Origin of the sequence: Sphaerospermopsis aphanizomenoides BCCUSP55 (genome assembly GCF_001586785.1) — a bacterium.
In the GTDB taxonomy this organism is placed as follows: domain Bacteria; phylum Cyanobacteriota; class Cyanobacteriia; order Cyanobacteriales; family Nostocaceae; genus Sphaerospermopsis_A; species Sphaerospermopsis_A aphanizomenoides_A.
In genome coordinates this window covers 1-55,491 of the sequence record NZ_LUFH02000023.1, presented here as the reverse complement: position 1 = coordinate 55,491, position 55,491 = coordinate 1, and the positions used below count along the sequence as shown (strand labels likewise).

42 protein-coding genes and 1 pseudogene are annotated in these 55,491 nt (G+C 38.2%); 22 read left to right on the top strand and 21 right to left on the bottom strand.

Annotation, left to right across the window (positions count from 1 at the left end; all coding sequences use genetic code 11):
- Positions 1 to 4,694, top strand: a 4,694-nt coding sequence (locus tag A0J48_RS08240) for a CHAT domain-containing protein (protein WP_200322047.1), incomplete at its 5' end; no start/stop codon positions are given.
- A gap of 354 nt (positions 4,695 to 5,048) precedes the next feature.
- On the opposite strand, the gene A0J48_RS08235 is transcribed toward A0J48_RS08240, so the two are convergent.
- From A0J48_RS08235 to A0J48_RS08205, 7 genes and pseudogenes are all read right to left on the bottom strand, one after another.
- Complete coding sequence (locus A0J48_RS08235) at positions 5,049 to 7,559, bottom strand: S8 family peptidase (RefSeq protein WP_200322045.1); 2,511 nt, start codon at positions 7,557 to 7,559, stop codon at positions 5,049 to 5,051.
- Positions 7,560 to 7,578: 19 nt separating this feature from the next.
- The gene (locus A0J48_RS08230) at positions 7,579 to 8,589 is read right to left on the bottom strand and encodes an AAA family ATPase (RefSeq protein ID WP_200322043.1); all 1,011 of its coding nucleotides are present in this window, start codon (positions 8,587 to 8,589) and stop codon (positions 7,579 to 7,581) included.
- 276 nt (positions 8,590 to 8,865) lie between these two features.
- On the bottom strand, positions 8,866 to 9,042 hold the full coding sequence (locus A0J48_RS08225; RefSeq protein WP_200322041.1) for a hypothetical protein: 177 nt from the start codon (positions 9,040 to 9,042) through the stop codon (positions 8,866 to 8,868).
- Between the two features lie 94 nt (positions 9,043 to 9,136).
- Positions 9,137 to 10,064, bottom strand: a pseudogene (locus A0J48_RS08220) (Rpn family recombination-promoting nuclease/putative transposase).
- 141 nt (positions 10,065 to 10,205) lie between these two features.
- On the bottom strand, positions 10,206 to 12,083 hold the full coding sequence (glmS, locus tag A0J48_RS08215) for a glutamine--fructose-6-phosphate transaminase (isomerizing) (RefSeq protein ID WP_200322039.1): 1,878 nt from the start codon (positions 12,081 to 12,083) through the stop codon (positions 10,206 to 10,208).
- A gap of 398 nt (positions 12,084 to 12,481) precedes the next feature.
- Positions 12,482 to 12,727, bottom strand: coding sequence for a photosystem I iron-sulfur center protein PsaC (gene psaC / locus A0J48_RS08210; protein WP_012411495.1), 246 nt, complete (start codon positions 12,725 to 12,727; stop codon positions 12,482 to 12,484).
- 615 nt (positions 12,728 to 13,342) lie between these two features.
- On the bottom strand, positions 13,343 to 16,228 hold the full coding sequence (locus A0J48_RS08205) for a tetratricopeptide repeat protein (RefSeq protein ID WP_200322037.1): 2,886 nt from the start codon (positions 16,226 to 16,228) through the stop codon (positions 13,343 to 13,345).
- A 195-nt stretch (positions 16,229 to 16,423) separates the two neighbouring features.
- Between A0J48_RS08205 and A0J48_RS08200 the strand changes: the two genes are divergently transcribed.
- Complete coding sequence (locus A0J48_RS08200) at positions 16,424 to 16,792, top strand: DUF6464 family protein (protein ID WP_200322034.1); 369 nt, start codon at positions 16,424 to 16,426, stop codon at positions 16,790 to 16,792.
- A 92-nt stretch (positions 16,793 to 16,884) separates the two neighbouring features.
- Here A0J48_RS08200 and fmt read toward each other — a convergent pair whose 3' ends face one another.
- The gene (fmt, locus tag A0J48_RS08195) at positions 16,885 to 17,886 is read right to left on the bottom strand and encodes a methionyl-tRNA formyltransferase (protein ID WP_200322032.1); all 1,002 of its coding nucleotides are present in this window, start codon (positions 17,884 to 17,886) and stop codon (positions 16,885 to 16,887) included.
- A gap of 1,429 nt (positions 17,887 to 19,315) precedes the next feature.
- Between fmt and A0J48_RS08190 the strand changes: the two genes are divergently transcribed.
- Positions 19,316 to 20,608, top strand: a complete 1,293-nt coding sequence (locus A0J48_RS08190) for a hypothetical protein (protein ID WP_200322029.1) — start codon at positions 19,316 to 19,318, stop codon at positions 20,606 to 20,608.
- Positions 20,609 to 21,626: 1,018 nt separating this feature from the next.
- On the opposite strand, the gene A0J48_RS08185 is transcribed toward A0J48_RS08190, so the two are convergent.
- The 10 genes from A0J48_RS08185 to A0J48_RS08140 form a co-directional block, all read right to left on the bottom strand.
- Positions 21,627 to 22,259, bottom strand: coding sequence for an exopolysaccharide biosynthesis protein (locus tag A0J48_RS08185; RefSeq protein ID WP_200322027.1), 633 nt, complete (start codon positions 22,257 to 22,259; stop codon positions 21,627 to 21,629).
- Between the two features lie 38 nt (positions 22,260 to 22,297).
- The gene (locus A0J48_RS08180; RefSeq protein ID WP_200322059.1) at positions 22,298 to 23,173 is read right to left on the bottom strand and encodes a lipid kinase; all 876 of its coding nucleotides are present in this window, start codon (positions 23,171 to 23,173) and stop codon (positions 22,298 to 22,300) included.
- A gap of 413 nt (positions 23,174 to 23,586) precedes the next feature.
- Positions 23,587 to 24,429 (bottom strand): nitrate ABC transporter ATP-binding protein, encoded by an 843-nt coding sequence (locus A0J48_RS08175; protein ID WP_200322025.1) that lies wholly within the window; start codon positions 24,427 to 24,429, stop codon positions 23,587 to 23,589.
- A 170-nt stretch (positions 24,430 to 24,599) separates the two neighbouring features.
- Complete coding sequence (locus A0J48_RS08170) at positions 24,600 to 26,606, bottom strand: ABC transporter ATP-binding/substrate-binding protein (protein WP_200322023.1); 2,007 nt, start codon at positions 26,604 to 26,606, stop codon at positions 24,600 to 24,602.
- A gap of 91 nt (positions 26,607 to 26,697) precedes the next feature.
- Positions 26,698 to 27,534, bottom strand: coding sequence for a nitrate ABC transporter permease (gene ntrB, locus A0J48_RS08165; RefSeq protein WP_200322021.1), 837 nt, complete (start codon positions 27,532 to 27,534; stop codon positions 26,698 to 26,700).
- Positions 27,535 to 27,588: 54 nt separating this feature from the next.
- Positions 27,589 to 28,971, bottom strand: a complete 1,383-nt coding sequence (locus tag A0J48_RS08160; protein ID WP_200322018.1) for a CmpA/NrtA family ABC transporter substrate-binding protein — start codon at positions 28,969 to 28,971, stop codon at positions 27,589 to 27,591.
- A gap of 837 nt (positions 28,972 to 29,808) precedes the next feature.
- Positions 29,809 to 30,549: an amino acid ABC transporter ATP-binding protein gene (locus A0J48_RS08155; RefSeq protein WP_234300790.1), complete on the bottom strand. Its 741-nt coding sequence runs from the start codon at positions 30,547 to 30,549 to the stop codon at positions 29,809 to 29,811.
- A gap of 53 nt (positions 30,550 to 30,602) precedes the next feature.
- Positions 30,603 to 31,625 (bottom strand): amino acid ABC transporter permease, encoded by a 1,023-nt coding sequence (locus A0J48_RS08150; RefSeq protein WP_200322016.1) that lies wholly within the window; start codon positions 31,623 to 31,625, stop codon positions 30,603 to 30,605.
- Positions 31,626 to 31,645: 20 nt separating this feature from the next.
- Entirely contained in the window at positions 31,646 to 32,572 is a 927-nt protein-coding gene (locus A0J48_RS08145; RefSeq protein ID WP_200322014.1) for an amino acid ABC transporter permease, read from the bottom strand.
- Positions 32,573 to 32,718: 146 nt separating this feature from the next.
- The gene (locus A0J48_RS08140; protein WP_200322012.1) at positions 32,719 to 33,786 is read right to left on the bottom strand and encodes an amino acid ABC transporter substrate-binding protein; all 1,068 of its coding nucleotides are present in this window, start codon (positions 33,784 to 33,786) and stop codon (positions 32,719 to 32,721) included.
- 332 nt (positions 33,787 to 34,118) lie between these two features.
- On the opposite strand from A0J48_RS08140, the gene A0J48_RS08135 reads away from it, so the two are divergent.
- A complete protein-coding gene (locus A0J48_RS08135) occupies positions 34,119 to 34,676 on the top strand; it encodes a hypothetical protein (RefSeq protein WP_200322010.1) in 558 nt (185 codons plus the stop codon).
- 79 nt (positions 34,677 to 34,755) lie between these two features.
- Positions 34,756 to 35,400 carry a DUF3318 domain-containing protein gene (locus tag A0J48_RS08130; RefSeq protein ID WP_200322008.1) on the top strand — a complete coding sequence of 215 codons (645 nt, stop codon included), beginning with the start codon at positions 34,756 to 34,758 and terminating at the stop codon, positions 35,398 to 35,400.
- A 90-nt stretch (positions 35,401 to 35,490) separates the two neighbouring features.
- Here A0J48_RS08130 and A0J48_RS08125 read toward each other — a convergent pair whose 3' ends face one another.
- A complete protein-coding gene (locus tag A0J48_RS08125) occupies positions 35,491 to 36,282 on the bottom strand; it encodes a 7-carboxy-7-deazaguanine synthase QueE (protein ID WP_200322055.1) in 792 nt (263 codons plus the stop codon).
- Positions 36,283 to 36,636: 354 nt separating this feature from the next.
- Here A0J48_RS08125 and A0J48_RS08120 point away from each other — a divergent pair, with 354 nt between their 5' ends.
- From A0J48_RS08120 to A0J48_RS08085, 8 genes are all read left to right on the top strand, one after another.
- Positions 36,637 to 37,686: an anti-sigma factor antagonist gene (locus A0J48_RS08120; protein ID WP_200322006.1), complete on the top strand. Its 1,050-nt coding sequence runs from the start codon at positions 36,637 to 36,639 to the stop codon at positions 37,684 to 37,686.
- Positions 37,687 to 38,072: 386 nt separating this feature from the next.
- Positions 38,073 to 39,353: a glycosyltransferase family 4 protein gene (locus A0J48_RS08115; RefSeq protein ID WP_200322004.1), complete on the top strand. Its 1,281-nt coding sequence runs from the start codon at positions 38,073 to 38,075 to the stop codon at positions 39,351 to 39,353.
- A 308-nt stretch (positions 39,354 to 39,661) separates the two neighbouring features.
- On the top strand, positions 39,662 to 40,117 hold the full coding sequence (gene rsfS / locus A0J48_RS08110; RefSeq protein WP_200322002.1) for a ribosome silencing factor: 456 nt from the start codon (positions 39,662 to 39,664) through the stop codon (positions 40,115 to 40,117).
- Entirely contained in the window at positions 40,114 to 40,614 is a 501-nt protein-coding gene (locus A0J48_RS08105; protein WP_200322000.1) for a CGLD27 family protein, read from the top strand. The genes rsfS and A0J48_RS08105 overlap by 4 nt, the downstream gene beginning before the upstream one ends.
- A gap of 158 nt (positions 40,615 to 40,772) precedes the next feature.
- A complete protein-coding gene (locus tag A0J48_RS08100) occupies positions 40,773 to 41,726 on the top strand; it encodes an asparaginase (RefSeq protein WP_200321998.1) in 954 nt (317 codons plus the stop codon).
- 717 nt (positions 41,727 to 42,443) lie between these two features.
- A complete protein-coding gene (locus A0J48_RS08095) occupies positions 42,444 to 42,695 on the top strand; it encodes a hypothetical protein (RefSeq protein ID WP_200321996.1) in 252 nt (83 codons plus the stop codon).
- Between the two features lie 222 nt (positions 42,696 to 42,917).
- Positions 42,918 to 43,256: a hypothetical protein gene (locus A0J48_RS08090; RefSeq protein WP_200321994.1), complete on the top strand. Its 339-nt coding sequence runs from the start codon at positions 42,918 to 42,920 to the stop codon at positions 43,254 to 43,256.
- A 29-nt stretch (positions 43,257 to 43,285) separates the two neighbouring features.
- Positions 43,286 to 43,729, top strand: coding sequence for a group I intron-associated PD-(D/E)XK endonuclease (locus A0J48_RS08085; RefSeq protein WP_200321992.1), 444 nt, complete (start codon positions 43,286 to 43,288; stop codon positions 43,727 to 43,729).
- 17 nt (positions 43,730 to 43,746) lie between these two features.
- On the opposite strand, the gene A0J48_RS08080 is transcribed toward A0J48_RS08085, so the two are convergent.
- Entirely contained in the window at positions 43,747 to 44,268 is a 522-nt protein-coding gene (locus A0J48_RS08080; protein ID WP_200321991.1) for a DUF29 family protein, read from the bottom strand.
- Positions 44,269 to 44,420: 152 nt separating this feature from the next.
- On the opposite strand from A0J48_RS08080, the gene A0J48_RS08075 reads away from it, so the two are divergent.
- The gene (locus tag A0J48_RS08075; RefSeq protein WP_459213934.1) at positions 44,421 to 45,848 is read left to right on the top strand and encodes a slr1306 family protein; all 1,428 of its coding nucleotides are present in this window, start codon (positions 44,421 to 44,423) and stop codon (positions 45,846 to 45,848) included.
- Positions 45,849 to 46,132: 284 nt separating this feature from the next.
- On the top strand, positions 46,133 to 46,339 hold the full coding sequence (locus A0J48_RS08070) for a hypothetical protein (protein WP_200322051.1): 207 nt from the start codon (positions 46,133 to 46,135) through the stop codon (positions 46,337 to 46,339).
- A 130-nt stretch (positions 46,340 to 46,469) separates the two neighbouring features.
- Here the strand turns inward: A0J48_RS08070 and A0J48_RS08065 are convergent, their stop codons facing one another.
- Entirely contained in the window at positions 46,470 to 46,970 is a 501-nt protein-coding gene (locus A0J48_RS08065) for a hypothetical protein (RefSeq protein ID WP_200321990.1), read from the bottom strand.
- A 68-nt stretch (positions 46,971 to 47,038) separates the two neighbouring features.
- Between A0J48_RS08065 and A0J48_RS08060 the strand changes: the two genes are divergently transcribed.
- From A0J48_RS08060 to A0J48_RS08030, 7 genes are all read left to right on the top strand, one after another.
- On the top strand, positions 47,039 to 48,121 hold the full coding sequence (locus tag A0J48_RS08060; RefSeq protein WP_200321989.1) for a type IV toxin-antitoxin system AbiEi family antitoxin: 1,083 nt from the start codon (positions 47,039 to 47,041) through the stop codon (positions 48,119 to 48,121).
- 2 nt (positions 48,122 to 48,123) lie between these two features.
- A complete protein-coding gene (locus tag A0J48_RS08055; RefSeq protein WP_200321988.1) occupies positions 48,124 to 48,960 on the top strand; it encodes a hypothetical protein in 837 nt (278 codons plus the stop codon).
- 19 nt (positions 48,961 to 48,979) lie between these two features.
- Positions 48,980 to 50,128 carry a DNA cytosine methyltransferase gene (locus A0J48_RS08050; RefSeq protein ID WP_200321987.1) on the top strand — a complete coding sequence of 383 codons (1,149 nt, stop codon included), beginning with the start codon at positions 48,980 to 48,982 and terminating at the stop codon, positions 50,126 to 50,128.
- A 142-nt stretch (positions 50,129 to 50,270) separates the two neighbouring features.
- Complete coding sequence (gene deoC / locus A0J48_RS08045; RefSeq protein ID WP_200322049.1) at positions 50,271 to 50,951, top strand: deoxyribose-phosphate aldolase; 681 nt, start codon at positions 50,271 to 50,273, stop codon at positions 50,949 to 50,951.
- A 64-nt stretch (positions 50,952 to 51,015) separates the two neighbouring features.
- Entirely contained in the window at positions 51,016 to 51,933 is a 918-nt protein-coding gene (gene recO, locus A0J48_RS08040) for a DNA repair protein RecO (protein ID WP_200321986.1), read from the top strand.
- Positions 51,920 to 53,563, top strand: a complete 1,644-nt coding sequence (locus A0J48_RS08035; RefSeq protein WP_411841123.1) for an MFS transporter — start codon at positions 51,920 to 51,922, stop codon at positions 53,561 to 53,563. The genes recO and A0J48_RS08035 overlap by 14 nt, the downstream gene beginning before the upstream one ends.
- 539 nt (positions 53,564 to 54,102) lie before the next feature.
- Positions 54,103 to 55,251, top strand: a complete 1,149-nt coding sequence (locus tag A0J48_RS08030; RefSeq protein ID WP_200321983.1) for a glycosyltransferase family 4 protein — start codon at positions 54,103 to 54,105, stop codon at positions 55,249 to 55,251.
- The last annotated feature ends 240 nt before the right edge of the window (positions 55,252 to 55,491 follow it).

Below are 55,491 nucleotides of genomic sequence, written 5' to 3'. Positions count from 1 at the left end.
ATAGTAATCAAGAATTAAAATCATCTAGTGGGAAAATAACATTAACCAGTGCATTAACCGCAGGAACTAATGACGTAACTTTAACAGCAGATGATATAGAGTTACCAACTACAACCACAGGAACAGGAAATTTAACAATTCAATCTTCGACCATAGACAGAAATATTACCCTAGGAAATAATGTTACCGGAACATTAAATCTCACAAGTGCAGAAATAGCAGGATTAGCAGATGGTTTTAGTTCTATCACCATTGGACGTAGTGACGGAACTGGTAAGATTACTATTAACAACCCTGTAGAATTTAAGGACCCAACAACCATCAAATCACCTAATGGTATTGAAGTTAATGGTCAAATCACGGGTACAGATAATGCCTCAATTACATTAGCAGCAAACACCACAAATCTCAATGCTGATATTACCACCAATAATCGAGATATCAATATTAGCAAAGATGTATTATTGGGTAATAACGTCAACCTAAATTCAGGTAGTGGCACTATTGCATTGAATGGAAAAGTTGATGGAAATCAAGATTTAAACATCACTGCGGGAGACCTGAACTTTGGGGATGAAATAGGTAGTATCGCTAAACTCAATAATCTTAACATCTCCAATACAGGAATAACGACTATTCCTAAAAATATCGCTACAACTGGGAATATTATTTTTAATGGTCGTCTGACGCTAACAGAAGGAGGTGCAAAACTATTCACCACAGATAATGGGAATATTAGTTTTGCTAACACAGTTGATGGGAATAGTGACTTAACCACAACAGCAAATAATGGCACTGTCAGCTTTAACGATGTGGTGGGTGGAACTACAAAGCTGAATAGTTTAACCAGCAATGCTACTCAAACTCAAATAGAAAATAATATTTCCACAACTGGGAATATTAATATTACCAGTAACTTAATCAAACTCACAGGAACAACAACTCAAGAATTGAATTCGGAAAGTGGGAATATTACCGTTAATAGTCCTCTAGAACTAACAGGAGGAGGTGCAAAACTATTCACCACAGATAATGGGAATATTAGTTTTGCTAACACAGTTGATGGTGATAGCGACTTAACCACAACAGCAAATAATGGCACTGTCAGCTTTAACGATGTGGTGGGTGGAACTACAAAACTGAATAGTTTAACCAGTAACGCATCTCAAACTCAAGTAGGAAATAACATTTCTACAACTGGAAATATTACCTTTCATGGTCTTGTTAACCTGACAGGAAATAATATTGCTTTCGACTCAGAAAATGAGAACATCACATTTAATAGCACAATTAATGGTTTAACCACAGATTTAAACCTGAGTGCAGTTACAGGTAATCTGACTTTAGGTGATGTAGTTAATGTCAATAGCTTGACTACAACTGCTGCCAATACTAACATTGCCAACAACATTATCACCACAGGCATTCAAACCTATAATGGTGGAGTTACCCTCACAGGCAATAATCCCAAAACCTTTAATTCCACTAACAACAATATTAATTTCACCAGCACAATTAATGGTTTAAACACAGATTTAAACCTGAGTGCAGTTACAGGTAATCTGACTTTAGGTGATGCAGTTAATGTCAATAGCTTGACTACAACTGCGGCAAATACTAACATTGCCAACAACATTACCACCACAGGAATTCAAACATATAATGGTGGAGTTACCCTCACAGGCAATAATCCGAAAACCTTTAATTCCACTAACAATGAAATTAATTTCACCAGCACAATTAATGGTTTAACCACAGATTTAAACCTGAATGCAGGGACAGGTAATTTGACTTTAGGTGATGCAGTCAATGTCAATAGCTTGACTACAACTGCTGCCAATACTAACATTGCCAACAACATTACCACCACAGGCATTCAAACATATAATGGTGGAGTTACCCTCACTGGTACGAATAGTAATCAAGAATTAAAATCATCTAGTGGGAAAATAACATTAACCAGTGCATTAACCGCAGGAACTAATGACGTAACTTTAACAGCAGATGATATAGAGTTACCAACTACAACCACAGGAACAGGAAATTTAACAATTCAATCTTCAACAGCGAACAGAAATATTACCCTAGGAAATAATGTTGCTGGAACATTAAATTTGACCAGTGCAGAAATAGCAGGATTAGCAGATGGTTTTAGTTCTATCACAATTGGACGCAGTGATGGAAGTGGTAAGATTACTATTAACAACCCTGTAGAATTTAAAGACCCGACAACCATCAAATCACCTAATGGTACAGGTTCAATCTTTGCAACTGCTATAATTACGGGTTTAAATAATGCTTCAATTAATCTGTTAGCTAATCAAAATATTAGCACTAGCAATATCTTCACACAAGGTCAAAATATCAACATTATCAGTATCTTGGGTGGAATTAGCACAAATGATATCGCAGGGAGTTTAATTAATTTTACAGAGAATCAAAATATTACGACTGCGAATATTAATGGCACAAATATCGACCTTAATAGTACCTTGGGTGGAATTAGCACAAATGATATTGCAGGGAGTTTAATTAATTTAGCAGCGAATCAAAATATTACGACTGCGAATATTAATGGTGGAAATATCGACCTTAATAGTACCTTGGGTGGAATTAGCACAAATGATATTGCAGGGAGTTTAATTAATTTAGCCGCGAATCAAAATATTACGACTGCGAATATTAATGGCACAAATATTGACCTTAATAGTATTTTGGGTAGAATTAGCACAAATGATATCACAGGAAGCTTAATTAATTTAGCAGCGAATCAAAATATCACGACAAATGGCCAAATTACAGGAGGTTTAATTAACTTTACTGCTGGTGAAAATATCACGACTGCAAATATCAACACCATAGATAATAACGTCAATTTGATAAGTAATACAGGAGTCGTCACAACACAAGACATTACAACTCAAGGTGGAGATATTAATATTCAAGCGCAGGATAGTATTAAAACCGGAGTTTTAAATACTAGTTCTACCACTGGTGATGGTGGTAAAGTCACTTTAGATCCTGAAGGTGATATAGAAGTTACTGCTATCAATACCCAAGCTTTAGGTAGTGGAATTGGTGGTGATGTTGATATTACAACTAACAGTTTCTTCCGCGCTACAGGCACATTTAGCGATCGCAACGGTGTTAATGCTAGTATTTCTACACTGGGAACCAATGGTAGTGGTTCCGTCACCATCACTCACGGAGGAAATGGTGACACCCCATTTGTATTTGGTAATATTAGAAATATCGGTACAGCAGGAGCAATTACTGCTGGTTTTGGTTTTAACAACACTATCAAACCTACACAATATTTTCAAGGTAATTATAGCCAAGGCAACATTCAAATAATTACCGATTCTGACATCAATGAAACTCCTGATTCTAGACGTGGACTACCACCTGGTTTGCAGTCATCAGGTCTTATCAGTGCAGTAGTTACAGTTGACACAGATTTTGCTAGACTAGAGGAAAGTTTTACAAGCCAGTTTGAACAACTTTCTGGACAATCAGTTTCTAGAAAATCCGTGGGTGATGCTCAAGCTGCACTCAGACAAATTCAAGCACAAACAGGAATTAAATCAGCTATTGTTTATGCGAGTTTTGTTTCTAGTGGTGACACAACCACAAAAGATAATGACGTACTTGATTTAGTTATTGTCACTGCTGAAGGTAAACCAATTCGTAAGCAGGTTTCCCGTGCAACTAGAGCAAAAGTTATGCAAGTGGCACAGAATTTTTACAATGAAATTTCTGATATCAATAAAGCCGATAGCACGAATTATTTAACATCATCACAGCAATTATATCAATGGCTAATTGCTCCTCAAGAAGCGGAATTACAAAAGCAAGGCATTAATAATCTAGCCTTTGTTTTGGATGTTGGTTTACGTTCTATTCCTGTAGCTGCTCTCTATGATGGTAAACAGTTTTTGATTGAAAAATACAGTCTGGGAATGTTACCAAGTTTCAGCCTCACTAATACTAGCTATTCCAATATCAAACAATCTCAAGTCTTAGCAATGGGAGCTAGTGAATTTACCAAAGACCAAAACCAGGAACCTTTGCAAGCAGTACCAATAGAACTTTATAACATTGCTAAACTATGGAATGGTAAATCATTTATCAATGAAAGTTTTACTTTAGAAAAAGTCAAAACTAAACGTCAGGAAAATCCTTTTGCAATGATTCACCTTGCAACTCACGTTGACTTTGTTCCTGGTGATGCCAGCAATTCTTATATCCAATTGTACAATAGTAAGCTGGGACTGGATAAAGTCCGCGAATTAGGATGGAATAAACCACCAGTAGAGTTACTAGTTTTAAGTGCTTGTAAATCAGCCTTTGGAGATGATAAAGCCGAGTTAGGTTTTGCTGGTTTAGCAGTAAAAACAGGGGTAAAATCTGCTGTTGCTAGTTTGTGGTATGTTTCCGATGCAGGTACTCTGGGTTTAATGAATGAGTTTTATCATCAGTTAAAGACTTCACCAGTTAAAGCCGAAGCACTGCGACAAGCGCAATTAGCAATGATTCAAGGTAAGGTTGCAGTGGAAGGAAATAAATTAACTGGTGTTAATAGCAGTATTGATTTACCAAAAGAAATATCTGCTTATCTACAGAAGAATATCAATGGTAATCTCTCCCATCCCTACTATTGGTCTGCTTTTACCATGATTGGTAGTCAGTGGTAAAGATTGTATTTAACGGTAAGTGCGATAAGCCATAAGTTTAATACTTTCATTATCGCACTGCTTCAAAAATGCGTTAGCGTATCGCACTTATCTGTTTATATTTGATTTTTTAGTAAGTCAATTATATCCGTACTCCATTTAACTTGAAATCCACAATGATTGTTTTTACCTGTGTAAGGCAGTATTACACTTAATCCCTTACCCAAGATTGTAGGTTCTCATACATTAGAAGTTTTGCGAGAGGTTAGGTTATTCGCATGACTGGTTGGATAAGTCCTCAATCTCATGAGTTAGCAAGATGCTTACAAAAAATGGATGTATTTTTTATGACTTTAATTTTCAGCTTTTTAGTATTTAAACCCTTGCTCGGTTTCTTTCTCTGAGATCAATCTCATCAACCTTGAGTTTCATACGATTATATAAATTAACTTGAGGATCGTCATGACTAATACTAACGACTAAAGCATAACGTTGTGTTTCATCTGGATTTGCCCATTTACGATTACAACTCACCACCAGAGTCATATTTCCTTCATTATATTTTGTAGACTGCGGAAAAATTTGTACTTGTCCCTTTTGTAAAGTTCCCTTTTTACGAATATTAGAACCTGGAGAAAATTTTACTTCAATACCATCACCATATTTTTTCTTTAGCTTTGTCTTTGTATTTTCTACAAACTCATCAGACGAATTATTTTTAGTAGCAGCTTCTTTACTAGCAACTTCATAAGCATTTCTAACAATTTTATGATCAATTCCTTTGAAAAGATCAAATTCCATTGTTACTCCTAAATATGAATCTCCACGAGTTGGACGAGTTGGAGGATCAAATGCCAAGGTAACTGATAGTATGCGAGTACCTTTTAAATCAAAAAATTCCTGTGGTAGTTGGGGAATTGTATAAAGATTAAAATAGCCAACTTTTAAAATATCTTCTTCTGATAGAACAACATAGTTTTCAGCAGAATACATTGCACGTTCTAAATCAGTCTGTCCATAGCCATAGATTTGTAGCTGCTTTTTAATTTTTTGAGATTCTGTACCATTACTAAATTCATCTGGAATTTCTTTGGGAAGCACCGCAGAATTAACAATCAAAGCTCGAATGAGGTTAGAACTGGCATTTGGATATTTTGTGAAGAGTTGAGCAGCAATGTTAGCTACACGAGGTGCTGCAAAACTTGTACCACTACAGATGTGAAATAAAGAACTTTGAAAATCTTTGGAGAAAGTAACAACAGAAACCCCAGCAACATTATCTGATAGTCGCAATTTTGTTTTAAGTAAATCTAAACCTTCACGATATTTGAGGTCTATGACAGTACCTCCACCAAAATCTACAACATCAGGCTTAACCATTCCATCTACTCCAAAACCAGTTCTGGTAAAGGGTGAAGGGTGTCCTCGTAATTTTGCGATCGCTTGACGACGCACATCATCAGGTTCTGTAATACTACCACGCCCATAAGATAAAGAACCTACAGTTAGTGCGATCGCAGAAGTTGCTGGATCAATAATTCGAGCATTTTGATCGAGTAAATAATTTGGGTACTCAGTCTTTAGTTGTTCGTCTGACTTCAGTGGTTCGTCTGATATAGCTTCTTCATAAGGTGTGATATTTCCTGCTGAAATTACAAAGATAATGTTTTTATGCTGATATTGATAAGCAATTTCATCTATTTTTGCTGCTAATCGAAATTGCTTCATCCCATCTCTATAAATTTGGTTAGCATTACCTAATGAGATATTGATTACTTTGCAGTTAGGATACTGATCAACAAAAGCATGAATAGCTTGATCTAGTTGAGTTTCTAAGAGAAGATCCTCATAATACTGACAATTTTCATCTGTTACACGAGCAGAAAATAACCAAACTGTTGGATCAAATGACCGTTTTTTAATACAGTTTTCGACATCTCCATAGATAGCAATACCAGCAACACTTGTACCATGTCCATTTACATCATCTGCACCACCTTTTATTAATTTCTGTTCTGGATCTGAAAATACATCAGCTTCACCCAATACAGGAGCAATTAATGGATGACCTCTTTGCACACCTGAGTCAATAACAAGAATGCCGCAATTGTTTTCAGGTGGAGAAATTACTTCAGGAAAACTGGAAATTGGTAACTGATAATCACCATCTCTCTCAAATGCAGGTTGGGGAGGACGATCAATTTCTTTAACAGTTTCTAACTCAAGTAAAAACTCTAAAACTTCGTAATTGACCTTAATTCGGGCAATACACAAATATTCTCCAACGTAGCTATCACTCATTCTCATAGGAACAGTATCGCTGAAAAATTCTAGCGTTTCGGCAATATGTTCTAAAGATGCTTTCATTTCTTGGCGATCACCTGTGTGCCAGAGTTCCAAATCTAAAGCTGCAAGTTCACCTGGTTGTACAGGGTTTAACTCTAACAAACGACCAATACGATCTTCTCTTTCAAGAGGAACTAAATCATCAATTGCACCTAAGTATTCATATTTGTTACCTTCTGTAATTTGACTGTAATTTTCTAAACGCCTTCTAAATTCTTTTAACTCCAGATCAGACGAGAAGACAACTATGGCTTTATCAGGTTCACGTGCTAGGATATCCAGTCCTGTTTTAGTCAAGTCTTCGTCTCGCAAAGAGCTTTTGTTAGCAACTTTAATCTTAAAAATTAATTTTGGATCAAGACGAAAAGGGTTACTTTTTTGCTTTGTAGTTTCAGCCAGTCCAGACAGTTGATTTAATAAAGACTTACCGTGTTCAACATAATCAGTACGTTTTCCACCACCAAAGCCACGCCCTGGCCTTCGTGGTAATTCGATGTTTATAGTTTTCGGCAATTTAAGGTGTTCAAACTGACTTACCATGAGGATTTGGCGTAGATGATTATTGTGAGTTTGCTATTATACTTTGCCTTTCTAAAAAGCGTCCTATCGCAACTTCTAAATCATCAGCCCTCAAGGTACGCTCCCCCCGTAGAATTACCGCTTTAATGGCATCAGAACAAATACGTTCTATATCTGCTCCAGTGGCATTTTCTAGCCGTTCTGCAAAAGTAGATAGATTTATATTAGTATAACGGATACCAGACAGATAACGGCTTAAAAGAGCCGTGCGTAATTCCAGTGTTGGGTTGTCAAAGAAAATTACCTCGTCAAATCTTCGCCAAACTGCACTGTCTAATAGTTTTTCGTGATTAGTCGCTGCAACAAATATACTTTGATTGGTTGCATTATCAATAAGTTGTAACAAGCTATTGACTAGACGTTTGACTTCGCCATGTTCATTTAAGTTATCTCGATCACGAGCGATCGCATCAAATTCATCAAACAAAACCAGCCATTCCCCTTGTTCAATGTAAGTAAAAATTTTCTGAAGATTGGTAGCTGTTTCACCTAAGTAAGAAGAGAATACTGCTGTTAGGTTAACGTACACAAGGGGTAGACTCAAGACACTAGAGAGGACTTTTGCGGTTTGGGTTTTGCCACAACCAGGTGGTCCACAAAAGAGTAGTTTGTTTTTGGGCTTGAGGTTATAAGCTGCAAGAATATCTTGCTTACGGTTTTCCAGAACAATTTCTTGTAGGATATCAAATATTTTTTCACTGAGGACGATGTGATCCCATGTCAAGTCAAATCGCTTGACATCCAGTAAAGCTAGTCCAGTGTCTTTATCTTTGGGTGGTTCAGGAAATTGATTCCAGGGAGCTAGGTTAGATACTAGGGGTTTGGTGTAACCATTGCCATTGTGCAGCAGTTTTTCCAAATCTCTAGCCAGTAGGATGTGATTTTTATTTCTTTCTTCTTCTATCAGTTCATTAGCCGCAGCCAAAAACTCCTCCCTCTCGTTGCGAGAGAAGCTTTTGAAAAGTTTTCTGAGAATTTCACCGCGAGCCATATTTTAGAACTGCTATTGAATAACTGGTCTACCCTGATCGGAATAGAACAATTGTACTACACAAAAACAAAACTAGTTGTTTTAGCACTAAGATATTATATTTGTATCCAACAACCCATTCGGTATAAAGTTGTGAACTACTTTATAGTAAAGAAGTTCTTCATCTTCTAATGTATAAATATCAGGTTCATCATGCCACAAGTCAAACGAACCTCCTATTTTCGCAAGCTGCATTAAGTCTTGATTAGATGGTTCGGTACTTTCAAAAAATAACTCCTATGGAGGATACAGAATTACTGTCAAAATTTCCTCCACTTCAGCCACAGGAACTAAAACATTAAAGATTTGCCCAGTTTCCTCATCATTCACAGAAGTTACATCAATTAACCGAGAATCTCTCACTTTCGCTTTCTGTGCATTATAAATCACCTTTTCATATACACTACCAGGCATAGCGATCGCTTGTCACAAGATGAGAGAAATAGGCGATCGCACTCTACCCACAAAACTCTGTTTCTTTGTTTGGATATAGATGAAAACTGAGATTTTAGTTCTCAGTAGTAGCTTCTAAATTTTCCAACCAAACAACTAAATCATCCAAACTTACAAAATCTAACAACGCTTCAGCCAAAGTTTCCAACTGTAGCAGCGATAACCTTTCAATGTCGATTTTTAGCTGACTCGGTAATTCTCCGAATCTCTTGGATAATAACCGCAGGATCAGCGATATTTCACCTTCTCGTTTGCCTTGTTCTCTACCTTGTTGTCTACCTAGTTCTCTACCTTGTTCAGTAGCTTCTTCTCTAAGTTCTTCATACAAGCGAGTTTGCTGAAAACTGATACCTAACATTGCTTCTATCTCCACACGAGTTAAACGAGTAAACCGATAAGAAATAATTGTAGTAATTATCTCCATTATGGCGCGACTGGCTACCGTTTCGGCTAATTCCTGCTGACAACGGTTGAGCAAATATCTTGCTGCTGCTGGTGCTTCCTCTTCCTCTAGTGTTGTTAACACCAACAAACCCACATCCAGGGGTAATTGTTCAATTTCTCCTAATTCATCCAAATATACTCGATGTACTTGTTCAGAATTCAAAAGTGCGCGATAAGGTTGAATTTCCCCTTGTTCTATGCTGCGATTGGGATAAATTACTACTGCTTGCCAATCTTGAAAACGTTCTCTATTTCGATAAAAATATAAAAACAACTCCCCAAACAAACGCTCATACAGTCGCTCATCTTTTTGAAATTGCACTATGCCTTCGGCACGCTACGCGAACACAGAAATAAACAACCCCTGGTGCTTCCGTTTCTGGTGGTAAAAACACCCCGTCAATTTCAAACTTTGGCTCTTTTACTGCTACCGAATCGAAGCGATAATTAGCTGCATTCGCTGGTGGATTTTCTAGTAACTCAAACAGCAGCTTGGGGTATTGTTGAAATAAATAATAAAAAATAGAGTCACGCCGCATATAATTTTAATTCATCATTGCTAAACAATTTGTTCTATGGATGATTGGTAAATACACCCATAGAATAAAATGTACAGCTTTTCTAGTTATTTTTCAAACTTTTTCACACCTCCAAAATTAAATTTTAGTTTTATATTTCAACTACTCAACTGTTACCGACTTCGCCAAATTACGAGGCTGATCCACATCCAAACCCCTCCTAGCCGCAATATGATAAGCCAACAATTGCAACGGAATCACTGTCAAAATAGGTGACAAAATTTCCTCCACTTCAGCCACAGGAATTAAATCATTAAAAATTTCCGCTGCTTCCCCATCATTTACACAAGTCACACCTATTAACCGAGAATCTCTCGCTTTCGCTTCCTGAGCATTAGAAATCACCTTTTCATACACACTACCTGGCATAGCAATTGCCACGACGGGAACTTTCGCATCTAACAACGCAATTGGTCCATGTTTCATTTCTCCTGCTGGATATCCTTCGGCGTGAATATAGCTAATTTCTTTTAATTTCAAAGCTCCTTCTAAAGCAATGGGAAAATTAATTCCTCTGCCTACAAAAATGAAATCTTTTGTTTCTGCAAAGTCATGAACTAACTGCTCAATATATCTTTCTTGGGTTTCTAAAATCGCTTCAATTTCTGCGGGTAACTGCCGCAAACCTGCAATGATTTCTGTTAATCTTTCCGTCGTAATTATTTGGCGACGATAAGCTAAATCTAAAGCTAAACCGTAAAAAGCCATCAATTGGGCAATAAAGGTTTTTGTTGCCGCCACACCAATTTCAATCCCCCCATGAGTATTGATAATATTACTTACCATCTGCCCCAAAGTGCTTTCCGGGCGGTTGGTAATCCCTAAAAGTCGCGCTTGATACTTAGCCTCTTTCCCCTGTCTGCGTTCCTTCTCCATCGCTAAAGCTGCTAAAGTATCCGCAGTTTCCCCAGATTGGGTGACACCAATAGTTAAAGTATTGGCAGTCAGCGGTGAAGGTGCATAGCGAAATTCAGAAGCATACTGCACTTGAGTGGGAATTTCTGCCAGTTGTTCTAATAAATACTTACCCACTAAAGCCGCGTGCCAACTTGTACCGCAAGCCACAATTTGAATTTGTTCTAAATCTGCGTAAAATTCTTTTGGTAAATTCAGCGTTACAGGTATTTCAGAACTACCAGGAAAATAAGCTTCTAAACAAGCTCTAACCACCCCTGGCTGCTCATAGATTTCCTTGAGCATAAAATGTTTGAATCCCTGTTTTTCCACCATAATGGGATTCCAGTTCAAAGTCCGGGGATGCTTTTTCAAGCGGTGTCCGGCAAAGTTATAAACCTCAACCCCCAGCGGAGTTAAACGGGCAATTTCTCCGTTTTCTAGGGGCAATACAGCGCGGGTATAGGGGACAATTGCCGGAGTATCGGAAGCACAGAAAAACTCGCCTTGACCAAAACCAATTACTAAAGGCGCTTGTTGACGCACTACAATCAATTCGTCTGGGTAATCTGCACTAATAGCTGCGATCGCAAAAGCCCCTTCTAGTTTACTCACCGCTTCCCGCACTGCCTCTAAAAACACAGATGGGGAATCAGGACTTTCAGAACTATGCTTTAAACACTCAGCTATTAAATGGGGAATCACTTCCGTATCGGTTTCGGAACGAAATTCATGTCCTAACCCTTTTAAATGCTCTCGTAACTCGCGGTAATTTTCAATAATCCCATTCTGCACTACTGCAATCCGCAAAGCTGTATCTTGATGGGGATGGGCATTATATTCCTCTGGTTTACCATGAGTTGCCCAGCGAGTGTGACCAATGCCAATTTGAGCAGGAGTTTCGATTTGTTCTAGTTTAGAACGCAAATTCAGCAGTTTACCCTTAGCCCGCACACAATGAATGTCACCTTCCCAAATAGTGGCAATTCCTGCTGAGTCATAACCTCTGTATTCTAACTTTTCCAATCCCGCCAGTAAAATATCTGTCGCCGCTTGAGTGCCTATATAGCCAACTATTCCGCACATTTTTCACACCCCTCCGCTTATTAGGTTATCAGTTAACAGTTATTAGTTAAGAATTATTCAGTTGTATCTGGTTTCAGCACCCTACTACTTGCCGGACAACCGTTCACTATTCACTGTTCCTGGAAATTAATCAAGCACAGTTGTCAGGATAAAGGGGTGATTATAGCAAATAAAAAGGAGCAAGCTGCTCCCTACTAGGTCTGGTGATAAATTTTGGTTGACCAAGACTAAAACAACAAGTTTCTGCGGCAGAAATCGCTGCTGCCAAAGGTTAAAGACATTTGCTATGGAAATAATTCAAAATTGTTAAGTGCTGAGTGCTGAGAGAAGAATCAAGTTGTTTCTTCCGACCTCAGTCCCCAGCACTATTTTACTGAGTATTTTTAAATCTCAGTATTCTAATATGCTAGACCCATGCTGCGAGTTGTTTCAGCGCCCAGATAAACCCGGATGCTCAAGAAATCGGTGGGGCAAGCGGTTTCGCAACGTTTGCAGCCTACGCAGTCTTCTGTGCGGGGTGAAGAGGCAATTTGAGCAGCTTTACAGCCATCCCAAGGCACCATCTCCAGTACGTCAGTGGGGCAAGCGCGGACACATTGAGTGCAGCCGATGCAGGTATCGTAGATTTTTACGGTATGAGACATTGAAAAAACTGCTCCTTTCAGGTGTTCTTCTCTGCGAAGGAATCATAATCAAGGCATAGTTTACCGCAGTGCTGGATGGGCTGTAAGTAAAAGGCTACATAACTTCAAACAATTTAATAAGCTCTTTGAATACTTTTTCTGTCAAGATCGCCGTTATTCAGCTTTAATCAGCAACATAGGCATCAAGTGTTTACTCGATTGACTGTCTCCAAAGATGGCAGATTGTAAAGATGTGTAAATCTCAAGTCAATTTCTCAAGGTCATCTATAGTACCTATAAATTGGTCGCTAGGAAAATCTCAATTTCGGTCAATTTGTTAAGAAGTATTAACTGGTCAGCCACATTCTTAAATAATTTGGAACTGTCTAGCAATGGTTAGATTGTGATGAGAACTTGACAAAATGCTCGTATATTAACTGGGTAAGAGGGCAAAATTTGATATTTGGGTAACGCCAAGTTTGAGAAATAGGGATGAAATAGCGATCGCCTCTGGCGCTGCACTCCGCGCGATCGATCACCGATAAATTATTTATTTGATTTTTTAAATTCTTTTCACATCATTCTTGTTGATTTTGTGTAGTTTATACCCAACCAGGGAGCATTTACCAGTCTGCGTCAGTCTAAACTCTCTATAAAAGCTTGTAATTCATCTCTCAAATTCCGAATCTCTTCATTATCGGGAGCTATTACCAAAGAGCGATTAAATAAATTTAAAGCTTCTTGAAAACAATTGACGGCTTCTGGCTTTTGGGCTAACTCTAAAAGTAATTTACCTAAACTTTGTAACGTTAAGCCCAAATTGTCAAGAACTTCGTTATCATCAGGAGCAAATTTGAGGACAGATTTATAAATGTTGATTGCATCTTCGTAAGATTTTAATGCTTCCTGGTATTGGCTAAGTTGAGTTTGCAAATCACCCAAACTTTTTAAAACATTGCCCTTATTGTTGAGAGCATAATTATCATTTGGAGCAATATTCAGAGCAGAATTGTAAGCAGTTACCGCATCACTGTAAGATTGTAAGGCTTCATAGTGGTGTGTAAGTTTTTTTTGTAAATTTCCCAATCTAGCTAATGCACTACCCTTATTGGTAAAAGCGTTAATATAACTTGGAGCCAGGGTAAGAGCCTCCTGGCAAGCAATAATTGCATCATTGTAAGATTGTAATGCTTCCTCATTCTGGGCAAGCTTTGTTTGCAAATCACCTAATTTTTGCAATGCTACACCCTTATTATTAAGATATCTGTGATCTGTAGCTAGATTAAGGGAACAATTGTAAGCAATAATTGCATTTTTATAGGATTGCAATGCTTTTTCATCCCGAGCAAGTTGAGTTTGCAAATAACCCAAACCTTCTAAAGCTATTCCCTTGTTATTGAAAACGTCATTATCATCTGGAATTAAAGAAAGAATGAAGTTGTAAGCATCTATTGCATCATTGTAAGGTTGAAATGCTTCATTATAGTTCTTGCGTTGAGTTTGCAAATCCCCCAATTGTTGTAATGTTAACCCCTTACTACTGAGAACGTTCCTGAGAACTTTGTTATCATTTGGAGTCAGACTCAGGAGCGCGTTGCAAGCAGCAATTGAATCCGTGTAGCATTGTAATGCTTGGGGTTCAGATAGTCGAGTTTGCAAATTACCTAAACTTCGTAATACTACCCCCAAGTTGTAGAGGGTAGCGGTATCATCAGGAGTAATGCTCAGTTCTTGCTTATAAGCTGCAACAGCTTCTAAATATTCTTGTTTAGCTTCTTGATATCGAGATAATTGATTAAAACAATCTGCTTCACATTGTGAAACTCTACCCAAATCAAAATTACTCTCTATCACCAGTTCACTCCTGATTTCCAACAGTGAACGACATTGTTCATAAAGACTAGTTTTCAATGCTTCTTCAAATACCTCTACCCACTCATCAACACCTCGCAACCAATCTAAACGGTTAGCGTGATAAATTGCTTCTGCTACATTACCCTGTTGACGGTAATATTTTTCTAACACTTCATGGGCTTTTTTAGTATCTTCTTTTCCCCCTTCATAATCCAAACGACGCAGTAAGTCATGAATACGATACCAGTCTTGACCTAACTGCTGCACATCCCAAACAAAAGAAAATTCTGTCAGAATATCAAAAGCTGGTTTAGTTGTTTGAAAATGTAATTCCTCACCCAAAAACTGATAAATTTCAAAATTGAATGCTCGACAAGCACTCAAAGCATGAACAGCATAACCAATTTCTCTATCTGCATATTTCAGTAATCGGTTAATTAGTATTTCAGCTTTGTTTACTGTTTCTGGTATCTTGGGAAAATCAGCAGGGGTAAGAGTGATTTTTTGTTCTTTTGCTTGTAAAACCACATCCGCACACAAACCCAACAAAAACGGATGCACTTGATTTGCTGCTACACTAGCATAGACGATCACACTTTTTCTTAATTCCTCATTCGTAACTTCAGCACGTTCCAAATACACATCTGCATCATCTGGAGAAAGATGGTTAACTAATCGAATATCTAAATATTTCTGAGGAATTGGAAAATTTTCAGCTTGTTCCCAACGTGGTATTTCTCGTCCAGCTACTACTGCGACTATACCAGATTCTAGTGCCAATTCCGCTAAAAAATATCTGAGCCATTCATCCTTTTGAAAAAATAGCGGATCTGGTAAATTGCGCTGATAACCCCAAAATGCCTCATGAGTATCGAAAAACAGCACTATTCTTTCTGGTGCGTTTTGTTGAGTCATTGCAGCATTCAAATCTTGCGCTAAATATCGCGGAAGTTCATTAATTAATTCCGTGTCTACATCCATCTGGCAAATTTCTTGCAAATCTTCTGCTTTAATTCCTCGTTTCTGCAATTGCAAAATAAAATTTTCGCCTAAATGCTTGTTAAAAATTCCTAAAACTGCCTTAACAATAGTTCCCCAAGATGTATCGCTGACAGCATTAACAATTTCTATTAATAAATCAAGTTCTTCTGCGGGAAATAGTTCTTTTAACTTCTCAGTGGTGAGGCGGTTTTTTTGCTTGAGATACCAAACACAAGCGAAGTCATACAACGGAAACTGCAAACGGGATTTTAATTTTGTTGCTGCACTAGAAAGCTTTCGTCGCAACATCAATAACCCATAAAATGGATCTTGAGGTTGTTCGTCCCCAGTCCCTTTTAAACCAAAATCTTGTAAAACAGCGGGAATTGGCGTAAATTCCCAAACATCCGCTAAATCTTCAATATATTCTGCCACTTCCTGATCACTTTTAGGCTGTAGTTCCCGCCAACTCTCCAACCGCAGGCGTTTACAACACTTCTGAGCTAAAAACTTCAGCAGTAGAGATTTACCATTACCACCATCACCATGAAAAAATAAAATTTTGTTTGTTGCTGGATCATCATTCAAATAGCCAACAAAGATACGAGTTATATCATAGCGGTCTGTAAATAACTGTAGCGCCCGATTGCCATCAGTGAGCGATCGCTTTCTGTAATTAATACTCATGCCAGCAGAAATTAGGTTGATGTGTTACTGTTCTCAATCAAAACCAAACAGACAAATTCCGCAATTAATCTCTTCTCAAGATGTAATTTGCTCGCAAATATAGTAAACCAATAATTATAATCAAACCCCAGTCAGCAATAGTAGAAGATTGCGATACCATCATTAATAATGTAAATCACATAACATAAACTAATTATGGAGCCAGACTCTTTACCAACTGAGGTGATTTTGACAAACCCGCGTCAGTCCCTCGGTAGATTACAACTTGATTGGACACCCCAACCAGGAAATTATCTGGATTTTGAAGGTAAAACCTATGCAGTATTAGAGCGTCGTCACAGATATCAGCTAAAAGCAGGACGCTACCGCCTACATAATATCGCTATTTACGTACAAAAAGCTAAACGACCATCAGAAAAAAGTTTAGTACAGGGACGCTGGGTGATAGGTGATGCTACTTGTGACTACAATGCTCATTCAGAAATCATTCGCTGTGCAGTCAACCCAGAAGGACCCTGTGAATCATGCCGTTTTTATGAGAATAAGGGAACAGGTGATAGGTGACAGCGAAGAGGCAGGGGGCAGGGGGCAGGGAGCAGGGGAGGAAAAGATGTTTAGCAATTACCAATTACCCATTACCCATTACCCATTACCCATTACCCATTACCCATTACCTCACCCGCAGTCAAACGAGTACCATTTACAAAATCCCATCCTGATTGAGGACGTTTACCACTTAGCTGCACTTCTTTTAATAGCAGCAAACCTTCACCAGTTTGCACAATTGCTCCCAGTCCTTTAACAATACTGACCACTTCCCCAGGTTGACCTGACATAGTTGACAAATCAGGTATTTTATGCAATTTTTCTTGTAGTTCCGTTGGTAACTGAGCTATATAAGCAGAGCTTAGGGGAACAGTAGCAGTTATTTTCAGTGATTGATTGCGAAAGGTCGTAATACAATCAGGATAAAAGCCTCTAATTTGATTGTGTAATTGAATAGCAGGTTTTGACCAATCTAAATTGTAATCTTGCTTTTGAATCAAAGAAGCATAAGTAGCTGCCTCATTATCTTGAGGAATAGCTTGAATCTCTTGTTTTTCCAGCTTCAACAGAGTTTCTATTAGTAAGTCTGCACCAATAGTTGCTAATCTCTCGGCTAAAATGTGGGCATTATCTAGCAAATCAATTGGTGTTGTGGCTTTTAGCAGCATATCTCCTGTATCCATCCCCGCATCCATTAACATGGTCGTGATTCCGGTTTCTTGCTCACCGTTATATAAACACCATTGAATGGGAGCAGCACCCCTATATTGCGGTAAAATCGAACCATGTACGTTAATACAGCCCAATTTCGGCATATTTAAAATCTTTTTGGATAATATTTGCCCATAAGCAACTACAACAAATACATCTGCTGCTAGTTGTTGCAGTTGGGTTAAGGTTTCGGCATCTTTTTTGATTCTTTCAGGTTGCCAAACTGGTAGATTGTGAACAGTAGCAAGTGCTTTCACAGGAGAAGGTGTTAGTTTATTACCCCGCTCTCGGCGTTTATCCGGTTGGGTAACTACTCCTAAAACTTCAATTTGTGGATGTTTTAGCAATTTTTCTAGGGTGGGAACAGCAAATTCGGGTGTGCCAAAAAATACTATTTTCATTAGTTATTAGTTATTAGTCATTAATCAATATTATTAGGTGCGTCACGAATTACTGACAACTGACTGCCCATAACTGACTAAATCCCGATCTCAAGGAAAAAGACAAAGCACAATTTTGCTCTGAGGACATTAAATTTTAGCTATCGAGTGGTAAAGTATTCATGATCGGTGTAACAAAAACTCCCTTGATAAACTACACTACAGTGCTTTGGCAAAAAAGTTGGTCAGCTAATCTCAATGATTATCGCTGCTCTTGACAAATGTAAGTATTGTGTTGTATTTCATGGTTGGACAATTAAAAATCTACTTATTTGATAATTTACCAAGTTTAGTTTTGCTGGAGTTGGGGCATCGCAATTATTATATAGTATAAATATACTTAATTTTATTTGCGAACAAACTGGCAATTGACAAATTTGGATAGATGAGGATGAGTTATTTAGTTAGTTATCCACTGAATACAAGAGATTTTTCAAGGAATCAATCGCCTTTAGACAAACAGGCTTTAGTTTTATCAGGGTTGATGTTGTTTTGACACTCACCGACCTAAAGGTACGGTGATTCTTGGTTCAACGAGTCCACTTATACTAGACTCCTTGCGGTATCTAGCCCAGAGGTGGTTCTCTCCCCAAGCGTTAACTTTCCCCCAGCGGGCGAGGTAGTTGCATCAGTGCAAATTTTGTTTGAGTTAAATTCTGTGTTGCCTAATACCTGTCTTTTACCTACTTCCAGGTGATACTAGAACTACGAAGTAGAACCCCATACATTTAGTTGTCAAGGTACAGATTGCCTTTAGGCAGTTAGGTTATTATACAGGTTGATTACCGTTCCTGTTGGTATGATTATACCACAAGTTACTGAGGCGTAAACGCCTCAACAGGCTTACCCTTCGGGAAGCAAGGTACATCCCTTGCCTAAAGGACGGTTAAGTTTTGGAGCTTGGCGGAAAAACTTAACCGTTCGGCTGACGCTCACGGCGAAGCCTCAAGGGTTTTCAGCCTTATTTCTTATAACAGGTTATTAATAGGTAAAGCTGTATGCAGTGGGTTGGCTTGAGTTAACCCAATTTAAACCAATCTAACTAATAATTAGGGGCTAACTCTAGCGACCTAAAAACTAGCTTATATCCTTTATAAATTGAGCCATATTTGGCTTTGGCTAAGTATGGTAAAGCCTAGCTTTTAGTCACGTAAAAACACTGTATACGTAATACAATTGTTTTTTGTGGCATAATTTCATGCAAAATTATAGTTTTTAAAGATTGTAAAGGTGTGAATGATGATACTAAAACTTTTGTAAAGTGATGCAAAATTTAAAGAAATGATCTCGTTAGAGCTTCTAGTTTGTTGTTATACATAATAATAGCTTTTCGCCTGCCTGAATAGACATTGCTTCTCACCATAGCAACCGCCCCTTAGAGAGTCCACTCATGCTGAAATCCCTTTTGCTGTCAGGATGGTTTCGCGTACAACCATTTCTCAAGTACGCAGTTGTTATTATACTTATTGCTCCATTCGTTGGGGTATCGGTTCACTCCACCTTAGCGAAACAATCACAGGTAGCAAAAAGTAGTACGGGGCTTGGAAAACTGGATTCAACATCCACAACAACTACTGTTGCTAAAGAACCTAGTTTAGATAGAGGTGAAGTTAATTCTTTGCCAAGCAAATTTGGGATTGGACTAGCAAACACATCTATAAATCAAGAAAAGCAACTATTATCAGCAGATCAAGTTAATTCTGAGGTAGGACAAAAAAATTATCAATCTGGGGATGATGCAAATGTTACTGATATTTCGCAGCTAGTTAAACTGCCTAATCTATCAAACATACCTGTCAGTCAAACTAATTTAGTCCAAAAATTAAAAGATGCCAAAAATCAGGCTTTAGAAGATCGGGTTAACTCTGTAGGCACTGCAAGTCAGGGTAATGATTCATTATTGACATCCACTGTGAGAGAATCACTACCTCCCTTGATGAAAGAAGTTCCTATAGATGGGCCACCAAGGGATTCCGAAGGATTGCCAGATGATCCTATGGGTAGCCCTCATCCGATTCCTTGGAAGTGGATCATGATGACTCAGGAAGCTATTGGTGGTCAAGGGGGTTCTGGAGTGCGTTACTATCGCAGCATACCAGTGGTTTCGCCTGATGGTAGATATGCTGTTTATAGCCGAGTACAACTAGAAGTCAACCCGGAAATGCACAATAGCCGAGTTAGTAGCTTGTTGTTTATAGAAGATCGGCAAACCAAAAGTTTACGGGTAATTGCGAAGACAGCTAACGTTGCAGATCCTTTATTAAAACAGACTCTTGCGGAGACAAACAATGATACGGAAGGGAAAATAGGAGTTCTAGTTCCCATTAGTTGGTCTCAAAAAGGCGATCGCTTTTTAGCCCGCAAATTTATGGGTATCTTCAATACAGCGGATGTTACAGACCAAGCTGTGATTTGGGATCGCCAAGAGAATCACGCTACCACGGTAACTCCTGTTTCAGCAGAAGATGAGCATGAGAAAATAGCTATGTTGTTAGGTTGGAGTAAAAAACAACCAGATCATGCACTGTTCCGTGCTGGTGAACTAGGTGAGGAAAATTGGCCTCTCGTACAAGTTAGTAGTGATGGGAAAACTGTAAATGTCACCACAGACGGAGATAAACCTGTAACTTATGGTGTCACAGATACGCAAGTTTGGGCAGAACCCCAAGTTGCTTCAAGATAGTTATTGTTTAAATGTTCGTTCCTCATCGCCTCCCTTACGGGTAGGCGAGAGGCTTCTTGCTGTTTGAGCTAACACCTGAATTCTGGCTTCAAAAAAGCGATCGCTCTTTCATCAAATTGTCCTGATTCAGATGACACCCAGGAGGAAGTATATATACCTTAATTGATTAACTGCCCTCAGGTGGAACTGGGGGTTTAATTCAAATATTACTCTCGTGCTTTTCACCTTTAATCGACATAAATGTGTAGTCGAAGCACCTTTAACTAATAAAATTTGGTCTACCCTTGTCTGGTTATGCAACCGTATTTAAAGAGTAAAACAATACTAACACGAAATTTCACAAGATGTAAACAATGATTCCTTTTCTAAGACCGGGCTGAGAAATTGTACCTAATTCATAAATGAGAATATTTCGTCCTTTGTTTTTATCCTTGAAAAAACTATCTAATTATTAATAATTTTCCGGATTTTATCAGGATTAAGACGGATAAGAAAAATAGTAGATGCACCTTAATTAGATTCTAACCCTCGGCTTTTAGCTGAGGGTTTTATTTTAGCAATCTTTAAATTGCTTATTTGTGCATTTTTGTCATTAAAAAAGTTCTTGAGAATAGAGAACTTTTCCGGTTTCACTCAGGATTCTGACGAATCACAAGATGGAAAGTTTAGCTTTTCTGTTGATTAACCACAGCTATTTTTGGCTGGGTACTCTATCATAGCAAGTCTCAGAGCGCGATGGTATATAGTTTTGTAACAATTTTAATTTTTTTTATGCTATCAAACTACAGCAGCTTTCAGCTATCAGCGGTCAGCGGTCAGCTTTCAAATGCTGATCAGGCAAGACTTTTGGATGGAGTTTTGTACCTCATTTACTGCAAAGCTGCTGTATTTTTTTGGATTTTGAATAACTCAACCAAAATCCCAAATCTAAAATCTAAAATCCCAAATCTAAAATCTAAAATCTAAAATCTAAAATCTAAAATCTAAAATCTAAAATCTAAAATCTAAAATCTAAAATCTAAAATCTAAAATCTAAAATACCACTAGCTAGTAAATTTGAGGGTAGTAACCTTGGCGCTAACCAAAGTGCATAACCAATAAACCCAAACAAAAAAGTAATCAAGGCTGTAATCACGTAACTAATACATATCAACAAGCCATCAGATTCAATAGTTGCAACTGCCAAAAGTAAAATACCGATGGTGGGTATAGGATTGGTAAAAGGAATTGGCGAAATTAGTAATATTGTCAACCAAGAAATACAAAACCCATTGATTTTCCAAGTCAAAGGATGAGAAGCTATTTTCGTCAAGCGAGGACGGGTAATCTTCTCCAATACTTTAGTCACTCGACGCAGATTTTGCAAGATGATTTGAGCAAAGGGGCGGGGAAATTTGTAGTTAGCGATTTTTTTAGGAAGCCAAGGCGATCGCCTGCCCAAAAGCATCTGTACTGACAACAGCAAGCAAGCAGCGCCAAAAGGGCCTGTTAACCCTGGAGGCATAGGGAACAGAAATGGTAAAACTAATAATGCAATTACTAGGCTAAAACTCCGTTCCGAAGTTTGCCTCAAAATATCACCTAGAGTTAGTGGCTGTTCAGTTAAACATTGCAATAAAGACTTAATATCTTGAGAAAATCTCAAATTCATTTTCGTGCGACTTCAGAGGAATTGGCACATTACATTAATTATAGTGGAGGAACTAAAACACTAATAGCCTTGGGCATTACCCGAAACACAGCCGGAGTATAAGTAGTGATTTCTCCATCCGTATTAATAGCATGAGGTTTACGGGTATAAATCTCAATTTCCTTTCCTTGGATAGCGCGAACACTCCGCCAATGAATGTGTCTACCTTGACGTATGGCAGGTAACAAAGGTATTATTTGCCACCAATGGTCAATTTCTAAACTATACAGATCCAATCTTTGGTCATCTATTGACGCATCATGAAACACAGTCATGCCACCACCATAATACCGCCCGTTACCCACAGCAATTTGTACAGTTTTAACGCGAATAGATTGGCCATTTGTGCGAATCTCTGCACTAAAGGGACGAGATTCCCAAATTACTTGCAATGCTATTGCTGCATAAGCAAATACTCCCCAACGGCGTTTTACTTCTTTAGTTAATCTCTGGGTAATTTTCACACTCAAACCCAGACTAGCAACATTAAAAAAATACTTACCATTGACCCAACCTAAATCAATCCGTCGCAACTGTCCAGCCGCAATAATTTGACACGCTTCTGGTAAAGAATTAGGAATACCCAAAGTTCTCGCTAAATCATTAGCAGTTCCCAAGGGTAAAATTCCTAAAGGTAATTGAGTATCAACCATAGCATCGACAGCGGCATTAAGAGTCCCATCACCACCACCAACAATTACCAAATCAAGTTCTGTTTGGTATTTGCGAATCACATCAGGTAAATGTTTGGGATTTTGTGTGGACTCTTGAATCAGATGAAAACCGAGAGTTTCCAGACAATGAATAGCCTCTGATAAATTTTCTTGTCCTTTACGAGAATGACGATTTACTAACAGCAGTGCGCGGGGACTAATGGGTAAGACCCTTTGTAGTTGAGATATAGAATTTTTCACGTCTTTTTACCTTGCGTGAATTTACAGCAGCAGTTAGCAGTAAAACCCTATTGCTGCATGGCGAAAGTTAATAAATTTCCGACTTACTTTATCGGCGACAACCAGTCCTAATAAAGTAACAGATTTAAATTTGAAAATTCAGATAAAATCTAAATTTCTTAATTTTTAATTGGTATTATTTCGGGTTTATGCACAATAAATAAACCCCAAGTTTCCTAATAAATTGGGGTTAATTGTGCTTAATTGATTATATTAGTAGTTAGGAAATAGCCGCATCCATCTGTTGGCGTAAACTTTTAAGCAAAGTGAATCTTAGCTGGAATCGTTTCTTCTGGTCTATTATTAAACCTTGGGAAACGTCGGCCTATTTTTGGCTAACCGACATCATCGTGGGCAAAGCGGTTAAACAGGAAGTCTAGGGCGTAGTTACGGAGTTGGTAATATTGAGGATCTTCCATGATACGGGCGCGATCGCGGGGACGAGAAAAAGGAATTTCCATCACTTCCCCAATTTTGGCATGGGGTCCATTGGTCATCATCACCAATTTATCTGCTAAAAACAGCGCCTCATCAATATCATGGGTAATCATCAATACTGTGCAGCGGTTATCATTCCAGATTTTCAGTAACTCTTCCTGCAATTCTTCCTTGGTGATAGCATCCAAAGCGCCGAAAGGTTCATCTAAAATCAATACCTTGGGACGAATAGCTAAAGCACGGGCAATAGAAACACGCTGTCTCATCCCCCCAGACATTTGCATGGGTTTCTTTTCCATTGCATCAGCTAAACCCACCATTGCCAAATGTTCCCGCACAATAGAACGTTTTTCTGCTTCTGGTTTAGTGGGGTAAACAGCATTTACAGCCAAATAAATATTTTCAAAAGCTGTTCTCCAAGGTAATAAGGCATAGTTTTGGAATACAACCATGCGATCTGGACCTGGTTTAGTAATAGGTTGTCCTTCTAATAACACCTGTCCAGAAGTGGGGAAATTAAAACCAGAAACCATATTTAACAGAGTTGACTTACCACAACCTGAGTGGCCGATGACACAAATAAATTCACCCTGTGCAACTTCTAAATTAACACCATCAAGAACTGTAAAAGGTCCCTTTTTGGTGGGGTAGGTTTTACAAACATCTTGAATTTGTAAAAAAGGTTGGCTGCTGTGAATTTGGGTAGATGATTTGGTAGAAGTTAGGGTACGGCTTTGCATAGTTTGGTAATTAGTAATTGGTAATTGGTAATTATCTCTTTCCTAGTCTGAGACAGGGAATGCTATTAAGAGGCTCTGCCTCTATCATTTATCATTGTGTAAGGCAGAGCCTTACTTTATTCATTCCCATACAGAGTATGGGAACGAAAAAGAGTAGGAAGAAAGGAATATTAAGCTGCTACTTTTCTGGGAGTATCTAGAACAACTTCTGCGACAGAAAAATCGCGTTTGATATCTAAACTGGTGAGATAGGCAAAAGGATCATCAGCATTGAAGGGTTTACCATCAAATAATTGAATTGGTTGACGAGTGTAGCTAATATCTAAACCTAGTTCTCTAGCTGCGGTACTAAATACACCAACTCGACAAACTCTTTCCACAATTTCTACCCAGTTACGAGGGAAAGGAGTTTCACCCCATCTTGCTAACTGTGTCATGATCCAAATTTGCTCAGTTCTGCTAGGACGATTAATAGCAGATTCACCATAAAATTGATGGTGGGCATACTCGCGCATGGGATGATCTATATCGCAAGTATTCACACCATCAGGATCTTCAATTTGGATAAAATCAATGTCGGTGCTGACATATTCCCGACCAGCTAAAATTTGTCTAACTTCTTGAGCATTGTTGGGATCAGCGCAATATTGACAAGCTTCTAATAAAGCCTTGGTTAAAGCAATATGAGTATTTGGGTAAGCATTAGCCCAATCTTCTCTTACACCTAAAACTTTACCAGGATGTCCTAACCAAACTTCTAAATCTGTAGCAATTGTAAAACCTGAACCTTCAATAGCTGCGCGATAATTCCAAGGTTCACCAACGCAGTAACCATCTATTGTTCCACCTTTCAAATCTACCACCATTTGAGCAGGGGGAATATTTTTCATTTCCACATCAAAATCAGGATCAATTCCTCCTGCTGCTAACCAATAACGCAAGAGTAAATTGTGCATTGAGGCTGGATGTACTACCCCCATTCTGTGTTGTTGTTCACGGGTTTGTAGGAGGTATTTTTTGAAGTCTGAAAGACTGTGTACACCTTGTTCATAAAATCTTTTCGCTAGGGTAATGGCGTTACCGTTGCGAGTCATAGTTAAGGAGGTGACAACTGGTAAAGGTTGGTTTTTGTTGCCTCCTAAAGATAACCAAATTGGCATTCCTGATGGCATTTGGGCAGCATCTAAATATCCACCACTGATACCATCAACAACACCACGCCAATTGCTTTCTCTAACTAAAGAAACTTCATCTAAACCATGTTTAGTGAAAAAGCCTTTTTCTTTAGCTATTGCCAGAGGCGCACAGGCAGTAAGAGGTAAGAAACCGATTTCTAAATTTACTTTTTCTAAACCATGACGGGCAATAGCTGGTGTTTTTCTTGCCCGTAATTTTTTGATGCGTTTTTGTTGGTTGAGGAAATAAATCATTTCACTCCGCAAACTGTAGTAACTGGGATGTTCTACAACTTCCATGCGTTTACGGGGTCTGGGAATATCTACTTCTAAAATGTCACCAATTTTGGATTCTGGTCCATTAGTTAACATGACAATTCTGTCAGATAAAAGCACTGCCTCGTCTACGTCATGTGTCACCATGACCGCAGTTACTTCATTTTCTTCGCAGATTTGCATTAACTGTTCTTGCAAATTACCGCGAGTTAGTGCATCTAACGCCCCAAAAGGTTCATCTAATAATAATAGTTTAGGACGAATTGCCAAAGCACGAGCGATCGCTACTCGTTGTTTTTGTCCACCAGATAACATCCCTGGTTGTTTGTCAGCATGGGGACGTAAACCCACCATATCTATATGTCTGTCGATTATGGCTTTACGTTCGGCAGCTGGCATCCCATTTAAGACTGAATCTACAGCCAAGGCGATATTTTCTCTCACAGTTCGCCAAGGTAAGAGAGAATAGTTTTGAAATACTACCATTCTATCTGGCCCTGGTTTCTTAATTCTTTGACCTTCCAAAGTGACTAAACCTTCTGTAGGCAAATCTAACCCAGCAATCATATTTAAGAGAGTAGATTTACCACAACCAGAGTGACCGATAAGAGAAATAAATTCGCCCTTTTTGATTTCTAAGTTAATGCCTTTGAGGGCGATATATTGACCGCCACCGGTTAATTCAAAGACTTTATCAATTTGATCTACAGCAACAAATACAGACATAATTTTAGATTTTGAATTTTGAATTTTGTATTTTAAATTGGTAATTGGTGATTGGTAATAATTCTTTCCATTACCCACCAATACCCAGGCTCTATTTTTGTTCTGGTAAAATCCAGTTTTGTAGTGCAGCCATGAGTTTATCTAAGATTAGACCAACAACACCGATATAAACTAGAGCCAAAATAACTTCGCTCACGTTGTTATTTTGATAGGCATCCCAGATAAAAAAGCCAATGCCGACAATACCAGACATAACAATTTCTGCCGCAATAATCGCTAACCAAGCTAAACCGATGGCGATTCTCAGACCAGTGAAAATGTAGGGTAATGCGGAAGGAATGAGAATATTGAAAAAGTATTCTTTGCGGCTAAGTTGTAAAACTTTAGCAACGTTGTTATAGTCTTGGGGAATTTGAGTTACACCCACAGCAGTGTTAATTAAAATCGGCCAAATTGCAGTAATGAAAATTACGAATAATGCTGCTGGTTCGTTTTGTCTTAAAGCTGCTAGAGAAATAGGCACCCAAGCCAAAGGTGGTACAGTTCTTAATAACTGAAATAGAGGGTCTAAAGCTTTGGACATGGTTTTGTTGACACCGATTAAAACCCCCAAACCAATACCCACAACTGCCGCTAAGGTATAGCTAATAGCAACCCGTTGTAAACTAGCAAAAATTTGCCAAAATAGCCCTTTGTCAGTACCACCTTTATCATAGAATGGATACAAAATTAAAATCCAAGTGTCTTGAATAACCTGTATAGGCCCTGGTAAAGTCGCCCCTGGAGTCCAAGAGAATAATTGCCAAATCGTTAAGAATATCAGGAGGGCAATAGCTGGAGGAACAAGTTCAGGAAATTGCTTTTGTAAACTTGATAAAAAGCTATTATCAAACTTAGGAGTTGTTGAACGTTTTTGGGCTACTGTCATTGATGTTTCCTCAAATTTACTACTGTTTAATGATTAATGGTCAATTGCTAAGGACTAAACGCTAACTTTCTTGATAGTTAAACTCTTGAGATATTCTTCTGGTTTTTCAGGGTCAAATTTAACGCCATCAAAAAATTCTTCTACACCACGAGATGTACTGGTGGGAATATCCGCCGCAGGTAATCCTAGTTCTTTAGCAGCTTCTCTCCAAATATCTTCGCGGTTAACTTTTTTGATTAATTCTTTGGCTTTAGTACCACCATTAGCAATGTAATCTTTGGGTAAAAATCCCCACCGCACATTTTCTGTTATGAACCATAAATCATGACTTTGGTAAGGATAAGATACGCTGCCTTTTTCATCTTTCCAGTAGTAAGCAGCCATTGATTTATCATCAATTTTGCGCCCATCACCCATGTCATATTTACCTTGGTATGGGTTAGCTAAAACTTCTGGTGAAGATAAACCAAAATACTTTTTAGCTGCCAGAATTTGGGCTGCTTCTTTGCGGTTGTCAAAATTATCTAACCATTGCTGGGCTTCCATAATGCCTTTGAGTAAGGCTTTTGTGGCTTTGGGATGTTGATCAACCCAATCTCCTCTCATGGCAAAATATTCTTCAGGGTGATTTTTCCAAATTTCCGCTGTTAATGCGGCCATGAAGCCAATTTTGTCGTTAACAAGACGGAATGGCCAGGGATCTCCGGTACTGAAAGCGTCCATTGTGCCGGTTTTCATGTTGGCTACAGTTTGCGCTGCGGGTACTGTCAACAATTTGACATCTGCATCTGGATCAATTCCACTTGCTGCTAACCAATAACGAATCCATAAGTCTTGGTTAACGTGGGGAAATGTAAAGGCTGCGGTGAAGGGCGTGGAAGATTTAAGCTGTGCTAATAAAGGTTTAGCACCATCAAGTTTTACGCTAATACCTTTCCCTAGATGTTTGTTAGCGATCGCAATTCCATTACCATGTGTAATTAATTGACATAAAACATACATGGGAATGGGTTTATTACCTTTGGTAATTTTACCTTCGGTAATTAAGTGTGGCATAGGCATTTGCCATTGACCACCATCAATACCACCACCCGCAGAACCAATTTCGACGTTATCCCGTGCAGAACCCCAAGAAGCTTGTTTGGAAAGTTCTACTTCAGACATTCCGTATTTAGTAAAAAAGCCTTTTTCTAAAGCAATAATTAAAGGTGCAGATTCAACAATGGGAATATAACCAAGTTTGACTTTTGTTGTTTCTGGTTTTTGTTCTGGGCTAATATTAGCTACTGGTTGAACAGCAGATTGTGTAGAAGTGCTGCTAGTATTACCAGCCTCTGGAGGATTGCCTAGACAACCTTTCAAGAAAACAGCACCTGCTGAAATTCCAGCAGTAACGATAAATTTTCGGCGCGAAATTTGATTTAAAAAATCTGACATAACATATCTCCTTGATTGAAAAATCTATTTTTTAGTCATGAAAATTACAGCAAGAACACAAAAATTATTTGGATCTCTTGCTACTGCACCAAAATATATGTAGTCATGCGAAGTTGACATTTTCTGTCGGAAAATGGCTAACTTGGCTATGGGAACAAAGTTTAATTACTTTGAGTCTCTAGGTGAGAGGGGGACGCATCTCTGACCTAGTGAAATTTAGTTTACAGGTTTTTGAGTAAAAGTGGTTAACTTGGAAAGGTAAATCTTAAATAAATATTAGATTAGACATATAAGAAAAAATTTATTATGAGACCCTAATTTTGAGGAAAATTTCTAATATATATATTTTCTTTGATGATAATAATTATGTTTAGATTATGATTTCCGTAGGTATTGGTTTAGTTGATTACATTTAAAACTCATTAAATAGATGATTCTAATGATAACTATAGAAGGAATCTTCAATCTATAGATAAATCCTATAATGAAGATTATAAATAAATTATGAAATCGTCTATTGATGTCAGCTTAATTACTGAGAAGTCATCGAAGTAAAAAATCATCCCCAGTTCCCTTACTTCTTTGAGCGTATATAGCAGGTGACAGGTGACAGGTGACAGGTGACAGTGTGAAAAGTCTTTTGTTATCTGGGTTTTATCATCAATTGATGTCCTAAAACGGGCGATTGCTATATATAGCTAATAAGTAAAACATCAGAATTAATTATACATTTTGCAAAAAAATCTATCTCTAGGATGTTGTTTCTTTCCCGAAATGTGCAATTTATTTTGCACGACTAACTATCTCTGTTCTGTCACTCTCCAACCGTAAGTCCTACTAAAGTATTTGTGACAAGAACTTCCTTGTTCTTTCTTCCTTCGGTTGAGTAAAAAAGGTATCAGGAGTTGCTTCCTCAACTAAAGAACCACCATCCATCAGCATTACTCTATCTGCAACTTCCCGCGCAAATCCTACTTCATGAGTCACAACCACCATTGTCATTCCTTCACTAGCAAGATTTCTCATTACATCTAAAACCTCTCTGACCATTTCCGGGTCTAAAGCGGAAGTAGGTTCATCAAATAGCATAATTTTGGGTTGCATAGCTAATGCACGAGCTATAGCTACCCGTTGTTGTTGTCCACCAGATAACTGTCCTGGATATTTATTCGCTTGTGCTAAGATACCCACTCTTTCTAAAAGTTGCATTGCTAATTCTTCCGCTTTTGCTTTTGGTAATTTACGTACCCAAATAGGAGCTAAGGTTATGTTGTTTAAAACTGTTAAATGAGGAAATAAATTAAATTGCTGAAATACCATCCCTACTTCTTTACGAATGGTTTCAATATTTCGCAAATCACGACTGATAGTAATGCCATCAATTGTAATTTTTCCTTGTTGATATTCCTCTAAAGCGTTAAATGTGCGGATAAAAGTAGATTTTCCAGAACCGGAAGGCCCCATTAACACCACTACTTCTCCGCGATTAATTGTTAAACTCACTCCTTGAAGCGCGTGGAACTTGCCATACCACTTGTGAACATCTTCAGCTATAATAATTGGTTCTTTTAGTTGCATGAATTTAAACCTCAAAGTTAACAAAAGTTAATAAATATAAATGTTGATGTGTTTTAACTACTTAACTGCTTTTCTAACCTGCGAGAAGCTAAAGACATAGAGTAACAAAATAACCAATAAATTAAGCCAATAAATATATAAACTTCAGCATATCTACCCAAAAACCTTGGTTGTGCCAAAATAGAACGAGCAATACCTGTGAGTTCCACTAACCCCACTAAAGATAAAAGAGAAGTATCTTTAAACAAACCTATAAACTGTCCCACAATTGCAGGAATAACAGCACGTAAAGCTTGAGGTAAGACAATTAATATGATGAATAAAGGTGGATTAAATCCTAGTGCTTTTGCAGCTTCAATTTGTCCTCTGGGAATTGATTGTAGTCCCCCCCGCACATTTTCAGCCATGTAAGCCGCACTAAATAGCACCAGTCCCGCAATTCCTCTAATTAAGCGGTCTAAACGTAAATCAGGAGGTAAAAATAAAGGTAACATGACTTGAGCAATAAATAAAATTCCGATTAGTGGTAATCCTCTCACTATTTCAATATAGAGGACAGAAAACCAACGAATTAGGAACAAATTGCTTGTACGTCCTAATGCTAATAACACACCTAGGGGAAAAGAAAGCACAATGCTAACTATTGCCATTAAAAGTGTCAATAATAATCCATTCCATAAATTTGTGGATACAGATTGTAAACCAAACCCTCCGCCAATTAGCCATATATTAATCGTGAAAGCTAATAACCATATAGGTGCAAGCACAGGAGTGAGAGATTTATCAAATCTGCTTTTTATAAAATTTGTTTTTTTGTTAAATAAACTCCAAGTTATCACAGTTAAAAATGTATTAATTCCCAGTACAATCCAAATTCGCCAATATAAGTTCTGGGGAAACCTACCAACTAAAAATAAATGTAAATTAACTTGAATTACCTGCCATTGTGCTTGATTGAATGCCCAAAATAAGCATCCTTTAGCTACCCAAAATATAAATATTGAGCAGATTATAGTTAATAAACTATTGTACCAGTTATTAAAGAGATTTTTGTGTAACCAAGTCAATTTATTCATGGGCTATTTACTAGCGATAACTATCTTTCTTTAATCTGTACAGTGCGATTTAATAAATTCATCATCAAAGAAATTATTAAGCTAAATGTGAGATAAGTAAGCATGATTAACAACATCACTTCTACTGCTTTACCAGTTTGGTTAAAGGTGGTAGAAGCTACAAAATAAATATCAGGATAACCGATAGCGATCGCTAAACTAGAATTTTTGGTTAAATTTAAATATTGACTAGTAAGTGGAGGAATAATTACCCGCAAAGCTTGGGGAAAAATCACCAGACGCATCAACAATGTTGGTTTTAAACCCAGAGAGAACCCGGCTTCCCATTGTCCCCTAGCTACTGATTGAATCCCACCCCTCACAATTTCCGCAATAAAAGCACCTGTGTAAAATGTCAATCCCAGCAGCAAAGTTGAAAACTCTGGAGAAAAGGTAAAACCAGAAACTTCTATACCATTTTGACTCAGGGAAATTAACCCCCCAACCGAAACCTTATTTTCTGCTTTTGGAAAACTGAGAAAAACAGCAAAATACCAGAACAGCAATTGCAATAATAATGGTGTATTCCTAAAAATCTCTACATAAACTAAACTGATATTCCTCACTAACCAATTATCTGACAAACGCGCTATTCCCGCAGTTACACCCACAATAGTTGTCAGAAAAATTCCGAATATCGCCACTCGCAATGAGTTAATTAAACCTACCCATAATGCCAAAATATAGGTATCAGTTGGTTTATAATTAATAAGAGTTTCGCCGATATCGAAAGACGCTTGCTGTTGGAGAAAATCAAAACCAAATTTAATTCCTAATTGCTGTAAATTTCGATTGAGATTCATCCACACAATAGCAACTATGGCTATGGCTAAAATTACAGCTATAAATTGTGTTGCAATTTGCCAAAAGCGATAATCACGCCATATCGGTGGTTTGGAATTAGTCATTAGAAATAGGGAACAGGGAACAGGGAACAGGCAAGAGGCAAAAGGCAAGAGGTAAGAGGCAAAAGGCAAAAGGCTGAAAGCAGGAGTAAGAATTAAGTTTTTCCCTACACCCTACACCCTACACCCCACACCCTCTTCTTCCCTAATTACCGGAATGGGGGAGAATAGAGTAAACCGCCTTTTGTCGCAAGTTGATTTTGACCACGGGGGAGATTGAGTTGGGTTTTTGTACCCAAGTTGCGATCGTAAATTTCACCGTAGTTACCAACGTGCTTAACTATCCTAGCGGCGAAATCATTTGTTAGGCCAATTCCTTGACCCAAGTTTCCTTCTGTTCCCAAAAAACGCTTAATATCTGGGTCATTACTATTAGTAAATTGTCCTAAATTCTGAGAATTTATCCCCAACTCTTCCGCTTTTACCAGGGAATAAACGACCCATTTAATCACATTACTCCACTGCGGATCGCCTTGAGCAACTGCTGGTGCTAAAGGTTCTGAAGACAACAACTCATCTAGAATCACATTATCGTCCGGCTTGGGTAAAGTTGTACGTCGAGAAACCAAAGCCGAACGATCAGCTGTCACACCATCACAACGTCCTTCAGTGTATGTGGCAAAGGTAATATTCACGTCTTCAAACACAACAGGTTTGTAAGTAATACCTCGTTTCCGCATTTGGTCGGCTAAATTTTGTTCTGTAGTTGTTCCTGTTTGAATACAAATAGCTTTATTTTTCAAATCCCCTAGAGACTTGATGCCGCTATTTTTGCGAACCATAATAGCTTGACCATCGTAAAATACTACAGGTGCAAAATTTAAACCAAGTGAAGTATCACGACTCAGTGTCCAGGTAGTATTGCGACTAAGGATATCTATTTCCCCCGTTTGCAAAGCCGTAAATCGTTCTTTAGCATTCAAATTACGAAATTCTACTGCATCTGGATTATCAAACAAAGCTGCTGCCACAGCGCGACAAACATCTGCATCAATACCACTATATTTACCATCATTTCCGACAAAACTAAATCCTGGTAATTCACCACTTACACCACAAATTAATTTGCCCCGGTTTTTAACTGTATTAGCAATATTACGAGACACTTGAGATGTGGAAGTGCTGGTTGTATTGACCGTTGTTCCCGACTCACCACTACAAGCCCCAAGGGCAAAAATGAAAGGAGCGATCGCTAATCCTAAAACAGATTTATTCATAAACATAAAATACAAATTTATTTAACAAAATATATATCTAGCTGATGGTAATTGCAGAAAGTACAAAATCACACTGAAAACCTCTTCACTCTTGCCTTTTGCCTCTTGCCTTTTGCCTTGTCATTACGACAATTTGTAACGCCGATCTACTTACAGTCAACCATGAGTTTACCAAAACTTTGTTACTCACTCTCATTTTTTCAGATCAAGTTGTGGAATCTGTATAAATTCTACACTCTGCCAAAAAGTAGCTGCACCAATATAAATCAATGCCCATAGCAGGTTAAACTAGGTGTGGTGACAGCCGCTCCACCGTTCCTTATGAGGCTTTTATGGGAGCTAATCTGAAACAGATAGCCAATTACTTAGATAACCTTGGCTGGGAATATCGCTTTGATGAAGATGAAGACCGGATTATAACAGGTGTAGAAGCTGATCACCTAGAAGATTTTCTGATAGTCGTTCAGTTGGATGAAGGCGGAAAATTTTTCCGAGTCTTTGCACCTCAAGTTCTAGCAGGAGTGAAAGAGCATCCTCACAAAGCATCTATCCTCCAGACAATGCTGGCCATTTCTTGGGAAACCAAAATGCTCCAATGGGAGTATGATCCCTCCGATGGAGAAATTCGTGCCATTATTGAATTTCCTTTAGAAGACTCAATTCTCACCGAAAGACAATTTCACCGTTGTCTGAGTGGATTAATTCAGGTTGTTGACAGCATAGCCTTACCCCGTCTCAAACAGGTAATGGCTACAGGTGAAGATCCAGGGAATATAGAACTGGGTGAAAGACTATTACTCAGTATCCAGGAAGAAGCCCCAGGACTACTGGATTTACTAGAAAAAGCAATGGAAGCCAGGAAAAAGCGGGGAAGTTTTCCTAACGAGTGAGGCGGATTATCACTGTCATAGCTATACTCCAAAGTGATACCCTCACTAATATACTGAAATTTTTTAGGGCTGGATTTTTATGACATCCTATACAACCTCCTCAGCCAAAGCGGAAATGAGTGAACTCCGGCGGTTGAAAAGCTTACTACCGCCAGAATTGCAGAGTTGGGTAACAGTTGAAGGCTCAACAGAAGTAAGTCCACCCTTGATCCGTTGCGAAGAAATTGGTAAAGACCAAGTAGAAATTCAAATAGACTTAATCAAATGGGATGCTCTAGCAATGGATCAGCGTAACCTGCTGTTCTGGCATGAAGTTGCTCGCATCCAAAATGACACAATTCCCAAAGATGGTTGGGAAATGGCAGCACTAGCAATTGGTTTAGGTGGTGCTGTGGGTGAATTATGGGTGCAGGACGGATTGCTATTGGTATTAGCATTAGCCCTGTGTGGCGTTTCTGGTTGGCGACTATATCAAAAAAATAATGGGGAAAAACAACTTAAAGAATTAGTTGATGCTGACGAAAAAGCGATCGCCTTAGCTACTCGTTTTGGTTACAGTCTCCCCAACGCCTACAAAAGTTTAGGTAGTGCCTTAAAAACCTTAATTGACACCACCCCCGGTAAGCGCCAGCGTTCCCGCTACGAAGCCAGACTTTCCGCCCTGAAACGCAGCGCCAACAAAGCCAAAGCCAAATCTAGACCCACAGACGAAGACAGACTGTAGAAGAGATGGGGAGATGGGGAGATGGGGAGATGCGGGAACGCTCCAGATGGGGAGAAATAATTACCTCCTGCCCCCTGCCCCTGCCTCAACCTACATCTGATTCAGCATTTTATGGGTCTGGGGGATCACCCTCACTTGTTTAACAAACTTCTTCATTAAAGCTTGCCATACTAAAACCTGGTCTGGTGTAGGGGCTTCTACAGGTACTGGACTGAATGGCTCTGTTAGCGGTGTCACCGGTTGCAAAAATATGGGGATATCCTGACTCACTTCAGCGACTAACAAAGCCGAGCGTTCCAATTCGCCAGGATCTGTCCTTTGAGAGACAATTATCTTGACAAAAATATCTAAATTTGCATCAAAGCATATTTGGAGAAATTTTTTATGTTCTGTCCAATGAGTTTCGCCACTTACGCTAGGCAATTTTAAATCCATACCTACAGAGTCGAGGTAGGGGAGAATCATGACCAATTGCTCCGGGCGATGTCCCCCAGTTTCCAGGTAGATGGGTAAATTGGTTAGCGATCGCACTTGGGGTAGAAATTGCGCCAAAAATGGAGCGTGAAGAAGTGGTTCGCCTCCAGTTAAGCTAATGCTATCGTGTAAAGAAGGTAAATTTTGCCTTTCTACCCATTTTATCAACATAGCTAGAGGAATAGGATTAGAGTAGATTTCAAAATCTCTTAATCCAGGGGAACGCTCTATCTTACATATAGAAGGGGCATTCCATGTATGGGCGCTATCGCAAAAGTGACAACGCAAGTCACAAAGACCAAAGCGAATAAAAATCTGGCGTGTCCCGACATTGAGTCCTTCCCCTTGAATAGCAGAAAAAACTTCAACCAGGCGTGCAGTAGGTTTAACCGTAGTTTTAGCAATCATGAGATGATAGATAGCAGCGCAGTCGCCTATGGCGCGGCGAAGCTGATCGCACCGATTAGGCACAACAACAAGTTATGTTTATAGCTTCTTGTTCCATTGTGAACCGGATCGAACGATCTCCTATCTCTGAGCAAAAAACTAGTCTTCCGTTTCAATATTTGTCGGTTAAGACGAAAAAAGCCATGGAAAAAGGGAAAGAAAAAACCTTTAACCTTGAAACTTTTCTCTTTTAGCAATTAAAAGTTTCAGGTACAAAACCCAGTGCAGTATTGCTACCTCTCCTTAATCCTACTTTTTCAAATTTAGGTTAAGTAATTTTCCAGGACAAAATAATGTTTGGCAGATTAGATTTAGATGGCAACTAAAGTGCATAGCTTCATGAGTAGCCAACCCACAGAGGCAGATTTCCCAGTTACTTACCTGAACGATACAGCTATAGTGCAGGTGTCTATGCGTTTGAGCGTGCTTGAGGCTGTTGGCTTTAAGCAAACCTGCCAAAACCTAATCCAAGCTGATTCACATCCGCAGCAACTTGTCCTTGACTTCCAAAATACTATTTTTATGGATAGTAGTGGTTTAGGGGCGTTGGTAAGTAATTTTAAATATGCTCAAGAAAAAGGGATCGCATTCAGACTTCGTAATGTTACCCCTCAAGTTATGGCAGTGCTAAACCTGACAGGATTAGATCAGGTATTTTCTATTGAGTCTACTAACAGCATCGAACTCATAGAATCCATTAGCCCTGGAGATAGTCAGAGAAATATGGCTCGCAAAGTAGAGCCGTTACCTCAAACCCATCCTTCTGTGGCTTCTTGGATGAAAAGACTGATTGATATAGTCGGATCATTAGTAGGTTTAGTTATTACAGGAGTTTTATTTATTCCCATTGCGATCGCTATTCAAATAGACGATCCCGGTCCTATTTTCTTTAGTCAAACCCGCTGCGGCTGGATGGGTAAGCGTTTTGCTATTTGGAAATTCCGTTCTATGTGTGTTGATGCGGAAGCTAAAAAATCTCAAGTCAAAAACCAAGTAGAAGGTGCTTTCTTCAAAAATGATCAAGATCCCCGGATTACAAAGGTAGGACGCTTTTTGCGTCGCACAAGTCTAGATGAACTACCACAGTTCTGGAACGTCCTAAAAGGCGAAATGAGTTTGGTCGGTACTAGACCACCAACCCCAGATGAAGTAGAAAGATACGAAGTACCAGAGTGGCAACGTTTCGATGTCAAGCCGGGAATGACCGGAGAATGGCAAGTCAACGGACGCTCGACAGTACGCAGTTTTGAAGATGTAATTCGTCTGGACTTACAGTATCAAAAAAATTGGACTTTGGCTTACGATTTAAAGCTGATTCTCAAAACTATCACCATCTTGTTTAACAAAAACAGCGGTGCTGTTTAACAGTTAACAGTTAGAGGACTTACGCTGTTTAAGCTAACAACTACCAAATTTCATTTCTGAGTTTACCCAGACCCACTTTTAGAGGTTTGGGTAAATTTTTTGTCAGGACAGTGTTTACAAGTGATATGGCAGGTGACAGGTGACTCTTGACCGGGAATTTTAGATTTTAGATTTTAGATTAAAAAAATTTGGTATAGGTTCTAGTCCTTCAGGACGTAAAAATCGTCATCTCAAAATTTACGCAATCTTCAACGAAAAGTTACTGGGCAACAAAAAGTATAAAGAGATAATGAAGTAATCTAAGAGGTAGTATACTGCAAAGTAACTTTGACGACAGATACTGATTGTCAGTCAACAACACACCAGGAAACTCTGACTAATTTGTTATGCGGATTTTAATTTACTCCTACAATTATCACCCAGAGCCTATCGGTATTGCCCCGCTAATGACTGAATTAGCAGAAGGACTGGTGAAGCGTGGACATCAAGTACGGGTAGTCACAGCTATGCCCAACTATCCTGAGCGCCAAATTTATGAGGACTATCAAGGCAAATTTTATTTAACAGAATATAAAAATGGTGTTCACATCCAACGTAGTTATGTTTGGATTCGCCCCCAACCCAACCTGTTAGATAGGATGATGTTGGATGCTAGTTTTGTTGTCACAAGCTTTTTTCCAGCACTAATGGGCTGGCGACCAGATGTAATTCTTTTAACTTCCCCATCTCTCCCAGTATGCCTACCAGCAGCCCTTTTAGGATGGTTACGTGCCTGTCCAGTCATCTTAAACTTACAAGATATATTACCTGAAGCAGCTATCCACGTCGGTTTGCTAAAAAATAAATTACTGATAAAGATATTTACCGCCTTAGAAAAATTTGCCTACTCCTCCGCCACTAAAATAAGTGTAATTGCTGATGGATTTGTAGAAAATTTACTGTCTAAGGGTGTACCAGCCCAAAAAATCATACAAATTCCTAACTGGGTAGATGTCAACTTTATCAGTCCTTTGCCAAAAGAAGATAACCCCTTCCGCGCTACACATAATCTCAAAGGTAAATTTGTAGCTTTATATTCTGGCAACATCGCCCTTACACAAGGTTTAGAAACAGTAATTAAAGCAGCAGCTAAATTACGTAACATCACAGAAATAGCTTTTGTGATTGTTGGTGAGGCCAAAGGATTGCAAAGATTACAACAGAAATGTTTAGACCAGGGTGCAGATAACGTTTTGTTATTACCATTTCAACCCCGACAGGAATTGCCGCGAATGTTGGCAGCAGCAGATGTAGGTTTGGTGGTACAGAAGAAAAATGTGATCTCCTTCAATATGCCATCAAAAATTCAAGTCCTATTGGCCAGTGGCAGGGCTTTAGTGGGATCTGTGCCTGAAAATGGTACAGCAGCTAGAGCAATTAAACAAAGTGGTGGTGGAGTTATTGTTCCTCCAGAAGATCCCCAAGCCTTAGCAACAGCGATTTTAGACTTGTACCAAAATCCGGAAAAAGTAAAAACTCTAGGCTACAACAGCCGTCAATATGCTGTCGAACAATATGCATTTGATCAAGCCTTAAGCCAGTATGAGACATTATGTTACTCATTGGCAACAGATGCTAACAAAATTCAACCCATAGTTGTCACAACAGCAGTCAACAAAAAGGTGTAAGGGCTAGTAACTGAAAATAAACTAGCTTATTACTTCTGTCGCTTGTATTTTGCCTTTTAGCTAATTATGAAGCCAGCCGCCCCATAAACACCTATTTTTTTGTTAGTATTCAAAAAAACCTATTCACAAAATCACAAGTTGTTTGTAGGCATAGTATTTGTCAGCATAGTTAACACAAGCTCAAAATTCTCAAATTTTGATTGTCTAAGAATTATCAAAGGCTGTTAGCTGAGTTTGTAGTTGCTCATCATGCTGACTGCTACATATCAGACAAATTGTGAAAAAAGGAAAAACGCATCTGAGGTTGAATGACTGATTATTTCCAAGGAAATTTCCCCATAGAGTCTGTCCCACTGACAACAACGACAGTTAACAGCCCTATAGCTGTAACTGATGATGTGAGTGGAAAATTAGCGATCACCATCGCTGAAGCAGGATCAGAACGCAAAGCAGGCGAGATTTTGTTGCTGAGAGTAGCAAATGTCTCTTACCTGTCAGATTACTTTGTGATGATGACTGGCTATTCTAGGGTACAGGTGAGGGCGATCGCCGCAGCAATAGAAGAAAAAGTCGAAAGTGATTGGCAGCGTCGTCCCTTAAGGACCGAAGGAAAAGCTGAGGGAAGTTGGGTGCTACAAGACTATGGTGACGTGATTGTTCACATCATGATGCCCAAGGAACGAGAGTTTTATAATTTAGAGGCGTTCTGGGTTCATGCGGAACGCATTCCGCTACCAAACTCTGATGATGGTAAGCCAAGATGATGAAATCCTCGGTTTTTGATTGCCCAGTTCCCACAGAACAACAACCGCTAAACGAGTACGAAGAATTAAAAAATTCCTGGCTATTTCGGGATACCACTTTAAGGTGGCCTGATTATCTGACCAAGATTTTTTGGATTTGGGGCTGGTCGTGGTTCGTCGCAGGACCTGTAGCAGCGGCCAGCTTTCCTCCACAAAAGCAGTTTGTTCATTTTATGCTCTGTGGGTCTGCTGCCGCTAGTATGGGGGTAGTGTTGTTATTGGTGCGATTATACTTGGGTTGGTTCTACGTGCGCGATCGCCTCTACAGTTCCACAGTATTCTATGAAGAATCCGGTTGGTATGACGGACAAACCTGGACAAAACCCCAGGAAGTGATTACCCGCGATCGCCTAATAGTCACCTACGAAATTAAACCCATTCTTCAACGCTTGCAAATTACCTTTGCCGCCTTGGCTTTAATGTATCTTATTGGTACTATAGTTTGGCATTTGTTATAAATGAGTCATTAGTCATTAGTCATTAGGGACAGGGAACAGAGAATAGGGAACAGGGAACAGCGGAGAAGAACCACTGGCCACTAACCACTGACCACTAACAACTGACAACAGACCACTGACCACTGACCACTGACAACCTACAAAATAGATATAAACCCATGACAATGGGAAAACGAACACAAGCCACAGCACTGGAAGTCCGGTTGCTGCGGGAAGGAATTATCGAATCTCGGCATATAGTCCAGGCCGTAGTCAGCGACGAACGCGGAAGAGTTCTGTCAGTTGCTGGCAACGCCGAAACCGCTGCATTTGTCCGTTCTGCCCTGAAACCATTTCAAGCCCTTGCTGTCACCAGCACAGGTACACTGGAACGGTATGATTTGAGCGATCGTGACTTAGCAATCATCACCAGTTCCCACCAAGGCAGCATGGAACAGGTGCGACAAGTATTTAATATCCTCTGGCGGGCTGACCTTGACCCCAGCACTTTGCAATGCCCAATTCCTAAAGATAAGCGCAGTGCTTTAGAATATAACTGCTCTGGTAAACACGCAGGAATGTTAGCCGTTTGCCAGCAACGCCATTGGCCTTTGACTAACTATTTGGATCGCAAACACCCTGTCCAGCAGCTAATTCTCTCCAAGGTAGCTGAATTGCTCAGAATGCCAGCAGCAGAATTTATCGGTGTTCATGATGACTGCGGCGCACCTACATATTTGATGCAACTCGGTCAAATGGCCTCTTTGTATGCTGTACTTGCTTCTAGCAATAACTTGGATATGGAACGCATTGTCCGCGCCATGAATCATCATCCCACTATGGTGGCAGGGGAAGGCGAATTCGATACAGAATTAATGCGCTTAACTCCAGGAGAACTAGTTAGTAAATCTGGTGCAGAAGGTGTGCAGTGCATTGGCCGACTTGGGGAAGGCATGGGATTGGCAATTAAAGTTATGGATGGGGCAAAACGGGCAAAGTATGCCGTAGCTATTCACCTGCTGCAACAAATGGGCTGGATTACTCCCAGCGTTGCCCAGAGCCTATCTGAGAAGTTTATGAACCTGAGTAAATACAAGCGTTTAGAGGTAATTGGAGAATTATCGCTTTTGTAGTTGACAACCTCTTGGCTTTGCGTTATATTGAATAAGTCGAGAGGCAAAGGCAACGCGGGATAGAGCAGCCTGGTAGCTCGTCGGGCTCAAGACGAAAGATTAACTAAACGCTTATCAGTTAGTCTTGCATTGGGCGGCACAAAAGGAAACTTATGTGTGTTTATCTGTCAAACTCGGGGAAGCCAATAGCGCGGTAATCCCGAACCAAGCTCCAGAAATGGAGAAGGTGTAGAGACTGGAAGGCAGACACCCTAACGGTAATGACGAGGGTGAAGGGACAGTCCAGACCACAAACCAGTTGAACTGGGCAACGAAAGTTGTAGATGGTAAGCATAACCCGAAGGTCAGTGGTTCAAATCCACTTCCCGCCACCAAATTAAAAAATGAAGCCCTGTAATCTTAAGTGATTGCGGGGTTTTGTTTTATGCTGACTAAGTTATTTTATACAGTTTTTTATTATTGCTATGTTAATATAATTTGTAACAAAACATTTTTACGCATAAATATACTGGTTTATAATCTCTCCACAATTGATTTTCTAAAAAATGAGCTAAATTAATGGTTAATCCACAAACAGATAGTGAATGGACAATTCATTCTCTAAATATACATGGAACTTTTTTTGAACAGTGGTGTGCGGATCTTTTTTAGTCTGTACCAGGTTGTAATGTAGTATCAACTAACTATCCGGTAGAGTTTCCTCTTCAGAGTAATTCTTTGAAAAGTAAAGAAAGCGCCCTTGATATATGGGTTGAATTATCTAATCAAGATGAAGTTTATGCTTTTTTAATAGAATGTAAAAAGAATAATCCAGAACTTGCTAACTGGATTTTTTTTCCTAAAAGAGGAGATAATGCCAACAGAAAGTTTGTTTCTCGTATTATAACTACTGATCAAAATATTCAATCATCTATGTATTATCTAGAACAGACTAGCCCAGTAAATTTTTTCAATGAAGCTAGAGAATGACGTAAGGATTATCAATCGAAAGACGAAAAAAATAAACAAAAAACAAAAACTGCCAATAATACTACATCAGACGATAAACAAAAAGACGATAAACAAAAAACAAAAACTGCCAATAATACTATATCAGACGCATCTTATCAAATATCACTTGCTACTCAATCAATATGGCATGAAGAAACAACTTTAGCCGTTGAATTACAGAATAGACGGCTAACATCTCGATTGAATTATCGTGTAAAAACATTTATTCCATGTATTGTAACCACAGCAAACCTTTATTCGTGTAGTTTTGATCCGCAAGATGTAGATCCTAGTCGAGGAGAAATAAATTTTGATAAAGTTAATTTAGAAAAACAGCCATTTGTATTTTATGAATATCCTTTACCCAGACACCTTCAATCTTCGGTATCAGATATGGTTAATATTATGTTGAGAGGCAAAAGAGATATTTCTGTAAGAATGGATATTATCATCATAAATAGTTTACATTTACAGAATTTGTTAACTCAACCAAACGCTGTAGAAAATATAATAAATAGTATTATTAATAATAGAGGATAATTAAGAAATAAACCATTTTTATTTTGCAAATGGACACAAAGCTGAGAGGAGACATAGCAGAACAAGCTGCTGTTTTTCATGCTTTAAAACGTGGTTGGGGAGTTTTAAAACCTGTTGGTGATAGACTACCTTACGATTTAGTATTTGACGTTGGGGGAAATTTAATTAAAATACAAGTCAAATATGCTTGGTTGGATGAACCTTCTGGTAATTATGTAGTAGATAATCGCCGCACGAAAACAAATAGACGGATAATGGTGAGAGATGCTTATCAACCATCAGATTTTGATTTTGCATTGGTATATGTAGAAAATATTGACCTGTTTTATGTTTTTCCAGTTGATATTTTCATCAGTTATGGTAGTGAAATACATATTGTTGAGGCTGAAAAAAGACAGAGGAAACCTCGTTCAGCACAATATCGTAATGCTTGGGAATTAATCACAAACGCATTAGCTATAGGTGAGTGCTAATTTTTGTTGTTTATTTGTCAATAGTTGTAGGCATTCATCCAATCTTCACCACCTGGTAATTGCACAAGATAATTATCTATCATGTCTGGTAATTCTCTATTTGAATAGTTATAGGTCATTAATAATAGCTCATTTGCATTTAATAATAGTTGTTTTTGGTTCAGCATTTGTGAAAGTTGCTGTCGTTTTAAACTACCATTTAAAACCTCTAAACTTGCATCTGCTATGGCTGGTGTAAGTTCATCTTCTAAATAAATTTGCCATTCATCTTGATTAATGTAATGAGATTTTTTATTATCTTTCAGATTGAGTTTTTTGATTTCTATCAATGAATTACGAATTGAAGCAGTCCACGAATTTGTTAATCTCTGCTCAATTTGATTTTTAATCAAATGAATCAGCAGAATCTTTAAAAACGCTTGAATATTCCGTATAATTGCTTGTTTACTCATTCCCTCTAATTCATCCACAATTGCCAAAGCATCTGTGTAACGTCCTTCGATAATGCTATTTCTGAGGTCGATTAATTCCTGTGTCATCTGTATTTACCTCAAGTTATAAATCAGTGAATATTTATTCAACCAGTGCATAATTGTATTTTATAGTTAAATCTGTTTACCTGTGGCACTCCCAAAAGCAGGTTTTGATCTATTCTGAAGATAAAGCTATCCAAGCGCGGAGAATCAGAATTGTGAAGTTACATAAACCAATATTAGTGGGAGGACTAGGTTTGTCCTTTTCCCTGTGGATGTTAGACAGTTGGCATGATTCAATAGTACAGGTGGGAGAATTCGGACTCCTGAGTGCTTTAGCTGTGGGTGGTGGTTTCTGGTTATTGCAGAAAAATCGACCTGGTGAACAGCTAGATGATATAGTTGTGGATAGAGCGTCTGTGGAAAGTGCAATAACCAAAACCGAAGCTATCATCAACCAACTTGCACAAGAAGCTATTAACCATCCAGCTTTAGCAACTCTACGGGAACAACTGGAACAATTACGTTTAGAGTTAGATAGACGAGAAATTCAAATTGCTGTTACTGGTGGAAAGTCTGTAGGTAAAAGTACAATTATTCAAATTCTCAAGAATGTAGAAGCTTTATCTAAAAATTCTCTACATTTTTCGGAAACAGCACCTTTATTTACAGGAATAAGTGAAAATTCCGATGCAGTCATATTATCAGAACTGCAAAAATCTGATTTTGTCTTATTTCTCACTAATGGAGATTTGACAGATTCAGAATTTCAAGTTTTGCAACAATTAAAAGCAGTAAAACAATCAGTATTGCTGGTATTTAATAAACAAGACCAGTATATAACCGATGAACGTGCTACAGTTTTGCACTCCTTGAAACAAAGAGTTTCCGGTAATGTAGTTGCAACTTCAGCTTCTCCCTTACCTGTGAAAGTGAGAAAACATGAAGCAGATGGTTCTGTCAACGAGTGGTTGGAACAACCAACACCAAACATTCAAGAATTAACCGCACAATTAACTGAAGTTTTAGCACAACAAAAGCAGCAGTTAGTGTGTACAACAACGATGCGGAAAGTGCTGTTACACAAAGCTGAAGCGAAAGATTATTTAAATAGCATCAGACGCGATCGCTCAACTCCCATCATAGAACAAAATCAGTGGATTGCTGCTGCTGCTGCTTTTGCTAACCCAGTTCCTGCTTTAGATATCTTAGCAACTGCGGCGATTAATGCCCAAATGGTAATGGATTTGGGTAACATTTATCAACAAAAAATTTCCTTAGAACAGGCGCAACAAGTAGCCGGAACTATGGGAAGCTTAATGTTGAAATTAGGTTTGGTAGAATTATCTACTAGAGCAGTAACAGGTATCCTCAAAACCAATGCTGTCACCTTCGTAGCAGGGGGAATGGTAGAAGGTGTAAGTGCTGCTTATTTAACTAGAGTTGCTGGGTTAAGTTTAGTTGAATATTTTGAACAGCAAGAAATAGCTTTAGAAACAGGAAATGGTTTGAACCTGGAAAAATTACGCCAAGTTTTACAAACAGTATTCCAGCAGAATCAAAAAATTGCTGTTTTGGAAGCTTTTGTGAAACAAGGTGTAAAACGGTTGTTACCAGAAACGAAACCAGTAGAAGTTGTCGGATAGTTCTGCACGACATCAGGAATTTTAAACCCGCTTTCAGTGGAGTTATTCCTAAATAAAAAGCGGGTTTTATTGTAGTTATTAGCTATCAGCAGTCAGCTTTCAGTCAGAAAACCCTTTGTCAAGATTTTGGATAATATAGATTAATAATTGTACCTAATTTACTAGAAATATACTGTATTTTGTGAAATTGAGAAATTTCATGGTATTTTGAACAGATTTATTTTTCTGTAGCGTTTATGATAAGAAATGTCACGTTTGCAGATGTTGAAAATATTGCTAAATCTATGACACCTCAAGAATTTTTGGATAATTTAGCTACAGCTGTCACAGACTCAGAAAAACTGGTTGTTTTTGCACGATACTTAGACACAACAGCATTAGATCACGCAACAACCCCCAGATGGAAAAGTTTAGCTTACAGCATGGAAATTCAATTTGCACTCAATAACCTTGCTTTTCATTTAGAAGCACTAGCGGAAAAAGCTAATTAATCAGTGACAATAATACTTAATAGGTATTATTGCTATGTACCTATCAGGTAATTAAATTTTCTACATATATTTTTAGATGAACTCTCGTAACTACCTGATTTATCAAGTTGTAACTAGGTTAGTAAATTAGTTACAACTGACGATAAACAGCAAATAAAGAATCATTATATTTGTGTTCAACTTCAAGATTAAACGCCCAGGCTAACGGATAGTGTTTTTGATATTCTCCTAAAATATTGATGCGGTGACAAACACCAGGAATTTTACTTAAATATTTGTTGTTTAACGGTGAATCACAAACAAATAAACCTCTAGCTTTGTATGTTGTACCTGTTATATTTAAGCTATGATTAATTATGATTGCTACATAGTATTTATCATCACCAGAATGCAGGACTTTAACTAGGTTATCATGGGTAATCCCAAGTAAATGATCTGGTAATTGTAAACCTGCGCTGGTGTCTAAGGGTAGGTTTTGAGTTTTTACCCAATTGAGAATTTCTTGATGTTTTTTTAATGCTGCTTGTCTTTGGAAAAAATATTTTATTTCGGTAAATAATTTAGTGATTGGGTATATTAGTTGTAGTGCGATTAATATCAGGGTGATGAATATTCTTTGGATTTTAAGCATTTTTTTACACCTGGTTGTTATAATTGAGATTATAAAACATTTTGATTAATGAACGCCTGTAATATACTATGCAGCCTAAACATCCTTGGTTACAAAAATGTATACAAAAACTGGAAGAATTACCCCAAATAGAGACAACAACAACAATAGAACCTTTTTTAGAAAACACTCTAGCGGATGGTTTGTTAACTATATATACACCTCACAACCAAGTTAAATATTTAGTTGAAATTAAAGCTCACATAAATTTAGACACAGTTGATTCAAGCATTAATTATATCCATCATCTGAATGAAAAACTTAGGAATGATAAGAGAACATTACTCATTACAGACACACTTTCTGATGCTGTTATAGATTCATTACTAGAAAACAACATTGAATTTATTGATACGACAGGTAATATTTATATTAACAATTCATCACTATATATTTTAGTTAGAAGTAGTTCAACACAAAGCAAAAAATTACTCTCTGCTCCTAATATTACTACCAGCACCCTAAAAGTTGCTTATGCTATACTTGAAGATCCAAATATTTTGCAATATCCTACTTTAGAAGAAATATCAAACGTTGCAGGTGTTGACTATCAAACTGTAAAATCCAGTTTAGAAACTTTGTATCAACTGAATTATTTACAGCGTCAACGTAGTGGAACATATAGAATTGAAGATTACACAAAGCTCTTTGAAAGATGGGAAATGGGGTATATAGAAAATTTGCGTCCAGAACTTTTGATAGGAACATTTTGCACGAGGGAAAATATAAATATAGATTTTAACGATATATCAAACCAACTACTAGAAATAGCCAAAAATCAAAAAATTATAATTGGAGGAGAACTAGGCGCTGCAAATTTGACAGGTTATTTAAAACCAATTAGTATGACTATTCATATTCCTGAAGAATACAATTATCGTGTGATAACAACCATGTTACGTCTCAAACCAGATCCCAAGGGTAATATTATCATTTTGAAGCAATTTGGTAATAAAAATCAACTTAAATATAATTCATCTGAACCTGTAGCAGATCCGTTACTTATTCATGCAGAATTGTTGTTAAATCCAGATACAAGACTAAAAGAAACAGCTAAACGTTTGTATGAAAAATATATTATTACAAGACAAGAAATTGCAGAAATGGTATAAAGATGAAAAACTCATATTCTCAAATTGACTCAGAGACTAAAAAATTCCTCACTGATTTTAAATCTATCATTGATTCCTTAGAAGTTCCTATGCTATTGATAGGCGCTCAAGCAAGAATTTTAATATTTGATAGTCAATATAAAGTTCAAGGTCGTGCAACTAAAGATTGGGATGTAGCAGTAAAATTAGATAATTGGGATAAATATAATCTGCTGATAACAAAAATGACAACTGGAAATAATCCTCTATTTAAGAAAACCAGAGTCATTCACAAGTTTATTCATATTGAAACAGGACTGGAAGTTGATGTTATTCCTTTTGGTGATATTAGTAAACCAAAACAGGAAATTAACTGGCCTGATGGTAATCAAATGAGCATTTTGGGTTTAGAAGAAGCTTTTGCAAATACAGAGATTATAGTCATTGACAACGTAGAAATTCGGGTAGCTGATATTGACGCTTTTATAGCTTTGAAACTACTTGCTTGGAATAATAGAAAAGAAAATAAAGATTTACAAGATATTATTGCAGTCTTGCTAAAGTCTCCCAATCAAGAAGATGAAGAGCGTGTTTATGATGAATTTATTGATGAAATTATAGAAGGAAGATTTGAAGTAGATGAAGCGGCTATTATTTTTATAGGTAGAAATATTAAAAATAAATTCAAACCTGAAACTCTTAACAAGATTAACGAAATTATCACGCTAATTCTAAATCACCAAAATAACTATATTCCGCCGTTCGTTTCTAAAAATTCAGAGGACTGGGATGAAGCTTTTGATAAAATAGTTAAACGTTTTGAATCACTGCTATATGGATTAACTGATTTTTCTGAATAATTAGTCTACTAGGTTATTAATGAATGACACTATTTCCATCTTCTCCTTCTTCTCTGGTTCAGGTTTCCTCGACTTAGGCTTTGAAACCACCGGCTACAAAATCGCCTATGTTAACGAAATATTCCCCCCCTTCATGTCTGCTTATCGCTATTCACGGGAACTTCTTAAACTCCCATCACCTGAATATGGATATCATCAAGGTGAGGAAGCAGACGTAAGTAAATTAACAGAAGGAAACGCCGCACAACAATTAAATGAATTAGTCAAAGATTCCCGGAAATTAAATAATATAATTGGCTTTATGGGTGGACCACCATGTCCTGATTTTTCTATTGGTGGCAAAAACAAAGGACATTTAGGCGATAACGGTAAACTATCAGCATCTTATATTGAATTGATTTGTCAAAACTTACCCGATTTCTTTTTATTTGAGAATGTTAAAGGTTTATGGAGAACTAAAAAGCATCGTTTGTTTTATGAATCATTAAAAATAAAATTACAACAAGCAGGTTATATCTTAACAGAAAGGTTAATTAATGCGATTGAGTACGGTGTTCCGCAAAATAGAGATAGAATTATTTTAATCGGCTTTAAAAATGACTTTCTCAAGGATATGGGAATACAATCTGATTTTACATTTCCTTGGGAAAAATATATTAAACATCCTCAAAATAAAGTATTTGCATATCCTTGGCATAAGTGCGAACCATTTAAAGAAGATTCGATAACTATTTGTCCTGATAACATTCCTCAAGAATTAACCGTTGAATATTGGTTTAGCAAAAATGATGTTTTAAACCATCCCAATACTAAACATTATTTTCAACCTAGAGCAGGTATCACTAAATTTGCAACTATTGACGAAGGAGATGATTCCAAAAAATCATTTAAACGGTTGCACCGATGGCGTTATTCTCCTACAGCTTGTTATGGAAATAATGAAGTACATTTACATCCTTACAAAGTGCGACGTATTTCTGTAGCTGAAGCATTAGCAATACAGTCTTTACCCGCAAACTTTGTACTTCCAGAAAATATGTCACTTACGAATATGTTTAAAACTGTGGGTAATGGTGTGCCATACTTAGCAGCGAAAGCATTAGCTCAAATTATTCTTGACTTTTTAGCCAAAAATATCCCCAACTTCTGTGATCAGTCAAGGATCTAGATATCACTGAGTAAAAAATTAACCTTTAACAGTAAACCACCTGCTGATTTTCAGGATAAACTCGTAATATATATGGTTTAATAGATAAGAAATGTTTTATTTTTTCATAAAGTTTAATAATCTATCACTGGCAGAATAAATGATGGCAGCAGACTATCCCAACATTGATATTGCGCCATTCATCGATCATTCCCTGCTGCTACCAACTACTACTCCAGAGCAGGTTGAAAGATGGTGCGAAGAAGCATACAGGTTTAACTTTGCAGCGGTTTGTATCCATCCCTGTTATGTCAAACAAGCTGCCGAATTGCTGCACAACAAAAACCCTCAAGTCTGTACTGTCATTGGTTTTCCCACTGGTGGAACGACTTCAGCCGTTAAGTTGTATGAAGCACAAGAAGCGGTGGAAAATGGCGCGACAGAGTTGGATGTGGTCATAAACTTAGGCTGGTTGAAGGCTGGTAAAACTGAAGAAGTTCACCGGGAAATTGCTACAATTTGTGAAGAGGCCGGAAAACCTGTCAAGGTAATTTTAGAAACCAATCTACTTACGGATGCAGAAAAAAAACTAGCAGCCCAATTAGCTATGGATGCAGGAGCAGCGTTCTTAAAAACCAGTACAGGTTGGAATGGTGGAGCGACTGTGGCAGATGTCAGCTTATTAAAAGAAATAGCACGGGAAAGGGTGGGAATTAAAGCATCAGGAGGAATTCGCACCCACAATGAAGCCTTGGATTTAATTATGGCTGGTGCTACGAGATTAGGCACATCTCGCGGCATAGATTTGCTCCGTCAGCGCAATAACCCAGAAAAAGCTGAATAGTCATTTGTCAGTTATTTTCCCACTGACCACCGACCACTGACTACTGACCACTGACCAATAACTAATGAGTAGAACTTATCAAGCAACTGGTATTAATCTCAAAACCCAGGCATTAGGAGAGTCAGATAAGATAGTGACTATTTTAACCAAAGAATTCGGTTTAATTCGGGCGATCGCCCCAGGGTCACGTAAACATAACTCCAGCTTGGGTGGTAGAAGTGGAATGTTTGTAGTTAATCAACTACTCATTTCCCAAGGGCGATCCTCACAGCCAGCTACAGCAACTCTCGATAGAATTACTCAAGCAGAAACTATAAAAACTTATCCTGGTCTAACTAAAAACTTGGGAAAATTAGCTGCTAGTCAGTATTTAGCGGAAATAGTTCTATGTCAAGCTTTAAGCGAACAACCCCAAGAAGAACTTTATGAGGTACTTAATGAACATCTCCAGCGTTTAGAAGCTTTACCCAAAAGTCAAGATTCTGGACTGGTCGCACATTTGACGCAAGGAGTCTTTCACCTCTTAGCTTTAGCAGGATTAACCCCACAAGTGCAATTTTGTTGCTTAACCCAGCGTCCTCTGACTCCAGACCTAACAAATTCCAACTGGCAAGTAGGATTTAGCATTGCTGCGGGGGGAACAGTTTGCTTACAAGCCTGGGAAGAGTTAAGAAAAGAAAGGGAAAAACAAAAAAACCAGGAAAATTCTCCAGACACCAACTCCCCCAAAACTTCCTATCAAACAGTTTTCCATCACCAAGACCTACCAAAAATCTCCAGTCGTCTCGGTGGGAAAGAATTGTTGATGCTCCAACATTTATCCCAACCAGGGATAATGCAAATAGATGCAGCCTCAGATTATGGCTGGTTATCTGTTGAGCAGATTCTGCGCCAGTACACACAGTACCACCTTGGTCGCCCTATTCGCTCTGCCACACTGATAGATTCTTATTTTGCCGCTAACCATGATGCAATCGTCTGATTTGGATAGAAAAATCCAGCCTTTATCACCTAGCCAAGATAAAAACAGAAATAGGGTATCAGAACCTCAAAGACCTAATCATTTAAGTTCTGTTTCCCATTTGAAGACTACTCACATTAATAGCCAAGAAAAGTCTTACACAGATATTTCTGAAGATAAAAATTGGACATCGGAAATGCCATGTACTGATATCCCTCAACAATCAGAACTAAATTCTGATCACCCATTAAAAATTCCTGAAGTCAATGGTAAAGGTAATACTAATGAAAATGCTTTGCCAGTAGTAGCTTCAACAGAAATATCACAATTCAATGGTTCTGGTTCAGGTGGAGAATCAACGTCAGGGGATGTGGAACAACAAGGGTTTTTTCCTGTATTAAAGAACCCAAATTTTCTGGCTCTTTGGGGTGGTCAAATTTTCTGTCAACTGGCTGATAAAGTATATCTAGTGTTGATGATTGCTTTAATTAACACTCAGTTTCAACAGGGTGGTCAAAGTATTAGCGGTTGGGTGTCGGCGTTAATGATGATCTTTACCATTCCAGCAGTATTGTTTGGTTCTGTGGCTGGTGTATTTGTAGACCGCTGGTCAAAAAAAGCTGTATTGGTAGCATCGAATATTTGGCGCGGTATCCTGGTGTTAGCAATTCCTTTCTTGCTGTGGTTAACCCATGATTGGCAACCTGTGGGAGTTTTGCCTGTGGGTTTTCTGATGATTTTGGCTGTGACTTTTTTGGTTTCTACGTTAACACAGTTTTTTGCCCCAGCGGAACAAGCAGCTATTCCTTTGGTGGTGGCAGAAAAACATTTACTTTCGGCTAATTCCCTGTACACAACGACGATGATGGCATCGGTAATTGTGGGTTTTGCTGTCGGAGAACCTGTTTTGGTCTTAGCAGATGGAATTTGGGCAAAATTAGGTGGAAGTGGTGGACTGGGTAAAGAAATTTTAGTTGGTGGTAGTTATGCGATCGCGGGCATTATTCTCTTTCTCCTCAAAACTAATGAAAAACCCCACCCCCCAGAAACAGAATTTCCTCACGTTTTTTCTGATTTAAGAGATGGTTTACGTTACCTGAAAGAAAATCATCGCGTTCGTAATGCTTTATTACAATTAATTATCTTATTTTCTGTTTTTGCTGCTTTAACAGTTCTCGCTGTGCGGATGGCAGAAATTATTCCCAACATGAAAGCATCCCAATTCGGCTTTTTACTGGCAGCAGGTGGTGTTGGTATTGCAGGTGGGGCAACAATTCTTGGTCAATTTGGACAACGCTTTTCCTATAGACAACTTAGTCTTTGGGGTTGTCTTGGCATGGCAGTATCTTTAGTTGGTATTTCTATCTTCACCACCCAGCTATGGATAGTGCTGTTGTTAATCGCTTTAGTTGGTACATTTGGGGCGTTAGTGGGTATACCCATGCAAACAGCCATTCAAACGGAAACACCCCCAGAAATGCGCGGTAAAGTATTTGGTCTCCAAAATAATGTCATTAATATTGCTCTTTCCTTACCCTTAGCATTAGCAGGTGTAGCAGAAACCTTTATTGGCTTAAAATCTGTGTTTTTAGCCTTAGCTGTCATCGTATTCTTAGGAGGTATATTAACCTGGTATAATTCCCGTGACTAGTGATCAGGTTTGACATCATCAAAAACTTAGTGAAACGATAGGTTTTCGTGCTAAACTTAATCCAGTCAAAATCCATCAAATACTTGCTGGAGAGCAACCAAACATTATCCTGATTAAGTTGTAATATATTGCGTTAATTAACAACTTACAAGCAGTAACATATAGCCATAAAGTCACTCATTCAGCTAGATTGAATGTAGACTTTCTCAAGTGGGATATGGCATTTTATTAACTACGTTAAAAATTCAGCAATCATAGCAGTTGCCAGGATAAATAAGGCAAAATTAAATGCTCAGATACCTATCAGATAAGAGTTTTAAAAAGCTGACTGCTGTTAGCGTAGTTTGCTGTTAGACACTACGTGAACTGCCATATCACAGGATGAAAACAGCTAATACCATTTTGGATTGTGAATTGTGGATTGTGAAAGTGTTGCTATCTCAGCTTTTCATCTTTCGATTTGTCTCCATCATTGTTCAAATTGGTATAAGTATAAAAACAATTAATTCACACCGCTTTTATTCGTAGTTAACCAAAGAATGCGTATAGCCTGGATTGGAAAAAAATCACCCTTTTGTGGAAATGTTACCTACAGTCGAGAAATTACAAACGGATTACTAGACAAGGAACATGACGTAAGTTTTCTTCATTTTGCTCAAGAAGAATCTGAGCCAGATAACTGGCCTAATTTTAAAGAAGTATCTTTACCATTTATTTATAAGTCTCAGGTTTACACAATTCCCGCTTTTAATGCTACTAAGGTGTTAAAAGAATCTTTACGGGAAATTAATCCACAGATAGTTCATGCTTCATTGACACTATCAACTTTGGACTTTGTTTTACCAGAAATTTGTGAAGAATTAAATGTTCCTCTAATTGCCACTTTTCATACTCCATTTGCTGGTAAAGGAGCAAAATTAATTTCTGGTACTCAACTTTTAGCTTATCAACTATATGCGCCTTTTTTGGATCATTATGATGGCGTGATTGTCTTCTCTCAAATTCAACGGGAATTATTGGCAAAGATGGGAGTAAGAGAAGAAAAAATAGCTGTTATTCCCAATGGAGTTGATACTGTTAAATATTCTCCTGGTATTTCCAATATAAAAAAAGAATTTAACGCAGAACGTCTGTTTGTTTACCAAGGTCGTATCGCTCCCGAAAAAAATGTAGAATCTTTACTACGGGCTTGGAAGCAATCAGATATGGAGCCTAATAGCAAGCTACTCATAGTTGGAGATGGTCCGTTGAGGGCATCTTTAGAATCGTTTTATAGCTCAGAACATAACATTATTTGGTTAGGTTTCGTAGCCAGTGAAGAACGCCGGATCGAGATTTTACGAGGGGCAGATGTATTTATTCTGCCATCATTAGTTGAAGGTTTATCTTTATCTTTATTAGAAGCTATGTCTTGTGGAGTGGCTTGTTTAGCTACTGATGTGGGTGCAGATGGGGAAGTATTGGAAAAAGGTGCAGGTGTAGTCATTAGTACCCGATCGGTGCGATCGCAGCTAAAAACTCTTTTACCACTCTTTCAAGACCATCCAGAGTTAACCACACTATTGGGACAAAAAGCGAGAAATCGAGTTTTAGAACGTTATACTCTCAGTGATAATATTACTCGGTTAGATAAGCTTTATACTCAAATTTTAGCACAGCGTCCTTTAACACTTGGTTGGACTGGTTAGGAAAGATTTAGAGGATTTCCATCAAATGTAATATAAAGCGAGGTAATAAGCTGTTCCGCATTTAAACCTCAATACTGTTCGGTTCGATTAACGAAAATTTCCACGTAAATAAATAGGGGATGCTGAATAAATGCAAAACCATGATAAATTAAGGGATTCAGGCTGATAAAAAAGAAAATAGGTGCAAGGTTTTTAAAACTAGGAGTGGAAAAATCGAGCATTTTGAGGGTGAAATCTCAA

What these genes read in the sequence shown, in the direction of transcription:
- A0J48_RS08235 (WP_200322045.1), bottom strand. Translation starts at nt 7,559, where the DNA reads ATGGTAAGTCAGTTTGAACACCTTAAATTGCCGAAAACTATAAACATC.
- A0J48_RS08230 (WP_200322043.1), bottom strand. Translation starts at nt 8,589, where the DNA reads ATGGCTCGCGGTGAAATTCTCAGAAAACTTTTCAAAAGCTTCTCTCGC.
- A0J48_RS08225 (WP_200322041.1), bottom strand. Translation starts at nt 9,042, where the DNA reads ATGCCTGGTAGTGTATATGAAAAGGTGATTTATAATGCACAGAAAGCG.
- glmS (WP_200322039.1), bottom strand. Translation starts at nt 12,083, where the DNA reads ATGTGCGGAATAGTTGGCTATATAGGCACTCAAGCGGCGACAGATATT.
- psaC (WP_012411495.1), bottom strand. Translation starts at nt 12,727, where the DNA reads ATGTCTCATACCGTAAAAATCTACGATACCTGCATCGGCTGCACTCAA.
- A0J48_RS08205 (WP_200322037.1), bottom strand. Translation starts at nt 16,228, where the DNA reads ATGAGTATTAATTACAGAAAGCGATCGCTCACTGATGGCAATCGGGCG.
- A0J48_RS08200 (WP_200322034.1), top strand. Translation starts at nt 16,424, where the DNA reads ATGGAGCCAGACTCTTTACCAACTGAGGTGATTTTGACAAACCCGCGT.
- fmt (WP_200322032.1), bottom strand. Translation starts at nt 17,886, where the DNA reads ATGAAAATAGTATTTTTTGGCACACCCGAATTTGCTGTTCCCACCCTA.
- A0J48_RS08190 (WP_200322029.1), top strand. Translation starts at nt 19,316, where the DNA reads ATGCTGAAATCCCTTTTGCTGTCAGGATGGTTTCGCGTACAACCATTT.
- A0J48_RS08185 (WP_200322027.1), bottom strand. Translation starts at nt 22,259, where the DNA reads ATGAATTTGAGATTTTCTCAAGATATTAAGTCTTTATTGCAATGTTTA.
- A0J48_RS08175 (WP_200322025.1), bottom strand. Translation starts at nt 24,429, where the DNA reads ATGCAAAGCCGTACCCTAACTTCTACCAAATCATCTACCCAAATTCAC.
- A0J48_RS08170 (WP_200322023.1), bottom strand. Translation starts at nt 26,606, where the DNA reads ATGTCTGTATTTGTTGCTGTAGATCAAATTGATAAAGTCTTTGAATTA.
- ntrB (WP_200322021.1), bottom strand. Translation starts at nt 27,534, where the DNA reads ATGACAGTAGCCCAAAAACGTTCAACAACTCCTAAGTTTGATAATAGC.
- A0J48_RS08160 (WP_200322018.1), bottom strand. Translation starts at nt 28,971, where the DNA reads ATGTCAGATTTTTTAAATCAAATTTCGCGCCGAAAATTTATCGTTACT.
- A0J48_RS08155 (WP_234300790.1), bottom strand. Translation starts at nt 30,549, where the DNA reads ATGCAACTAAAAGAACCAATTATTATAGCTGAAGATGTTCACAAGTGG.
- A0J48_RS08150 (WP_200322016.1), bottom strand. Translation starts at nt 31,625, where the DNA reads ATGAATAAATTGACTTGGTTACACAAAAATCTCTTTAATAACTGGTAC.
- A0J48_RS08145 (WP_200322014.1), bottom strand. Translation starts at nt 32,572, where the DNA reads ATGACTAATTCCAAACCACCGATATGGCGTGATTATCGCTTTTGGCAA.
- A0J48_RS08140 (WP_200322012.1), bottom strand. Translation starts at nt 33,786, where the DNA reads ATGAATAAATCTGTTTTAGGATTAGCGATCGCTCCTTTCATTTTTGCC.
- A0J48_RS08135 (WP_200322010.1), top strand. Translation starts at nt 34,119, where the DNA reads ATGGGAGCTAATCTGAAACAGATAGCCAATTACTTAGATAACCTTGGC.
- A0J48_RS08130 (WP_200322008.1), top strand. Translation starts at nt 34,756, where the DNA reads ATGACATCCTATACAACCTCCTCAGCCAAAGCGGAAATGAGTGAACTC.
- A0J48_RS08125 (WP_200322055.1), bottom strand. Translation starts at nt 36,282, where the DNA reads ATGATTGCTAAAACTACGGTTAAACCTACTGCACGCCTGGTTGAAGTT.
- A0J48_RS08120 (WP_200322006.1), top strand. Translation starts at nt 36,637, where the DNA reads ATGGCAACTAAAGTGCATAGCTTCATGAGTAGCCAACCCACAGAGGCA.
- A0J48_RS08115 (WP_200322004.1), top strand. Translation starts at nt 38,073, where the DNA reads ATGCGGATTTTAATTTACTCCTACAATTATCACCCAGAGCCTATCGGT.
- rsfS (WP_200322002.1), top strand. Translation starts at nt 39,662, where the DNA reads ATGACTGATTATTTCCAAGGAAATTTCCCCATAGAGTCTGTCCCACTG.
- A0J48_RS08105 (WP_200322000.1), top strand. Translation starts at nt 40,114, where the DNA reads ATGATGAAATCCTCGGTTTTTGATTGCCCAGTTCCCACAGAACAACAA.
- A0J48_RS08100 (WP_200321998.1), top strand. Translation starts at nt 40,773, where the DNA reads ATGACAATGGGAAAACGAACACAAGCCACAGCACTGGAAGTCCGGTTG.
- A0J48_RS08085 (WP_200321992.1), top strand. Translation starts at nt 43,286, where the DNA reads ATGGACACAAAGCTGAGAGGAGACATAGCAGAACAAGCTGCTGTTTTT.
- A0J48_RS08080 (WP_200321991.1), bottom strand. Translation starts at nt 44,268, where the DNA reads ATGACACAGGAATTAATCGACCTCAGAAATAGCATTATCGAAGGACGT.
- A0J48_RS08070 (WP_200322051.1), top strand. Translation starts at nt 46,133, where the DNA reads ATGACACCTCAAGAATTTTTGGATAATTTAGCTACAGCTGTCACAGAC.
- A0J48_RS08065 (WP_200321990.1), bottom strand. Translation starts at nt 46,970, where the DNA reads ATGCTTAAAATCCAAAGAATATTCATCACCCTGATATTAATCGCACTA.
- A0J48_RS08060 (WP_200321989.1), top strand. Translation starts at nt 47,039, where the DNA reads ATGCAGCCTAAACATCCTTGGTTACAAAAATGTATACAAAAACTGGAA.
- A0J48_RS08055 (WP_200321988.1), top strand. Translation starts at nt 48,124, where the DNA reads ATGAAAAACTCATATTCTCAAATTGACTCAGAGACTAAAAAATTCCTC.
- A0J48_RS08050 (WP_200321987.1), top strand. Translation starts at nt 48,980, where the DNA reads ATGAATGACACTATTTCCATCTTCTCCTTCTTCTCTGGTTCAGGTTTC.
- deoC (WP_200322049.1), top strand. Translation starts at nt 50,271, where the DNA reads ATGGCAGCAGACTATCCCAACATTGATATTGCGCCATTCATCGATCAT.
- recO (WP_200321986.1), top strand. Translation starts at nt 51,016, where the DNA reads ATGAGTAGAACTTATCAAGCAACTGGTATTAATCTCAAAACCCAGGCA.
- A0J48_RS08035 (WP_411841123.1), top strand. Translation starts at nt 51,920, where the DNA reads ATGCAATCGTCTGATTTGGATAGAAAAATCCAGCCTTTATCACCTAGC.
- A0J48_RS08030 (WP_200321983.1), top strand. Translation starts at nt 54,103, where the DNA reads ATGCGTATAGCCTGGATTGGAAAAAAATCACCCTTTTGTGGAAATGTT.